The sequence below is a fragment of the Pyrinomonadaceae bacterium genome, from assembly GCA_036277115.1.
In the GTDB taxonomy this organism is placed as follows: Bacteria; Acidobacteriota; Blastocatellia; order Pyrinomonadales; family Pyrinomonadaceae; genus UBA11740.
Genome location: DASUNM010000023.1, coordinates 576,713 through 633,596 on the forward strand (window position 1 = coordinate 576,713; position 56,884 = coordinate 633,596).

58 protein-coding genes (2 of these 58 cut by a window edge) are annotated in these 56,884 nt (G+C 55.5%); 24 read left to right on the top strand and 34 right to left on the bottom strand.

The genetic code is table 11. The features are described 5' to 3' along the window. A protein-coding gene (locus tag VFX97_09420) for a heavy metal translocating P-type ATPase (GenBank protein ID HEX5703403.1) crosses the window boundary here: on the top strand, positions 1-666 show its end. Its footprint begins 1,818 nt before the window's first position; 666 of the gene's 2,484 nt are visible here — the last part of the coding sequence; its start codon lies beyond the left edge, outside the window; the stop codon is at positions 664-666. Positions 667-1,042: 376 nt separating this feature from the next. Here the strand turns inward: VFX97_09420 and VFX97_09425 are convergent, their stop codons facing one another. From VFX97_09425 to VFX97_09490, 14 genes are all read right to left on the bottom strand, one after another. Further along, the gene (locus VFX97_09425) at positions 1,043-1,567 is read right to left on the bottom strand and encodes an SRPBCC family protein (GenBank protein ID HEX5703404.1); all 525 of its coding nucleotides are present in this window, start codon (positions 1,565-1,567) and stop codon (positions 1,043-1,045) included. Continuing rightward, positions 1,564-2,016, bottom strand: a complete 453-nt coding sequence (locus VFX97_09430; GenBank protein ID HEX5703405.1) for a MarR family transcriptional regulator — start codon at positions 2,014-2,016, stop codon at positions 1,564-1,566. The genes VFX97_09425 and VFX97_09430 overlap by 4 nt, the downstream gene beginning before the upstream one ends. A gap of 72 nt (positions 2,017-2,088) precedes the next feature. Further along, the gene (locus VFX97_09435; protein HEX5703406.1) at positions 2,089-3,003 is read right to left on the bottom strand and encodes a S1/P1 nuclease; all 915 of its coding nucleotides are present in this window, start codon (positions 3,001-3,003) and stop codon (positions 2,089-2,091) included. A gap of 166 nt (positions 3,004-3,169) precedes the next feature. After that, positions 3,170-3,514, bottom strand: coding sequence for a cupin domain-containing protein (locus tag VFX97_09440; protein HEX5703407.1), 345 nt, complete (start codon positions 3,512-3,514; stop codon positions 3,170-3,172). A 138-nt stretch (positions 3,515-3,652) separates the two neighbouring features. Then, a complete protein-coding gene (locus tag VFX97_09445) occupies positions 3,653-4,474 on the bottom strand; it encodes a class I SAM-dependent methyltransferase (GenBank protein ID HEX5703408.1) in 822 nt (273 codons plus the stop codon). 123 nt (positions 4,475-4,597) lie between these two features. Next, positions 4,598-5,074 carry a hypothetical protein gene (locus tag VFX97_09450; protein ID HEX5703409.1) on the bottom strand — a complete coding sequence of 159 codons (477 nt, stop codon included), beginning with the start codon at positions 5,072-5,074 and terminating at the stop codon, positions 4,598-4,600. Between the two features lie 78 nt (positions 5,075-5,152). Further along, positions 5,153-6,073 carry a TlpA disulfide reductase family protein gene (locus VFX97_09455; GenBank protein HEX5703410.1) on the bottom strand — a complete coding sequence of 307 codons (921 nt, stop codon included), beginning with the start codon at positions 6,071-6,073 and terminating at the stop codon, positions 5,153-5,155. 549 nt (positions 6,074-6,622) lie between these two features. Then, complete coding sequence (locus VFX97_09460) at positions 6,623-7,435, bottom strand: DUF4198 domain-containing protein (protein HEX5703411.1); 813 nt, start codon at positions 7,433-7,435, stop codon at positions 6,623-6,625. Between the two features lie 172 nt (positions 7,436-7,607). Beyond that, positions 7,608-8,084 (bottom strand): CYCXC family (seleno)protein, encoded by a 477-nt coding sequence (locus VFX97_09465; protein HEX5703412.1) that lies wholly within the window; start codon positions 8,082-8,084, stop codon positions 7,608-7,610. A 100-nt stretch (positions 8,085-8,184) separates the two neighbouring features. Continuing rightward, on the bottom strand, positions 8,185-9,822 hold the full coding sequence (locus tag VFX97_09470; GenBank protein ID HEX5703413.1) for a hypothetical protein: 1,638 nt from the start codon (positions 9,820-9,822) through the stop codon (positions 8,185-8,187). Between the two features lie 79 nt (positions 9,823-9,901). After that, positions 9,902-10,186, bottom strand: coding sequence for a hypothetical protein (locus tag VFX97_09475; protein HEX5703414.1), 285 nt, complete (start codon positions 10,184-10,186; stop codon positions 9,902-9,904). 107 nt (positions 10,187-10,293) lie between these two features. Beyond that, complete coding sequence (locus VFX97_09480; GenBank protein ID HEX5703415.1) at positions 10,294-10,773, bottom strand: hypothetical protein; 480 nt, start codon at positions 10,771-10,773, stop codon at positions 10,294-10,296. A 49-nt stretch (positions 10,774-10,822) separates the two neighbouring features. Next, the gene (locus VFX97_09485) at positions 10,823-11,902 is read right to left on the bottom strand and encodes a hypothetical protein (GenBank protein HEX5703416.1); all 1,080 of its coding nucleotides are present in this window, start codon (positions 11,900-11,902) and stop codon (positions 10,823-10,825) included. Positions 11,903-11,987: 85 nt separating this feature from the next. Beyond that, positions 11,988-14,618 (bottom strand): cytochrome P460 family protein, encoded by a 2,631-nt coding sequence (locus VFX97_09490; GenBank protein ID HEX5703417.1) that lies wholly within the window; start codon positions 14,616-14,618, stop codon positions 11,988-11,990. A 257-nt stretch (positions 14,619-14,875) separates the two neighbouring features. On the opposite strand from VFX97_09490, the gene VFX97_09495 reads away from it, so the two are divergent. After that, a complete protein-coding gene (locus VFX97_09495) occupies positions 14,876-15,610 on the top strand; it encodes a cyclic nucleotide-binding domain-containing protein (protein ID HEX5703418.1) in 735 nt (244 codons plus the stop codon). Positions 15,611-15,647: 37 nt separating this feature from the next. Here the strand turns inward: VFX97_09495 and VFX97_09500 are convergent, their stop codons facing one another. From VFX97_09500 to VFX97_09510, 3 genes are all read right to left on the bottom strand, one after another. Continuing rightward, positions 15,648-15,911 (bottom strand): hypothetical protein, encoded by a 264-nt coding sequence (locus tag VFX97_09500; GenBank protein HEX5703419.1) that lies wholly within the window; start codon positions 15,909-15,911, stop codon positions 15,648-15,650. Positions 15,912-15,959: 48 nt separating this feature from the next. Next, a complete protein-coding gene (locus tag VFX97_09505; GenBank protein ID HEX5703420.1) occupies positions 15,960-16,385 on the bottom strand; it encodes a glycine/sarcosine/betaine reductase selenoprotein B family protein in 426 nt (141 codons plus the stop codon). Positions 16,386-16,598: 213 nt separating this feature from the next. Continuing rightward, a complete protein-coding gene (locus VFX97_09510; protein HEX5703421.1) occupies positions 16,599-17,063 on the bottom strand; it encodes a redoxin domain-containing protein in 465 nt (154 codons plus the stop codon). Positions 17,064-17,314: 251 nt separating this feature from the next. On the opposite strand from VFX97_09510, the gene VFX97_09515 reads away from it, so the two are divergent. From VFX97_09515 to VFX97_09525, 3 genes are all read left to right on the top strand, one after another. Next, positions 17,315-17,740: a Fur family transcriptional regulator gene (locus VFX97_09515; GenBank protein ID HEX5703422.1), complete on the top strand. Its 426-nt coding sequence runs from the start codon at positions 17,315-17,317 to the stop codon at positions 17,738-17,740. Between the two features lie 72 nt (positions 17,741-17,812). Beyond that, complete coding sequence (locus tag VFX97_09520) at positions 17,813-18,391, top strand: peroxiredoxin (protein ID HEX5703423.1); 579 nt, start codon at positions 17,813-17,815, stop codon at positions 18,389-18,391. A 77-nt stretch (positions 18,392-18,468) separates the two neighbouring features. After that, positions 18,469-18,954, top strand: a complete 486-nt coding sequence (locus tag VFX97_09525; protein ID HEX5703424.1) for a redoxin domain-containing protein — start codon at positions 18,469-18,471, stop codon at positions 18,952-18,954. Between the two features lie 225 nt (positions 18,955-19,179). Here the strand turns inward: VFX97_09525 and VFX97_09530 are convergent, their stop codons facing one another. Beyond that, a complete protein-coding gene (locus tag VFX97_09530; GenBank protein ID HEX5703425.1) occupies positions 19,180-21,024 on the bottom strand; it encodes a phosphoenolpyruvate carboxykinase (GTP) in 1,845 nt (614 codons plus the stop codon). 200 nt (positions 21,025-21,224) lie between these two features. Between VFX97_09530 and VFX97_09535 the strand changes: the two genes are divergently transcribed. From VFX97_09535 to VFX97_09550, 4 genes are all read left to right on the top strand, one after another. Further along, entirely contained in the window at positions 21,225-22,073 is an 849-nt protein-coding gene (locus tag VFX97_09535; protein ID HEX5703426.1) for a hypothetical protein, read from the top strand. 9 nt (positions 22,074-22,082) lie between these two features. Beyond that, positions 22,083-23,777 carry a metallophosphoesterase gene (locus tag VFX97_09540; GenBank protein HEX5703427.1) on the top strand — a complete coding sequence of 565 codons (1,695 nt, stop codon included), beginning with the start codon at positions 22,083-22,085 and terminating at the stop codon, positions 23,775-23,777. Positions 23,778-23,830: 53 nt separating this feature from the next. Continuing rightward, entirely contained in the window at positions 23,831-24,478 is a 648-nt protein-coding gene (locus VFX97_09545) for a hypothetical protein (protein ID HEX5703428.1), read from the top strand. Positions 24,479-24,546: 68 nt separating this feature from the next. After that, positions 24,547-25,470: a hypothetical protein gene (locus VFX97_09550; protein HEX5703429.1), complete on the top strand. Its 924-nt coding sequence runs from the start codon at positions 24,547-24,549 to the stop codon at positions 25,468-25,470. Between the two features lie 22 nt (positions 25,471-25,492). Here VFX97_09550 and VFX97_09555 read toward each other — a convergent pair whose 3' ends face one another. The 5 genes from VFX97_09555 to VFX97_09575 form a co-directional block, all read right to left on the bottom strand. After that, positions 25,493-26,320: a hypothetical protein gene (locus tag VFX97_09555; protein ID HEX5703430.1), complete on the bottom strand. Its 828-nt coding sequence runs from the start codon at positions 26,318-26,320 to the stop codon at positions 25,493-25,495. 261 nt (positions 26,321-26,581) lie between these two features. Next, positions 26,582-27,430: a DMT family transporter gene (locus tag VFX97_09560; protein ID HEX5703431.1), complete on the bottom strand. Its 849-nt coding sequence runs from the start codon at positions 27,428-27,430 to the stop codon at positions 26,582-26,584. An 82-nt stretch (positions 27,431-27,512) separates the two neighbouring features. After that, on the bottom strand, positions 27,513-27,974 hold the full coding sequence (locus VFX97_09565) for a hypothetical protein (protein ID HEX5703432.1): 462 nt from the start codon (positions 27,972-27,974) through the stop codon (positions 27,513-27,515). A gap of 47 nt (positions 27,975-28,021) precedes the next feature. Further along, positions 28,022-29,053 (bottom strand): 2Fe-2S iron-sulfur cluster-binding protein, encoded by a 1,032-nt coding sequence (locus VFX97_09570; protein HEX5703433.1) that lies wholly within the window; start codon positions 29,051-29,053, stop codon positions 28,022-28,024. Between the two features lie 269 nt (positions 29,054-29,322). Further along, positions 29,323-29,715 carry a carboxypeptidase-like regulatory domain-containing protein gene (locus tag VFX97_09575; protein HEX5703434.1) on the bottom strand — a complete coding sequence of 131 codons (393 nt, stop codon included), beginning with the start codon at positions 29,713-29,715 and terminating at the stop codon, positions 29,323-29,325. A 415-nt stretch (positions 29,716-30,130) separates the two neighbouring features. Here VFX97_09575 and VFX97_09580 point away from each other — a divergent pair, with 415 nt between their 5' ends. Further along, positions 30,131-30,406 carry a GlsB/YeaQ/YmgE family stress response membrane protein gene (locus tag VFX97_09580; protein HEX5703435.1) on the top strand — a complete coding sequence of 92 codons (276 nt, stop codon included), beginning with the start codon at positions 30,131-30,133 and terminating at the stop codon, positions 30,404-30,406. A 48-nt stretch (positions 30,407-30,454) separates the two neighbouring features. On the opposite strand, the gene VFX97_09585 is transcribed toward VFX97_09580, so the two are convergent. Further along, positions 30,455-31,129, bottom strand: a complete 675-nt coding sequence (locus tag VFX97_09585) for a hypothetical protein (GenBank protein ID HEX5703436.1) — start codon at positions 31,127-31,129, stop codon at positions 30,455-30,457. Between the two features lie 190 nt (positions 31,130-31,319). Here VFX97_09585 and VFX97_09590 point away from each other — a divergent pair, with 190 nt between their 5' ends. From VFX97_09590 to VFX97_09645, 12 genes are all read left to right on the top strand, one after another. Further along, positions 31,320-31,994, top strand: coding sequence for a cytochrome c3 family protein (locus VFX97_09590; GenBank protein ID HEX5703437.1), 675 nt, complete (start codon positions 31,320-31,322; stop codon positions 31,992-31,994). A 64-nt stretch (positions 31,995-32,058) separates the two neighbouring features. Continuing rightward, a complete protein-coding gene (locus VFX97_09595; protein HEX5703438.1) occupies positions 32,059-35,316 on the top strand; it encodes a TAT-variant-translocated molybdopterin oxidoreductase in 3,258 nt (1,085 codons plus the stop codon). Positions 35,317-35,392: 76 nt separating this feature from the next. Then, complete coding sequence (gene nrfD / locus VFX97_09600) at positions 35,393-36,778, top strand: NrfD/PsrC family molybdoenzyme membrane anchor subunit (protein HEX5703439.1); 1,386 nt, start codon at positions 35,393-35,395, stop codon at positions 36,776-36,778. 32 nt (positions 36,779-36,810) lie between these two features. Further along, positions 36,811-37,356, top strand: coding sequence for a DUF3341 domain-containing protein (locus VFX97_09605; protein HEX5703440.1), 546 nt, complete (start codon positions 36,811-36,813; stop codon positions 37,354-37,356). 160 nt (positions 37,357-37,516) lie between these two features. Then, positions 37,517-38,092, top strand: coding sequence for a cytochrome c (locus VFX97_09610; protein HEX5703441.1), 576 nt, complete (start codon positions 37,517-37,519; stop codon positions 38,090-38,092). Next, positions 38,089-39,273 (top strand): hypothetical protein, encoded by a 1,185-nt coding sequence (locus tag VFX97_09615; protein HEX5703442.1) that lies wholly within the window; start codon positions 38,089-38,091, stop codon positions 39,271-39,273. The genes VFX97_09610 and VFX97_09615 overlap by 4 nt, the downstream gene beginning before the upstream one ends. Positions 39,274-39,292: 19 nt before the next feature. Next, entirely contained in the window at positions 39,293-39,817 is a 525-nt protein-coding gene (locus tag VFX97_09620; protein HEX5703443.1) for a hypothetical protein, read from the top strand. A gap of 21 nt (positions 39,818-39,838) precedes the next feature. Further along, on the top strand, positions 39,839-40,798 hold the full coding sequence (locus tag VFX97_09625) for an SCO family protein (GenBank protein HEX5703444.1): 960 nt from the start codon (positions 39,839-39,841) through the stop codon (positions 40,796-40,798). 66 nt (positions 40,799-40,864) lie between these two features. Then, positions 40,865-41,905 (top strand): cytochrome c oxidase subunit II, encoded by a 1,041-nt coding sequence (coxB, locus tag VFX97_09630; GenBank protein ID HEX5703445.1) that lies wholly within the window; start codon positions 40,865-40,867, stop codon positions 41,903-41,905. Between the two features lie 238 nt (positions 41,906-42,143). Next, entirely contained in the window at positions 42,144-43,814 is a 1,671-nt protein-coding gene (locus tag VFX97_09635; GenBank protein HEX5703446.1) for a cbb3-type cytochrome c oxidase subunit I, read from the top strand. Beyond that, on the top strand, positions 43,807-44,556 hold the full coding sequence (locus VFX97_09640) for a cytochrome c oxidase subunit 3 family protein (protein HEX5703447.1): 750 nt from the start codon (positions 43,807-43,809) through the stop codon (positions 44,554-44,556). Before VFX97_09635 ends, VFX97_09640 begins: the two co-directional genes overlap by 8 nt. A gap of 61 nt (positions 44,557-44,617) precedes the next feature. Further along, positions 44,618-44,920: a cytochrome C oxidase subunit IV family protein gene (locus tag VFX97_09645; GenBank protein ID HEX5703448.1), complete on the top strand. Its 303-nt coding sequence runs from the start codon at positions 44,618-44,620 to the stop codon at positions 44,918-44,920. A gap of 11 nt (positions 44,921-44,931) precedes the next feature. Here VFX97_09645 and VFX97_09650 read toward each other — a convergent pair whose 3' ends face one another. The 9 genes from VFX97_09650 to VFX97_09690 all read right to left on the bottom strand — a co-directional run bounded on the left by VFX97_09650 (position 44,932) and on the right by VFX97_09690 (position 55,017). Beyond that, positions 44,932-45,285 (bottom strand): hypothetical protein, encoded by a 354-nt coding sequence (locus VFX97_09650; GenBank protein ID HEX5703449.1) that lies wholly within the window; start codon positions 45,283-45,285, stop codon positions 44,932-44,934. 138 nt (positions 45,286-45,423) lie between these two features. Beyond that, entirely contained in the window at positions 45,424-46,161 is a 738-nt protein-coding gene (locus VFX97_09655) for a C4-type zinc ribbon domain-containing protein (protein HEX5703450.1), read from the bottom strand. Positions 46,162-46,349: 188 nt separating this feature from the next. Next, complete coding sequence (locus tag VFX97_09660) at positions 46,350-49,475, bottom strand: NACHT domain-containing protein (protein HEX5703451.1); 3,126 nt, start codon at positions 49,473-49,475, stop codon at positions 46,350-46,352. A gap of 209 nt (positions 49,476-49,684) precedes the next feature. Continuing rightward, the gene (locus tag VFX97_09665) at positions 49,685-51,085 is read right to left on the bottom strand and encodes a S8 family peptidase (protein ID HEX5703452.1); all 1,401 of its coding nucleotides are present in this window, start codon (positions 51,083-51,085) and stop codon (positions 49,685-49,687) included. Positions 51,086-51,103: 18 nt separating this feature from the next. Then, on the bottom strand, positions 51,104-51,379 hold the full coding sequence (locus VFX97_09670; protein ID HEX5703453.1) for a hypothetical protein: 276 nt from the start codon (positions 51,377-51,379) through the stop codon (positions 51,104-51,106). Positions 51,380-51,522: 143 nt separating this feature from the next. Next, on the bottom strand, positions 51,523-52,278 hold the full coding sequence (locus VFX97_09675; protein ID HEX5703454.1) for a 16S rRNA (uracil(1498)-N(3))-methyltransferase: 756 nt from the start codon (positions 52,276-52,278) through the stop codon (positions 51,523-51,525). A 35-nt stretch (positions 52,279-52,313) separates the two neighbouring features. Then, positions 52,314-53,219 carry a 50S ribosomal protein L11 methyltransferase gene (locus VFX97_09680; protein ID HEX5703455.1) on the bottom strand — a complete coding sequence of 302 codons (906 nt, stop codon included), beginning with the start codon at positions 53,217-53,219 and terminating at the stop codon, positions 52,314-52,316. After that, positions 53,216-54,103 carry a GTPase Era gene (gene era / locus VFX97_09685; GenBank protein HEX5703456.1) on the bottom strand — a complete coding sequence of 296 codons (888 nt, stop codon included), beginning with the start codon at positions 54,101-54,103 and terminating at the stop codon, positions 53,216-53,218. Before era ends, VFX97_09680 begins: the two co-directional genes overlap by 4 nt. Continuing rightward, a complete protein-coding gene (locus tag VFX97_09690; protein ID HEX5703457.1) occupies positions 54,100-55,017 on the bottom strand; it encodes a fumarylacetoacetate hydrolase family protein in 918 nt (305 codons plus the stop codon). The genes era and VFX97_09690 overlap by 4 nt, the downstream gene beginning before the upstream one ends. A 173-nt stretch (positions 55,018-55,190) precedes the next feature. Between VFX97_09690 and VFX97_09695 the strand changes: the two genes are divergently transcribed. Then, complete coding sequence (locus VFX97_09695) at positions 55,191-55,679, top strand: hypothetical protein (protein HEX5703458.1); 489 nt, start codon at positions 55,191-55,193, stop codon at positions 55,677-55,679. Between the two features lie 266 nt (positions 55,680-55,945). Then, a complete protein-coding gene (locus VFX97_09700; GenBank protein ID HEX5703459.1) occupies positions 55,946-56,710 on the top strand; it encodes a PAS domain S-box protein in 765 nt (254 codons plus the stop codon). On the opposite strand, the gene VFX97_09705 is transcribed toward VFX97_09700, so the two are convergent. After that, a protein-coding gene (locus tag VFX97_09705; protein HEX5703460.1) for a YitT family protein crosses the window boundary here: on the bottom strand, positions 56,666-56,884 show its 3' portion. 645 nt of this gene lie beyond the right edge of the window; only the last 219 of its 864 coding nucleotides appear in the window; its start codon lies off the right edge, out of view; it ends in the stop codon at positions 56,666-56,668. The two genes, VFX97_09700 and VFX97_09705, sit on opposite strands and share 45 nt — an antisense overlap.

Here is a 56,884-nt window from a genome sequence, read left to right on the forward strand (position 1 = left end):
AAGATTGAACCGGATGCACTGGCAGAGAAAGCCGAACAACTGCGCGCCGACGGTCAGACCGTGATGTTCGTCGGGGTTGATAATCGCATCGCAGGGCTGATCGGCGTCGCGGACCCAATCAAGGAATCGACACCCGAAGCCATTGAGCGGCTTCACGCCGAAGGCGTGCGCGTCATCATGGTCACGGGGGATAACCGGACGACGGCTGAGGCTGTGGCCCGAAACGTGAACGTGGACGAAGTCATCGCGGAAGTGCTGCCCGAACAGAAAGTCGAGATTGTGAAGCGACTTCAGAGCGAAAGCCGCGCGGTCGCGATGGCGGGCGACGGCGTCAATGACGCTCCCGCCCTCGCGCAGAGCCACGCAGGAATTGCGATGGGAACCGGTACCGATGTCGCGATTGCCAGCGCCGATGTGACTTTGGTGAAGGGCGACCTGCGCGGCATCGTTCGTGCGCGTCGGCTAAGCCGCGCGACGATGCGCAATATCAAGCAGAACCTCTTCTGGGCATTCATCTACAACCTGCTCGGCGTGCCCATCGCCGCCGGGGTCCTCTATCCGTTCTTCGGACTGCTCTTGAGTCCGATGCTCGCCGCGGCGGCGATGAGTTTCAGCTCCGTGTCGGTTATCGGAAATGCGCTGCGTTTGCGGCGAATGAGATTGTGAGCGCTTATCACATCAGATCTGACCGACACTATTCAACATGAGTCAGCCCGAAGGGCTGAAAGATAGTAGCCGGGGGTTGAGCGCGTCAGCGCGATACCCCCGGATCAAAGTGTATGTAATCTCTGACCCTGAAAGGGTCACAGAACTCGTCTTGCACCCCTTCAGGGTGTGAATTTCAGGTCTACGTGTCCGGGGTCTACGCTTCGCTGCGACCCCCGGCTACCTTCTTGCAACCCTGCGGGTTGCGAAACTAATTGATGTGTCAAGTATATTGATACCCTCGCCAAGCCTCGCCCTGGGCTTAGCTAAGACCGCTGCTACGCAGCTCGACGAGTTTGTTCTCGCACCCGGCTTAGGGCAAAGCTACTGACTCCAATTACTGCGGGCTCGCTGTTTCTCCGAACTTCTTTCCCAACGCCGTGAGATACGTATCCATGGTGCTGGTGTGGCCAAAGATATAGCGCGACATGAAGCGGAACAAAACATTCGAGACGTCCCCGTCTTCGGTGATCTTCACCCGCGTGCCGCCGTTCTCGTCCGACAGTTCATAAGTCCACTGACCTGAATAACCAAGATCCGTGTTCAGAATTCGCGTGACTATCCGTTGATTCGGCACGTCCTCGGTCACTTCGTACGTCACGTCGTCGTTTCCGTGTTCAAGGAACCGCAACTTCTGTCCCGGGGTTTCGATGATGTCGATGCTCTTCACCCCACTTCGCCACGCCGGCGCAGATTTGAAGTCGCGGATGACGGCGTACACGTCCGCACGCTGTTGGCGCAGCACGATCGAACGCGATGCGGTATGGGCCCTCGGCAATTGCGAACCGATCAAAGCCATGACGGCGAAAACTAAGACGACTACCCCGATGATGCTTGCGACAATGACAATCGCGGTCTTCATGCGTCCTCCTCTGCCCCGAGTTCTCGGGCCGCGCGGGCCAGCAATGCCAGACCGTCCAGCGCTGCTTTGCGATCGGCAGGTTTCAACTTCTTCAAAAGCTGGCGCACGCGCTCGCGATCCAGCACCGAGGTTTCCGACATCGCCTCAGCGCCCCGATCAGTCAAACGAATCTCACGCCGCCGCTTGTCATTAGCCGGCGCGTCGCACGTGAGATAGCCCAGATTGGTCAAGCGCTTGATGCTTGCAGAAAGCGTGGAAGGCGTGACGCTAAGGTGCCTGGCGAGCGCACGCGGACTTAACCCTATCGTTCGATCGAGATGTGACAGAATCGCCGAGTCATGCGCCGACAGCTTCCACCGGGTCGAAGCCGCGCGCACATGATTAGTGTGGCAGGCAAGATAGATCTGGGGATACAACCGCTGCACTTCGTAAATGTCATCGGCGCTCATGCGCGCGATTATAGAAAGCAGCGATAGTTCGTCAAATCAAACAATTGCGTTTCTGAGTGCGTCCAAAAACAGTTACGGCCAGATTGAGTTAAGCAGCGCCGCCAGACGATAGCCGCCCCACGCGACTCGTTTGCGCGCGACGCGCGTAGCCGTCCGGTTGTAAGCCGTGCTCGGTATCCCGTTGTTCGTAATGCCCCGGTAGGCCACGTCCTTCGCAAGTTCGTGGCTTTCCTCCGACCAACCGGCGAAATCAGTCGGATTGTTAAGATTCAGCGCTGGATCCGTAGCGCGATATGTTCGAATTATCGTGGCGACAGGCCCGGGAATCTGGTTCAACGGCGGCGGGGCGAAGTTTGGCCCTGTCTTGGGAAACGTGCCGATCCCTCCGTCCCAATAGCTATGCAGATTCGTGTTCTTCATCGTGCCGTTCGGTTGGCGAATTTTCAAATTCACCGAATTGCCGCCCCGATCGCCGGTCGGCAACGCCGCGCTGACACGGCTGGCGCAATGCAAAGGTTGATGTATGTCACCGACAAAATGAATGATGAAGCGCAACGCCTGCGCGCGCGCATGGTCGTCAGTGCTGGTTTTCAGGATGTTTACGTTCTCCTCAAGGGCCGTGACGATGTTGTTTGGTGGCAGGTCAGTCGGCAGAGGCGTGCCATCTTCAGAAAAAAACTTGTCAATAAAGTGAAGCTCCTTGAACGAATCGAATTCAGGGAACGGCCTCAGATCGTCGGCCCAGTGCGAAGCATTAATGAAGTTTCTGCTGCGCTGTGTGACGGCGGAGGGGTTAATCCGAATCGCCAGCAGCCTCCGCGCCTGCGCTTTGGCGCGCGGGTTCAGACGGTCGAAGGCAATTTGAGCGGTCATCATGTGTCCGCCCGCTCCCCAACTTAATGAAAGCGTCGGGGTGATGAGAATGAAACAGACCACCCCAATCGCGATGCGACTTTGAAACGTGTAGTGCCATTTTTTTATCTTCATTGAACTCTCCTTCTGCTTGAGGGGCGAATGAGCCGGCGGCAGTCGTCCGCCGTAGAGACAAAGGCTGCAATCACGCCGTTCTATATCATAGACAGCGGTTACAGACCACAGTTTGTTCGCGATCGCGGGGTCGGAGAGCTTCGTGGAGGGTTGCCTTCGCGGGAGCTTAATCCGGATCGGCGAGCGGCACGTAGTCGTATGCACCGATTCCCTGCAACACCAGGAAGGTCGCCGAGCTGTCTCCGGCGTTTCTGATCAAATGCGGGCGGCCCGGCTCGACCTTATACGTTTCGCCCGGCCTGAGCTCGATCGTTTCCTTCGGATCCTTCAGATGAATTCGAATTCGGCCGGCGATAACGTAAAAGGTGTCGTGGATTGTCGTGTGATAGTGCCAGGGAACGATCTGCGTTGGAGAGATTTGTAGTTCGTTGATGCGAAAGCCGTCGCGCTCGGCGTGTCGCACACGACGCTCGACCGGATAAAGCTCAGTAGCATCCGAATAAGATTCCATCACGGGACGAGGTAAAGCTTATTACTTGTGCGCGAGGCTGTACTCACCGCTCAAATCATCTTAGTGGCCCCCCGCAGGACACACGATCGGATTGTTCCCTGCGGAGGATGAGCGGCTTTATTCGAGTCGGCCAGTAGCTCAGCGCGCTACCGTCACGCGCAGAAACGTTGCCGGAATTGTCGTGCCTTCCGCACTCGTGTTCTGGCTGGTGAAAAGCTCTTCGAGTTCACGTTGCAGGTCGGCAGCACGGCCGCTGGTTTCCGCGGCGTCGAATGCATTCATGGTTGGACCATAATAATTCCGGAACTCATTTACGTATGCTGCCGGCGGGCCGTCGAAGCGGAAGACAAAAGTATCCCTGTCAAACGAGATTTTTTCCGCCGGAACTCCCGCGCCGGCGAAACGCTCGGTGACGTTGCTCTCTATGCCCCAGGTCATTGGGCTGATAAAGCCTTCCGGCGGCGGCGGGGTGTAAGCGGAACTGATCTTCAGAATCTGCGCGACCAGCGTCGGGTCATTGGGAATCCAATTTCCCATGACGATGCGTCCTCCCGGTCGCGTCACGCGCACCATCTCTTTGGCCACGTCAAAAGGTTTAGGGGCGAACATCGCGCCGAAAATACTGACGACCAGGTCAAACTCCTCGTCAGCAATCGGGTGCAGATTCGTCGCGTCGCCTTCGCGAAAAGTAATGTTCGTGAGACCGTGCGAGGCTGCGCGCCGGTTGCCAGCGTCCACCAGATTCCGCGCGATATCGACACCTAGAACTTCAGCGCCTGACTGTGCCGCCGGCAACGCCGTAGTACCATCCCCGCAGCCAAGATCGAGCACCTTGAGCCCCTTGCTGATGCCGATGCGCTTAACGAGATCCTCGCCGCTTTCGCGCATGGTGGCGGCGATGCGAGTGAAATCGCCTTTCTCCCAAAGCGCTTTATTTGGATTGATGGCGGTAGCTGACATGTGATTACCCTTTCTGCTTCAGGCAACTCTTAAGAGCATCGATTTGCGCGGCGGCATTCAATCAGGCGTGGTCGTCAAAATCAAGTGCGAACGTACTTCTGCGAGTTCCTCTACATCTCTCATTCAGAACGTCACACTGTAGCTCATGCCGGGATCGCGTCCTTTTACCATGATCAGCGAGAGCGCGTGGCGACCGCGAGTGAAATTCAGCAGCGGGTGGACGTTTACACCGTTGTAGGTCGCGAGGATCGAGAAGCCTTTCGGCAGAAAGATGTTGAGTCCGCCCACCGGTCGCAGGCGATCGTCGAAGGTTCCGAATGCCGCGCCCACGTACGGCGCAATTGGCAGCCCCGTTTCGCTCTTGAGACTCTTGCTCAAGGTCACATAGAAGGATTGCCCGGAAGGAGTGCCGATGCGATCGGTGCTGGTGCCGAACATCAGCGCCGGCCGGTTCTTCGTTTCAGTCACCGCCAGGAAGTTTGCGATCACGCCCACTTCGCCAACACGCGGGTTGTATTCAACGCCGGCGGTAAGACGCGGATGAAAGCGGTAAGTGAGGGTCGTGCGCACAGCGGCGCGCGGAATTTGATTCGTGAGCAATCGGATGCCCAGCGTCCACTTTTGTTTATTTTCGTTTCCTGCCCCGCTCACGGCGCGGCCCTCGCCCGGTCAAAGCGGTCAACTGGGAACTGAAGAGACTTCGCCCGGACGCTTCGTCGTGACGGCGATGTCTTGGCGTGGGTCGGTAGGTTCGCCCGTCGTCGCCACGTTCGCAGAGAGCATGGCATCAATTTGTTTCTTCAGATCGGCTTGATTAACGACACCCGAAATCACGCGCGCGATGCGTCCGTCTTTTCCGATAATGACTGAACCCGGCAACGCGGTTCCCAGTCCAAACCTCAGCATGTCCGAGCTGGTAGCTCCCATCCAGATGGGAAAATTGATTTTGGTCTCTTTGATGAATTGCAGAACTTTGGCGCGATCGGCGGCCTCATCAGTTGAAGCGCCAATCACCTGCACCCCGAACGCTGCATATTCGTTTTGAATGGCGGCGAGGTCCGGCATCTCCTCTCGGCACGGGATGCAATACGTCGCCCAGAAATTGAGAACAACGATGCGGCCTTTGAAAGAACTTAAACTCTGTTCGGCGCCGGAGAGATCTTTGAGCTTGAGCTCGACTTCACTGCCTACCACTTTCGCGGCATCGCGCTCAGCCGGGCTCGGCTCCCGGACCTTTAGCTCATCGACGCGAAAAATCTTTGTATCTTTCTTCGTCTGGACTGAGCCGGTCACGCCCACACGCTTACCAACAAACTCCAGCCAGTTCTTCCCCGGCAAACGAAATTTGCCCTGCTCAAGTTGGTAAAGCGTGAACTGATCGCCCTCGCGCACCGCCAGCAGAGTTGGATCGCCACCCTCGACGCACGACTTCGCTTTAAGCAGATCTTCAGCAGTTCCGAACTCGACTTTGGTGCGATCGGCTTCGGCCCAGCATTCCGCGCAACACACGACCTGGCCCTCGAGAGTCACCGCCGGTTTTTGCGCCACAACTGTCAGCGCGAACATGAGGCAAATAATTAGACTTAAAAACAAACGCATGGTTGAAATTCCCTAAGCAAGATAGAACACACCCGTACTCTTGAAAACACAGGACGCATTAAAACTATGCTTGGAAGCTAGATCCGATAGACGCAGAGACGTTCGGGAGGAGGATGTTTTGTTGAGCAGGGAATGATCGAACCACCCGGGGCGCGCGATCCAAGGTCGATAGTCGAGTCAGCTCGCGGGAGCTGCGCTGAGTTGGCTTTTGGTTGCAGGTCGTTCCGTTCTTTCGTTGCCAAAGCACTCGGCGCGAACTCAAACGCGCAAATTTCAATACATGGCGCTTCTACTGCGGTACCGCTATGGTCAGGGGATTCCTCGGGAGCTTCGGAACATGTCCACACGCACCCCAGAAAACCTCCGAAGATAGCAATCGGAAGTACTAAAGCTAAGGTTCGTTGAAGTGCGGCTCGTCGAAGCATTAAGGGAAAGGATTATACATGATAAGCAAGCGTTGAAGATGTCCGGGAACAAGTGCGAAATGTTTTCTACCTGATGGGATTCCCTCTTGCAGGGCTTCGACTCTTTTCCGCTATCGCGTCAAAGTTACTTAATCTCGAACGTCAAACTCGCCCACTTCGATTCGTAATTCAGATTCGGTTCAGAGAGTGGCGTCATGTGGATGAACTTGATGAACCACTTTCCCGCGCCGCGAAGCGTGATGCGCGCCATGCCGTTTTTATCGGCGCGCGCAGCGAACGTGTGCAGTTTGCCATTCCGCGATTCCCAACCCGCCATCACAAACTGGTTGGCGATTGGCTTTCCTTCCAGCAGACACAGCACCGAAATCGTTTGGCCGGCTCTCAGCGAATAAGGATTCTGTTGTGGAATTAACTCAACCGGATAATGGAAAGCCTTTTTGTAATCCTCCGTAAGCGTGTCGCCGACCTGAAAGACTGCGCGCACATGTTTCGAATAGCGCTCGCGCACGTCCTTGCCCAATTGACCATCGCGTTTGCGCGCGGCCAGCGTATCGGGAATGCCGTCGTGCTTCAAATAGTCATTAAAGTCCGCCGCCTTAAGTTCGATTTCGCGCGGCCGGGTGGAAGCACCCATCAAGTAAGTTCCGGGCTGCCCGGTTTCAAAGTCCATGAGCGTCGTCTTTCCTTCAGCGCGCCATGCGAAGTGACTTTCGGAGAGACTCCGGGTGTTGGGTGTGATGACGGTCAAATCCTGCAGCCGCTCGCGGGCAACCGCGCCATCGCTCTGCTGAAACGTTCCGTTCATCAGCCGCACGGTCACTTTTGAGTTCGGCTTCAGAAAGTATGTGTCGAGTCTCAGGAAAAGATCGTGGGCGGTCGCCGAGGCAAGCAGAACCAGGACGGCGATTAAGGTTAAGAGAAGTCTGCGAAGAAACATGATCCGAAGAAAACCACCGCTAATGGGGATGACAAATGAGACGGCATCAATCGAACGCTCGCAAACGAGTTGCCGAAATTAACACGAGTCTCCCCATAACGGAAGATTGCCCCGGCCTTCGTCACTGACAAGATTTCGCCGACTTCTCAATGTGTTGTCAGTATTTGGGGGACTAGTTCAACGAGCCGAACTGCTTAACGATCTCTTCGCGTATCTGCTGCGGCGACAACCCGCGTTTTTGCAGGTTGTAAGCGATCAAAACCTCGTCCACGCAGACGGCGCAATGGGCTGCGTGATCGTCGACGTAACAGCTGTGCAGACTCTTGTGGCCAAGGCCGCGATCGCAGTGACAGTAGCAAGGCAATTGCGCGAGCAACTGCGGCGCCTCGCGCGCGATGCGGTAAGCATCACGCGTCTTACCTATAAATTTTTCCGGTTCAAGCGTGGCTGCCAGGCTGATTCGTGGTGGCTCTGTTTCGTAGTGAGCGGGGATTGATTTCGCGTCTGATGAAGCTGGCGCGGATTGATGCTCGTCAGGGCGTGCCGCTTGTTCTGTTTGTGCCGGCTGACCTTGTCCGCAACTCAAAGCAACCGCCGCGAGCGCGACAGCCGCAACTCCAATAATCACGAAAGTAAGTGATCTTTTCATACTCATGTCTCTTCGATGCTCGATTCCCACACGCGGGTGGTACTGATTAATGCATGTGATCGTGCGGTCCGCTAAACCGTCGTACCTAATGGCGATATGCTCAGTGACCGACGTGGCTACTCATGTTCATCTTCGCCGGTCTCAAACGCATAAAGATTTTCCACGAAACCGGATTGTCGCCGTAAATGCCGTCGAGGATCGCAGGTTTTGAATAGAACGTCACGTCACCGCCAACCGCCAACGAGACTTTATCTGTGTTCCAGAGGTCGCGCGCGCCACCAAAGGTAAATGCGCCGATACGAAATACCGGGTGGTGCTGCGCGATTCCCAGCAGTGCACGATCGGACGGTCGGAGCAGATCGTCTTTGTCGACTAACTCCAGTCGTGTGTACAGATAATTCTTGTCGATAAACTGGACCGTTGATTCGGCGACGTAACTGTTCAGATTAATGATGCCGTCGTGATGGCCGCTCACGTGATTGCGGCCCCAAACGAACGCCGACGCCCAGTTGCCGCGCTTGAACTTACGATTGTACTGAAGCGATGCCGTGGTCCGCCGCACATCAACTTCAGGTTCGTTCCCTTCCGGGCTTCGCAAGAATCCGTGACTGACCTGCAGCGCCCAGTTTCGGTTCGGCATAAACCACAAACGCGCTGCGCGCGAGTTCCACTTGTGCGCGTCAAAGTCATACCGATTTTCGTCCGGCTCGCGCCCGTTGAAGATCGAACCTTCAAGTTTGAACCAGCGATAGGTAAATCCCGTGGTCAACACCCCGAAGGTGATGTGTGTCGAATCCTGAAGGTGATGCGCGAGTGACGCCGCCGAATTTTCCGAAGCGGACGCGCGGTGCATGAACGGGACCGGCCCCAGCGCCGGTTCGCCCGGATAACCAAAGTACGTGAACCAGGTGCCGCGTTCACCGAGCGGGTGCGTGTACTGCGCCGATAATTCCATGAACAAGTCGTGAGGATGCTGGCGATCGATTATCGGCTGGCCTTTGTATGTCTCGCCGGTTTGAAACAGTAGCGGCGAACCGCCGGGCGGAAACGTGAACGGTTCAGCGCTGAACATTCCGCGCAGCTGCAAAGTGCCACGGCCCAGTTTGCGAAAAGCCATCGGCATAAACCAATTCGCTGATTCGAATTTTGTCACGCCCCGCGGTCCGCCCTGCGCATTCACGTTCACAAATACGTTGTAGTGAAGCATCAACAGCCAGTCGTTCCTGGTCCAATGATGCATATACATCGGCGCCGAGGAAGGCTGCGACGCCGTCCCTGACGCCATCGCCCCCATCGACATAACGTTCTTGTCGCTTGAGCCAACCCGAATTCCCATATCGTCGCCGCTCATCACCAGCATCGCCGGCAAAGGTGACAAGAGCTTGGTCGGGTCGACCTTCTGGATCGGAAGATGTTGATGCGGCGTCTGTGTCGGTATCAGCACTTCAGGCGAAGGCGTCGCTGCGGGCATGTGTTGATGCGGAGTCGCTGAAGGCGAAGCCGCGGGCATCGGCATTCCCGGCGTGTGCTGGTGCGGAGTCGCCGCCGGAGAAGCAGCCGGCGCCGGCTTCGGACTGACCGGCGTATGTACGTGAGGCGGAATCGGCGACGGCGAAGCAGCAGGCTTTGGCTTTGGGGCGGGCTTGCCATGGCCCTCGTGCTGCGCCAATCCACTGCCGACAAAAATCAACGACAACAATGCCACCAACAAAACAACGGAAACTTTTGGACGGCTCATTTCACTTACTCCAACTACGCGGGGAGAGAATTTGGGTGCGGCCCGAACTTGGCGCCGCACCCAACGAATAACCGCATCGCTACGGTTTAGTTTTGCCGTCCTTGTGCTTCGAATGGTTCATCTCACATGAATCACCGGAACAGCAGCAGCATTCGTGACCTTCAGATTTAACGGCGCCTGCTTTCTTCTCGCCGTCTTTCATCATCGGACACGAATCGCCTTTGCAGCAGTCCATGGCCACGCAACAACATTCTGCCTTCTTGTTCGGGTCGCTTTGCGTGTTGGTTTGCGCATACGCGATACCCGCCACTGCGATTGAGAGCCCCAGCACGAGGCCCAGAGTAAAGCCTTTTATGTTTTTCATTTTCGTCTCCTGCAAAAAAGATCATTGCCTGATAGCAGCGAAGACACTGCTACCCGTCAGAACCACCTGCGTGAGCGGGTGGCTAAACATTACCTGCAGGCAGACTTCTAGATTAGAAAGGCACAACCGCGGAGGTATAGGTGATGTTTATCCGGCAACCGCAGAGGAACATCAGGCGGCGTCGGGGATAAATTCGCGAGGGCGAACGAAGTCGAATCATTGGGCGCGAGGACGCTCGCGTCATCGTGCGTTTGATTGCGAGAGCTGGTCACAAATAACCCGTTCACGAGCGGGCAACAGCTCATCGCGTCTGGTCGACCGGGTCTCGGAGTATTTCGTTGCTCGAAGGCTTTGGTGATTTGTGGACGTGAATTCGCTTCTTTCTGCGCGCGGCGGCCCTGCTTTGCGTGACAAGCGGCATGCTGTGATGCGCCCATCTCGCCGTGGTTCGTTGAATCAGCGGCCGCAGAATCGCCGGCAGCGGCGTGCGTAGCCTGCGCGGAGCGCACCAGCACGCAACCCGCACCGGCGCACCAAAGCATCAGGGTGATGGCCAGAGCCTTGAAAAGTTTCGCGCCCGAATTCACGTCAGCAGTCTACTCCTCGCGTAGATTTATTGTCGAGCAACCCAATAAATCATGGGAATCGCGGAATATCCTTTGACTGAGGGCCCTTGACCGGCTCTTCAGAACCGCTCTGCCATTCGCCGAATTCATTGACGTAAAAGTTAATGATGCGAATCCAATTTTCGCCGACCACGGTCCGGGTGCGGTAAAAGGTCTTCTCTGTGTAAGTTGCTCTCACCGGAAAGATAATCGTGCCGGGTCTACCGCCGCTATCGCGTGAAGCCACCCATGGGCGCGGAGCAGCGATTTCCAGCGCGGTCACATCAATCGTCATCGCCCCGTCCATGCCCTTTTCGGCGGGCTTTTCGCCTTTGTCGCAGCGGATAATTTTCTTGAGCAGTTCGGCTGAGGGACGCGCTCCGTTTTTAACCCGAGTTTGCTGAACTGGACAATCGAGAATGGGCCGGTCAGCCGAAAGTGTGTTGTTTTCGTCAACCGTTACTTTGCCGACCGAATTATCAACCGGCGGAGGCGCAGCCGCCGCTCCTGTTAACGGTCGTGTCCGATCTGTAAAGCACAGTCCGCCTTCCGGTTTGGTCGATGCGTATTTGTCCAGCCGCACGCGGTGGATGTAAAAGTACTTACCGGTCTTATCTTTCTCCAAACCGGGATTATCGTTTTCTTTAAAAGGCAGGACCGTCCCTTTGAGCCAATCGTTGATTCCGCTCCCGTCGCATTCAACGCGGTCGCCGGGTTTGAATTTCGCACCCAATTCATTTTTTGCCGTTTCGTTTCCGGCCCGCTGAGTTTTGTCCGCTTCAAGTTGGTTTTGCGGAGGTTTAGCGGCCCCATCTTTGGACGTGCGAATATGTTTAGTCTGAACCAAAACGCCTTCAGGGTAACTCGCTTTCCATTTATCAATCAGCACGCGGGCGAGGTAGTACTCCCCTTGAAAGAGTGGCTGGTCTTTCTCTAAAAAAGGGAGCACCGTTCCCGTCATCCAATCGTTGATTCCGCTCGGATCAACTTCGACTCGGTCGCCGGGTTTGAACTTTTGCGCGACCGCCGACGAACTCGCGAATATCAAAACTACGAATGCGAGTGCGGCAAACACCACTTGTTTTCGCCAGTTTGATTCTTGTTTTTTCAATTTGATTCTCCTCTGAATGGTCTCCTCTGCAGGGAACGCTCCAAACTATTAACTTTATTCGCTCTTCACAACTCGATCGCAGGGTTCATGGGCACGCCGCGCTGCTCGCATCCCTTATTCCACGCGTCGCGCACACCAGCGGCAGCTTCCAACCTTCGACCGGCGTGCCTTCAACGGTGAGATGACTCGCGAGATAGGCAAGTCGCTGCGTCTCGGGACCACGGCCAGTCTCGAACCGCTGCTTCAAGTAGTAAGGCGGAATGGCTTGATAGTTGAGCGTGACGCGCACCACGACGATTGCGCGCGTCCGTTCGTTTAGCGGAATCCGATAAGTGAGATTGTCAGCGCCCGTTGCGCCGGACTTTCCGTTGTAGTCAGGATCGTGCTCGGCGTCGCCATGCGGTGCGGTGAATTCGGCAAGCGGTCCGTCCGTCCGCCAACCCTTCGGTAAAAAGCGATTGTTCTTCAGCGCATGATCCAGTCCGACGAAACTCGTGGTGATCTTTCCTTCCGGGTCGGCAACGATTTCTTCGTAAATCTGCGCCTGCGACTCGTTGCTGATCGTCTGATGATGCGGTTGCCACACCTGCTTGCGCGTGGCGGGATCGAAAAAGAATTCCGTCGGCAGAACTTCTTCACTCGTACCTTTCACGATCCCGCCGACACTGTTCGTGCGGCCTGACGCCCAGACGACATTGCCCTTTTCGTCCAGTGCTTCGAAAGTAAGAAACGCGCGACGAAATGCCACCCCGGACGGAAGACTGTGACCGGCGAGATTCTCAACACGAACCTGCGCTTCAATGAATTGATCAGCTTGTTTTAGGGACGTAACGGAAATCTTCGCCGTCTGTTCGCGCGCCATCTCAGTGCTTGAACGTTGCGCGGTGATCAGCCCGAGCGCGCCTTGAGCGAACATATAATCGGAAGTGCGGATGCCCAGGATGTCAGGAAACTGCTGGAACATCATCTGGCCGAACTGATTCAACGCGACCAGGGTGTGACGCGCGTATTTGGGGCGGACCTGCAAAGTGATGTCTTTGTTTGGCGCGCGGCCGTCCGTAAACGGATATGTCTCGTCTTCGATGTTCGCGATGCGAAACGAAAGATCGAGATCGCGCAGCTTCGTGGGCATGTGACAATCCTGACAGGTCTTCGCCTGCGCGCGATCGATTGGCTCGCGCTCGTTCTGGTAGACACTGTTCTGCCATTCGGGATAAGTCATCTGCTCGTGAAATTCTTTTGGCTTGCCGTTCTTGTCTTTAACCTGGCGGCCGTTCTTATCAAAAACGGGAAGGATGACCGTGTGGCAACTGCCGCATAGCGCGGAAGTTTTAATGTGCGGCGTTTCGCGCGGAGTAATTCCGAGCGCGTTTTTCATCGGCAGTTCCGTCGGTTTCTCGTACGGCCCGTTCGTCACGTCGGGAGGGTCAAGTTTGAACTTGCCGGTGAAAGTTTCCGGCTTGCCGAGGTCATCTTTCGAAATGCGATGGCAGGCGCTGCAAGAGACGCCGTCGCGCGCCAGCGCGCCATACTTTCCATCCGGCTCGTCCGGCAGCGCATAAACCATATCGTGCGCGAACGGCTTGCCTTTGTCAGATTCGACCTGACGCTGGCCCATCACGCCGTGACATCGGTAACAAGTGTTGTCGAAGAATGACGCCTGCGACGGATAAAGAGTCTTTTCCGACTCGAGCTGGGCGTGAAAAATCGGATCGCGACCCGACAGGCCCATCAGCGAAGCGCGCCACTCTGTGTACTGCGAAAGATTGACTGGCTTGTTTCCGTAAGCGCCGTACTGCAGAGCCATGTTCTCGGGAGACGCGCCATGACAACCCAGGCATTGGCTCGACGTGAGGAACCCTTTCGGTCCGCCGGCTTCGGGAATAACGTGATCCAAAGCTTCGCCGGGAAAACTTTTAACCGACTTCGAAGAAACGATTGGCAGTCCGGCAAACAGTTTCAGGAAATTCGGATCCGGACTTTCCCGCGGCTTCGCAAATTGACCCACCGCAAACGGACTGGTTTCCGCCATCTGCTGATGTTCGTTCTTGGGGTCCTGGAAGACGGCGCCCGGAAGCGGCGGCGGCGACGCAATTCTGAAAGTGATCGGATCGTGTTCGACGTTTCGCAGATCGATGAATGTCGATTCCTTCGCCGCTGACGCGTGACAGCGCAAACAGTAAAGACCAAAACCTGAGTCTGGATAATCGATGGCGGGATTGTCAGGCGTGTAGCCCGGCGCATGATAAGACCAGTACCAACCGTCGAATGACGCTTTGCGGTCTTTGACCATCACCGTCCAGCCGCGCAGCTTTGCATCCTGTTTGGCGGGATCGCGAAACATCTCTTTGACGATTACCGCGCCGTCGGCAATCTCGCCTTCACGATTTCTTTTCTTGAGCCAGTCCCAGGCCTCCGGCGAATAGAAAATCTTGACGGCGTTGTGCGTGCCGAACGATTTGCCCGCGATGAAAGGGCCTGTGTTGCGGATTTCGCGATCGTTGACCCATTTTTGATAACAACGCTTTTCAAGAAATGCGTAGAGTGTCTTCTGGAAAGCCTTCGCGCCGACTTCGCTCGGACGCGGCAATGGAAAAGCGATGTCGCACGGGGCAGTCTGATCGTACTGTTGAGCATCGCTCGTCAGGGTCAACGCGAGCGTGCCGATCAGTAGAAACGTCAGGATCGCAACTTTAAGAATGGTGCGGGGGGTCATAGATGTCGTCGCAGCGGGCGGCGTACATACTAATTTAGTTTGTTCGGGCCGGAAAGAAGAATTTTCCGTTTGCTTTTCTTTATGTGTCTCTGTGTATCTCTGTCTCTCTGTGGTTACTGATCGTTACTCACCACGGAGACACGGAGATATCACTGAGGCGCACCGAGAAAAGCGATCAGGATTAGGGGCTTGCGCGTCAAAATTCTGAATGGCAAGATGCCGGTTCAGTTCGCGGACGTGACCGCGGGCTCTTCCCGATGGATTACACACTCTTAATCGGTCAGCTCTCCGGGCACCTTGCTTCCATCCTGACGATGATCGCGTATCTGTTACGCGACATTCTCTGGCTGCGCTTTCTCACAATCCTCTCGTGTTTTGCCGGCATCATTTTCAACTATGTCGTGCCCGCGACGCCTTTGTGGACGGTGATTTGGTGGAACGTGCTGTTCGCGGTCATTAACATTGTCCAAATCGCCATCATCATCCGCGAACGTACCGGAATCGACTTCACTGAAGAAGAAAAGGAACTGCACGACACGCTCTTCAAGAATTTCGCGCCGTTTGAGTTCATGAAGTTGATGCGCATCGGTCACTGGCGACAGGTTGCGCCCGGCGACATCCTGGCGGTTGAAGGACAGACGCTCGATGAAGTGATGATGATTTACAACGGGCGGCTTTCGGTCGAACGCGGCGGCCAGGTGTTCGCGGAGTTGCTGGACGGCAACTTCATCGGCGAAGTGAGTTTCATCAGCGGCGGCGCCGCGACCGCGACCGTGCGCGCCGTTGAACCAACGCGTTACCTGGCCTGGTCAAAGAAAGAGATCGACGGGCTTCTGAATCGGAATCCCACCATGCGGCTGGCCATGCAGGCGCTGTTAAGCAGCGATTTGAGCAGAAAGCTAGCGCGACGTGCGCCGTCGTTTGAAGCCAAGATTCCGGTGATTGTCAGCACCGAGAGCGGTAGCGATCGCATCGACAAGCGGTCTGGTTAGTCGGAAGGGGTCAGGTCGGTACCTCCCGGTACTGAAACTAGGATCCGACCTTCTTCACGCGCGGCGGCTCGAACTGCTCACCATAATTGGGGTATTCGATCGTCACCGTTTCACCTGGGCGCGTGTTCTGAGTCAGCAATTCCAGCGCGTCGCGCAAAACTTTCTTTTGCAAGTCGCGCATGCCGGGACGGCCGAGGCTGTTGCCGATCTTAAATCCCTTCGGATAAAGCGCGCGTGGCGGACGCATCTGCGCTGACACTTCCGGGCTGACGGTAATCAGAACCGTCGGAATCCCTTTCATTTCAATTTCACGTTGGACCGCGACGACCGTGCGGTGACAGACGCTGGGTCAGCCACCGGTAAGAATGACCGCGTCGGCCCGCGAGCCCTTATCGATGTCATTGGCGATTTCACGCGCGGTGCCCTCATACATCGCCTTGAGCTGCATGGTGTAACCCATGTACCCGATGTGCTTTTTGGCGATGCCGCCGATGAAGCCTTCCGCGTGGAGATCGCGCAGCACGTCGATCGGAAAGACGACGTTGATGTCTTCGTCAGCGTCGCGATGATCGTAGTGATGATGAGTGACCATCAGGTCTCGGGAATCAACATCCGGTAGGATCTCGCGATACGTCAGGTCGCCAAGTTCGTCGGCGATGTTGAACCCTTCCTGATCCTTAAGGTGCACCCCACCGGCAGTGACGATTGCCACGGTGGTCTTCGAAAGCTCGCGTTCGAAGGGAGTGAACGGAACGCATTTGCGAGAGATAGTCATTGTGGAAGTAGGTTAGCAAACCAGCACGTCTGTGCAAAAGCGGCTCTGTGTCTCTGTGTCTCAGTGCCTCGGTGGTGAGTGAACTTGCGAAAAATTCACCACAGAGTCACGGAGGCTTCACCGAGGCACAGAGCGAAAATGAAAATGCCAGATGCCGGATTGCGTCCGACATCTGACATCTGATTTCTGACTTCTGACTTCTGACTTCTGCGCTTACAGCTTCCGCAACACCTCAAACAACTCTTCGTTGTCCGGCTGATCGGAAATGTCGTGAATGTCTACGTGGGCGAACTTGCCTTCCTTGTCGACGATAAATATCGCGCGCTCGGAAATGCCGTCGCTCGCCCGGTACGCGCCGAAGGCCTGCGCTACTTCGCCTTTGGGATGAAAGTCGCTGAGAAGATCGTAGGAAAGTCCGCCGAGACTTTTTGCCCAGGCGGTGTTGCACGGAACGCTGTCGACTGAAATGCCCAGGACCTGGGCATCGTACTCGCGGAAGCGGTCGAGATCCGCTTCGTACGCGGGCATTTGTGCCGTTCAGACTGGTGTCCAGGCCAGCGGGTAAAACGCGATCACTACATTTTTCTTGCCCCGGAAGTCTGAGAGCTTCACCTTCTTGTCTTTCTCAAGGTTGCTCTTCAGCTCGAAATCCGGAGCCATGTCTCCAACTTCAGGCATGAATCTAGTCCTCCTTCGAGTTAATAACCGTTTTGTAATTCACCCAAGCGTAAACCTTCGTCGCAGATCGTTCAAGAGAACGCGAGAATTATTGTTCCTCTGTGACTCTGTGGAACTTTGTGTCTCTGTGGTGGAGTTCCTCGCGCGCAAGATTAACCACAGAGGCACCGAGATATTCACCGAGACGCAAAGACGAAACCATCCTCGTCGCCGCTTGACTATAAATTTAGAATTAGTATAATTCGCAATTCATGGGAACGCGCAAAACAGCAAAACGAGGGAACGAACCAACGCTGCGGGGACTGACCCGGCAGCGTCGTCTGGTGTTGGATCTCGTGCGCGCTAAAGACGTGCATCCCACGGCGGCCGAAGTCTTCGAACAGGCGAGCAAGGCGATGCCCGGCATCAGCTTCGCAACGGTTTACAACTCGCTGCGGTTTCTGAAAGACGCAGGCATGATTCGCGAAATTGCCTCATTCGGTAAGAGTCCCAGCCGCTACGACAGCGAAACTTATCGGCACGATCATGCCGTTTGTTCATCGTGCGGCAACCTGGTCGATTTTGACCTGCCCGGGACGGTGGAACTGATGCGATCAGCCGCGCGCGCGGCGCGCTTCAAGGCTGAGTCGGTGCATTTGACCCTGGTCGGGATTTGTCCGAAATGTCGGGCGGAATAAGCAGTTCGTTTTAATTTGAAACGTCGCGAGAATGAATCCGCGCGACCAATAGCCAATCACTTAGGAGGAAGAATGTCAGCAACAGGTACAGCAATAGCAACAACTTACGATGCGGCGCAGGTCGGAAAGCCGGCGCCGGATTTTGAAATTCCATCAACCAAGAACATCGAAAAATTGAACGAGCCGGTGAAGCTTTCCGATTATCGCGGCAAGTGGGTCGTACTACTTTTTTACCCGTTGGATTTTACTTTCGTTTGTCCCACCGAACTTACGGCGTTCAGCGATCGCTACGATGACTTCGAAGGCATTGACGCCGAAATAATCGGCGTTTCGACCGACTCAGCCTTTTCGCACCGCGCCTGGCTGCAAACCCCGCGCGACAAAGGCGGCGTTGAAGGCCTTCGCTTCCCGCTTGGCGCGGACATCACGAAGAGCATGTCCCGCGATTACGGCGTGCTGATCGAAGATCGCGGCATCGCCCTGCGCGGTCTGTTCGTGATCGATCCGGAAGGCGTCCTGCGTTACAAGGTCGTGCACGATCTGAACATCGGACGTTCGGCCGAAGAGACGCTGCGCGTTATCCAGGCGCTCCAGACCGGCGGCCTTTGCCAGGCTGAGTGGCGGCCAGGTCAGGAAACGATCAAGGCGTAAGGCTTCGTAACGTTGTTCTATCGGTCCCATTCGTCCCATAGGTTTATGGGACTTATGGGGCTGAGGAGATTTTTACCATGCCCATGAGAATTGGAACACCACTGCCTTCACTGGAAGGCGCAACCGAATGGCTGAGTAGTTCTGCCGCAGATGCTTTGAAAGATGCCGATGGACAACCGGTCTTGATTCACTTCTGGTCAGTGAGCTGCGGGATGTGTAAAGACAATCTGCCGCGCGTGGCCGAATGGCGTGAAGCGTATCGGGACGCCGGTTTGCGCGTCATCGCGATTCACATGCCGCGTTATCCCGCAGACATGAATGTTGATTCAGTGCGTGAGGCAGTCGCGAAATACGAAATCAAGGATGCGCTCGCTATCGACAACGAGCACAAGCTGCGCGACGCATTTCAGAACGACCACGGGTATGTGCCTGCGTATTACCTGTTCGACGCCCAACACAAATTGAAGAGCTTTGCGGCCGGCGAATACGGCGTGAAAGTCATTGACCCGGCGATTGTGAGGATGCTGGGAGCTCCCCAACTTGCGGAGCAAGTGACAGCATAAAGCCTGGGGCGTAAGCCCCAGGGATACATCAATCAAAATTCGTAAGCCCGCGGAGCGGCGACAGTACCGTTTTCAACCCTGTCGCCCGCTTTGCGGGCTTACTTATTAATTAGTAACCGATCCGTGGGGTTCCGCTTCGCTTCACCCCAGGGCGGGGTCCCCAGCCGAGCAGTTCGGCTGGGGTGCCAGGCTTTATGCTTACGCCCACTTCGCGGGCTTAACTTCTCACAACCTGCAGATCAACAACTCGCGTTCGTAAACCATCTCAGGCGGCAGTCGATCGTGAAGATCGAGGAACAACTCTTCGTGGCCCAGCACTTCCTGACGCCACGCGCCGCGCTCGAATGACTGAAGTTCGTCGAACTTCTCTTTCGGAAAATCCAGGCCTTCCCATTCCAGGTCTTCGTAACGCGGCACCCAGCCGATGGGCGTCTCCTGACCAAGCGCGCGTCCGCGCGAGCGATCCACAATCCATTTCAGCACGCGCATGTTCTCGCTGAAGCCCGGCCAAAGGAAATTGCCGTCTTTGTCTTTACGGAACCAGTTCACGTGAAAGATGCGCGGCGTCTCGCTGAGCGAGCGCTGCATTTGAATCCAGTGGCGGAAGTAATCGCCCATGTGATAGCCGCAAAACGGCAGCATCGCCATCGGATCGCGGCGCACCTTGCCGATCGCGCCGAACGCCGCCGCCGTCATTTCTGAGCCCATCGTGGCGCCGGTGTAAACGCCGGAGGTCCAGTTGAACGATTGATAGACCAGCGGCATCGTCGTCGCGCGTCGTCCGCCGAAAATGATCGCGCTGATCGGAACGCCGTTCGGGTTCTCCCAGTCAGGATCGATCGTCGGACATTGTGAAGCGGGCGCAGTGAAGCGAGCGTTCGGATGCGCGGCCTTGGCGCCAGACTCTTTCGCGATCGCGGGTGTCCACTTGTTGCCCTGCCAGTCCGTGCACTCTGCCGGCGGCTCGTCCGTCATGCCTTCCCACCAAACGCCGCCTTCAGGTGTCAACGCAACGTTGGTGAAGATCGAGTTCGTCGCAAGCGTCTTCATTGCGTTTGGATTCGTCTTTGCCGAAGTGCCCGGTGCCACGCCGAAGAAACCTGCTTCCGGATTGATAGCGCGCAGGCACCCTTCGGAGTCCGGTTTGATCCACGCGATATCGTCGCCGACGGTAAAGACCTTCCAGTCTTCGAATCCCGCCGGCGGAATCAGCATCGCAAAGTTCGTCTTGCCACAGGCGCTTGGGAATGCCGCCGTGACATAAGTCTTTTCGCCTTCGGGACTTTCGACGCCGACGATCAGCATATGCTCAGCCATCCAGCCTTCGTCGCGCGCGATGTTTGAAGCGATGCGCAGCGCGAAACACTTCTTACCGAGCAGAGCGTTCCCGCCATAACCCGACCCGAACGACCAAATCTCGCGGGTCTCGGGGAAATGAACGATGTACTTTTCAGTGTTGCACGGCCAGGGTACGTCTTTATCTCCCTGCGCGAGCGGCGCGCCGACTGAATGCATGCACGGCACGACCCGTTTGTAATCTTTGTCGATCTCGGCGTACACCGGCATGCCGATGCGCGCCATGATGCGCATGTTCACCACCACGTACGGCGAGTCAGTGAGCTGGACGCCGATCTGCGCCATTGGCGAGCCGATCGGGCCCATGCTGAACGGCAGCACGTACATCGTCCGGCCCTGCATCGAGCCATCAAACAGTTCCTTCAACTTTCGACGCATCGCGAACGGCTCTTCCCAATTATTGGTCGGACCGGCCGCATCTTTCGACAGCGAGCAAATGTAGGTGCGGTCTTCTACGCGCGCCACGTCGCTTGGGTGCGAACGCGCGTAGTAACAACCTGGCCAAAGCTTTTCATTAAGCTTGATAAAGGTTCCGCTCTCAACCATTTGGGCCTTCAAAAGCTCGTCTTCTTCGACTGAGCCATCGACCCAATGAATCGCCGCGGGCTTGGTCAAGTTCGCCATCTTTTCGACCCAATTGAGCAGGTGAACGTTGGTGCTGAGCGGTATCGAAGGATCGCGTTCGATCAACTTTTTGGTAACAGGAGAACTCATTGGTGACTCCGATCTGGTATCTGGAAATCGCGGTGATTAATTGAACATAAGTGTGACATCACACGCTTGCCGGAAGCAAGCTCATATAAGACCGTGGCCTGGTCTTTGCGATTGCTTTATACTACCCGCGTTTTGACGGACTGAGCTTCACTGTTCCCTTCCTGGGATGGGGAACAACTTTTACTCCGAACAGCATAAGCATGCTCCCTTTTGTTTCCACCAGCCCGCCGCTCCGGTTTACCGATCACCCCATCAATCAAGTTGGTGGGTGGTACCGCTGGTCGCCGGAATTCAGAGACAGTCTCTTAAAGCTACAGGACGTAATTTCGTTACTTCCGCCGCCCGAACTGATCCATCTTTACGAGGGAAAGCGTTATGACCAGACCTACACGGTTAAGACTGAGCTAGTGGATCGCGAGCTGCACGAAATTCTATTTCAATCGGCCCTGGCACTCCGCGAGATGACACCCGCGGATGAAATAAGGCTGTTTTCCGGGTTGATCGATCAGGACATTTCCAGCGAGACGTTACATTTCCTCTTCTCTTATTATCAGCATTGTCTCGGCGTGATCTCGGGCAGACATGATGCAGCGCTATACGCGCCGCTGGGAGATTTGTCGGAAACCGGCTTTCCCTTTCCTCCGCACGCCGACCTGTATTTGCAAAAATCGCTCTGGGTAGTCTTCGACAAGGTACCTCTTGATGAGTCCGGCCAAACAGTGCTTATTTCAACCCATGACTTCATGCGGGCCCTGCACCGGCTCGAGACGATGCCCGAGGATGCCAAAGTTCACGTGACCAGTCTTTTGACGCAAGATTTCGACGAGGATAAGTTTGACGACTTCTTCTACTTCTTGTATGCGAAAGAGGCCCAGTGGACGGAAGAACTGGCGGCCGTTTTAGCCGCCCGTCAGCTAATGATCAAGTTTCAAAGGGGCGAAGGTTTCCTGTTGAATGACCGCCGCTGGCTGCACGGCCGTACGACCACCAGTGGCGCAGTTCGCGAAGACAGATTGCATCGTTTGACTTTCACCACGACGGAGGTTTGAAGAGTTCCCATGTTCACTCTACTTCACCTATCAGATCTTCACTTTGGAACCGACCACGCTTTTGCCCAGAAGAAAAATCCGCAAGGCCTTTCCGGGCTGGGAGCAGCTATTCAACGCGTTCTTTCGGACAATCTTGTGAAAATAGATCACGTCGTTTTTACGGGGGACTTCTTTACTCGTGATCAATTCAAGGATCGTACTCAGGCAGAAAAGGGCATCAAGAGTCTGCAAAGCGCCCTCGGTCTAACTAATGACCAGCTTTCTTTTCTGCCCGGAAATCATGACCTGACCTGGGATGAAGACATTGAAGATCGATTTATCAGCTACGATGAACTTGTGCGCGCGTTTGGCCGGGACGACTGCGGCCAGGCGAATTTACCGGTAGTTAAGCAACTTAACGCGCCCGACTCGGCGCGGCCCATTCTGCTTGCGCTGCTGAACTCGTGCACCGTCGAAGGGAAAGCATTGGCGGGCATCGGCAACATCGGCGAAGAGCAACTGGATCGGTTGAAAGCCGGCATGCAAAGCAAAGTGCAACCGGCCCAGGAATACGTATTAATTGCCGCTTTGCATCATCACCTCCTGCCAATCTATCCCATCGAGAAAATTGAAGACGCTGACTGGCCCACAGATGCACCCAAAGGTCGATCAAGTCACACCCTTGACGCCGTGGACGTGCTGAACGAGTTGTCGGCTCTTAACACCGCGTTGATTATTCACGGACATCAGCATCGCCCGGCGGTCATCTCTTACCACGATAGACTCCATGAAAGTCGACCGTTGACGATTGCGGCGTCAGGAAGTTGCGCAAGCAAACATGATGAGCGCCAGTTCTTCGTTTACGAAATAGGCCATGATGAAATAACGGTGCGCTCTTTCACTCAGCCGAAAAGTGACACACGCTTTTCACCGTTCAAGGCGCCGCTAACGATCCCACTTCCTCATATCTCGCAGTTCTCAAATCAATACTGTTTGGAGGAAGCCAAAGTACGTCACCATGTGGTCACGACGTCGGATGTTTCAGGCGAGGACGTATCGGATTTGCATCTTTTCTTTATGAGCGTGAAATCGTGCGCAGAATCGCGGGAAATCGTACGGGAATTCGTCAAGACACTACCACCTAACATTTGCACGCTAAACGGAATGTACGATCTGCTTGGCAAGTGGGACCTGCTCGTGCGCCTCCGGTTCAGTCAGAAAGCCCCGGCAGTGTTATTTAGAGAATTCAAAGATAACCTTCATCAGAAATTGATAACCGGACTTCAAATGGAAAAGTCGGGTCCGTTTTTTACGGACTATAAGCACATTGATGTGCTTAGAGAGGCTCGGTCTTTGTCAGAATTGCTGGAAAAACCTGTCGCGCCTGTCGCCGCAATACGACGCAGGGTTCTCGACGATCCACAAGCGTATGATCGCCAGCGGTGCCAGCGCGGCTTGCTGTACATAAAGCTTCCCGACGAGCGCAACTCAAAAACCAGGATGATAGGCGACCTCGACACGGAGCTAAAGAAAGATCCGATCATCGAAGCGATTTACCGGGGAGAAAATGAGTTGGTTATTGAAACATTCATGACCTGTGCGCAGTCGACGGCATTGAACCACCTGAATCGCAAGATAGAAAAAACGCTGTCCGAATTTGGCTCGCAGAAGTACACCATGTTTTGTTACGGATACGACGAATTAGAGATCACTGCCAAGCAATGATCCTGGAGAGTCGCAGCTTATCGCGTTTCCGGCTCACGGTTGACTCGCTAAAAATGATCACTCCGCCGACGCGTGACAAATTCACCGCGCGCGAGTGGAAACTGATCCAACGTCTCCGCACGCCACAGCAGGTCCAACGATTTCTCACCGCGATGCCCTACAACATGGAGCGGAGCGGAGAAACGGCGCGTTCTTTTCGCGATGTGGTAAACCGTAACCAGGCACATTGTCTCGAAGCGGCCGTGGCCGCCGCGGTTATTCTGGAACAACATGGGTATCCGCCTCTGCTTCTCGACCTCGAATCGGTCGACCTGCTGGATCATGTGATCTTTGTTTTTAAAGAAGGCGGTCGCTGGGGTTCGATTGCCCGTTCTCGCGACTTTCCACTGCACGGACGCAAACCTGTGTTCAGGAGCCTGCGAGATCTCACGTGGAGCTATTATGTTCCGTACATCGACATGACCGGCCGCCTCAAAGGTTATGGTCTGACGAGCCTCTATGATCTTGGCAACTACGACTGGCGCTTCAATGCGCGGAATATGCACAAGATAGAAGATCACTTGCGCGCAATTCCGCATAAGAAGCTTCGCTCATCCGATCGTAGTTACAAGGACTGGCGCGAACGGTACAAGAAGTACAAAAAGCGATTCCCTGATCGCCCGCCGGCCTATTATCCAAATCGCCATCAGTGGATGAGGTAAAGCGGCTTGCGAGATCGTTTCGCTTCGCCTAAATTGCATCGTCTCGGTTTAATGACAAGGAGGAGTTGATGAACAAATTACTTCGGATCGGCCTCATAACAATCGCTGCTGCCACAGCGGTCTCGGCGCAAACATACAAACCCGGCATTGAACACCAATCGCTGATGAACATGCGTTACTACGAAAACACCGGCGGGTTTCTCGTCGAAGACCTGGAAGTCGTGTTTCCGCCGGCGAACGTCGGCGAAGCAAAGCTGGTCGTAACCGATCAAGCGGGCACGGTTGTTGACAGCGTGCCCTTGCGTTACGAGCGGATGGAGTTTCCCGCCTTTGGTCGGTTTCGCGCCGCGAGCGGTCACCCCGGAAATCTTCGCGTTGGCAAATCCGGCAGCTTCGTCATGTCAGTGATCGCCGACGGACAGCCGCTTACTTCCCTGCCGTTCACGCTTCGCGAAGAGAACAGCGCTGATCCATTCAATCCGGTGAAGCGCTTTGTGCGCGATGGATCGTGGCGAGACCTCGCATACTTCACCGTCGTGCCGGACGATCCGAACGGCGAAGTGACTTTCAACTGGTGGATGAGTACGAGCGAACTGCCCGCCGGAATGAAACAGGGCCAGGTTACGCTTCACTTGCTGGTCAACGGAAAGGAACTCGCCGCCAGTCGCGGGCCCGTGGTTGCTTCAACTAATGACTGGTACTTCTTTGCCCACAAACAGCTGAACGTGCCGACCATGCCGCGCAATCATTGGCTGACGCTCGCTGACCTGACTAAGCAGAATGGTGATGTCGCACTCGTGCTGAAAACCAATGGCCAGGCGTTCAAGACTTACAAAATGACCGTCAGCGGCGGACAAATCCAACGCTTGCCGCGCAGTGCTCTGAACTTTGAGCCCCACGCGCAATGGATCTCGCCGAGGTTCGTCGACGTGTCTTCCGGATCGAACTCCAGCTACAAGATGTTTGAGATGTTCTGGGTGAAGAAGCAGTGAGAAGCTTGCTGGTTTAGCAGAGTCATTTTGCCGGGAGGTCTTTCGCTGCCAGCGCCACCCACTGCGGGAAGTCTTTGCAAATAGCTACTCTATACTCCTCAGTCTTCTGATTGAAAATATCGGCGTACGATTTGCGGCTGGCCTCCATTTGAGCGGAAATTTCCTCGCGAGGCTTACCTTCCTTTAACCAGAAGCCGGCGAGATCGACGGAAGCGAACGGGGAAGCCTTAAACGCCGCCTCGTTCGCGGCTTTATGCTCTGGAAATCGTTCGGCGCAGACGCTCTGGTAATCGCTCAGCTTCGAGGTCCACACCGTCAACGCATCCATTGTCTGCGCGCTTTGAACTATCTTAAGGATTTTGCCGACGTCATTTGGATCGTTGGATTGAAGCAGGAAATTGATGACGGCCGTGCCATTCACTGAGAACCCCTGAGTCAAAAGCACGAACTCGCCGGGTGCGGGACGCGAATCTGTAATCGTCACGTAATGAACTTCAGGCGCCGTGCCGTAAGTGCGAAACTGCAGTGCCTTTTCTTTCGACCGGCTCACGTACTGTGACAACTCGGCGGTGATGCCGGCGCGTCTCTTGCTCAAGTCGATAGTGATGTCGCGCGCGCCGACGGATATCTCACAGTGACGAAGTTCACCTTTACAAAGGATTCTCGGGCCCATCGTGTAATGAGGTGGGCCAAAACTATGCTCAAAGCTTGCCGGCACACTCCATTTGATTCGACCGACGGCGAAATAGCCTTTGATATTTTCGGCGGCCGGTGTCTGGGCAAACAAAACCGGGCCAAGGATCGTTACCAGCATCACTGCGGCTAAAGCGAACTTGAAAACGATCTTCATCAGGATTTCCCTCCGACAGGGCGGGGCGGATTGTATTTCTATTGACGAGCGAGATTCAAGGTTTTGTCATCGCCAATGCTTTGCACAAAAGTCGGCCTCTTGCTCGTTCGCCCCCATCTCTGCAAGCTGAGAGGGGGTTTGGGAGAGAGGTGACGCGCGACGAACCCCCCGGCCCCTCCCCGCTTGCGGGAGGGGAGAAAGCTAACGCCAATGAGTCTTGTGCAAAAACGTTTGAGATGTACTGGGCAGCGGTGAACGTGATCACTCGTGCGCGACGAGATCCGGCGTCACGGTTTTTTGCTTGCGCCGCGCTTCGCTGAACATGTGAGCGATTACCGAAGTGATGATGATGGCGCCACCCACAATCGCCCACCCGGACGGGCGCTCGCCAATGAACATGAACACCCAAATCGGATTCAGCACCGGCTCGATGTAACCGATGATACCGGCGTCGAGCGAGCGCACTCCGCGCGCCATCGCCGAGGTGAACAGAAGGTAGGCGAAACCAATCTGGATAATCCCGAGATACGCGACCGCCGCAAAATCCGCCGCGGTTATTCCTTTCTGAACTGCGCCGAAAAATGCCGGCGCACAAATCAGCACAACCAGCAGGTTCCCGTAGATGGTTGAGACTGCCCGGTTCACCTGCCGCGCTTGCGAATGGCGCAGCAGTAAAAAGAAGAACGCAAAACAAACGCCGGAGGCCAACGCGAAAAGATTGCCGGTGACGTCCTGCGGCCTCAGCTGGCCGACGAAAAACAGCGACATACCGGCAAGACAGGCGGCGACGGTGACAAAATCACGCGCGCGAAACTTCTCTTTGTAGAAGAGCGGCTCGAGTAAAAGCACGTAAACCGGCGCCGTGTATTGCAGAAAGATCGCGTTCGCCGCCGTCGTTAGTTTTGTGGCGAGCACAAACAACAGCAGGAGCGCCGCATAAAAAACTGCCGTGATCGCACTGATGCGATTGAGGCCGAGCCCTTCACGCCGCGTGAAGATGGCGATGGTGATGGCCGCCAGCAGTGAACGTCCGAACGAAAGTTCAAACGCAGAGAGTTCAGTCGCTTTGATGAAGAGGCCGCCGGTGCTCCACAGAACAGCGGCGCCCATGACGAGAAATAACGGAGACTTGGTCTTCAGTTGGCTCAGTGAAGTGTTATCAGAAGCTGGTTTTCGATGCCCATTCTTTGCACTAACCCCGGGTGCGTCTAATCAGAACCTTATTCAATAAGTTCGAATGCTCCCAGAGCTTCTTCTTGTTCCTGGTGAACGAGTAGCTCAGCGCATCTCCGGTCATCAGGTTGCACTTGTCCTGAGGGCAAAAAGTGAATTCCCAAATCAACTCGTCTTTCGAGTTTGAGACCACGATGCGATAGGTTTCGGCGCCGGGCGTCTCCTCCACCTTATACTTTTTGAATTTGCCGCTAAACTTAACGCCTGCTTCGGCCATGCCCTGAACCAGTTCGATTTCGTGCTCGCTGAACGCAATGCGCTCGATTTTGTTAGGCTCTGGCCCGCTCAGGTTCGCCCACTCGCCCAGGATCCAGCTCGGTGGATTGAATAAGTTTTCAGGTTTTGTTTGCGCGGATCCGGCAACCCCGGCGATTGAGATAACGGATAGCAGGAAGATGGTTTTACGAATTAGCGAGTTCATGCCCTGATAATAAGTCCGCTCTTGTCCATCGCCAATAGTTTTTAAGCTCAATTTTCTTTGCTGTTGCCCAGGTCAAAGTTTTTCAAACTCTTCAGATACTTTCCAAATTGGCCATTCCAGGGCGGAATCACGATTGAGACCGCGCCGCTGGCCTGCGCCTGACACGCCAAACGAATCAGAGGTTTTGGTTCAGCCGTGTCGATGTAGCCGAATTCTTTGATCTTCGTGCCCTCGCGCGCCGCGACGTCGGAAAGCTTTTCCGCGCCGCCCAGCACGCCCACCCAACACGTGCCGCAGGAAGCGGAGCGACATTCGACCGGGATCGGACCTTCAATTCGTCTCGGATCGATGGCGGTCCAGTCGCGCGATTGATCTTCGGCGGCGCCCCACGCAAGATCCTGGGCCTCGCGCAATTTGTATTTCGCTTCGTTATCGTTTTCGTCCCAGGTGATTGTCCACTGCTTATCAACCGTCTTGAGAAAACCTAACAATCCCTGACTGTCATCCTTCGCCCGCGCGTTCAAGATCTCTTCAGGATTTTGCTTGAGGTGTTTTTTGTCGATGGCCAGCGTGCCCGGCGCGGCTTTGAATGCTTCGAGTCCGACTTGGCGGACCGTCATGAAGGCCACTGCCGTAATGCCGACCAGCAGCGATTCGTCTTTTTTCAGTTCTGCGGCCACGGTAGAAGCGACCGAGAAAACCTGCTCCGCGAGCACAGCTTGGACAGTAGCCTCCGCTTTCTCACCGGCCAACGACTGCTGAAGGCGATGCCACTCATTCGCATATTGCTCAACCGCGGCTTTAACCTGAGGCCAAAACCGATGGCCATAAAGAAAGTGATGCGACGAATCGATCCGGGCTTTCAGCTCGTAATCGCCCTGAAGGAGCAGCTCGCGGGCGAGCTTCTCGCGATCGTCAGTTTCCTGAAGCGCGCGATGCAAAGACAGCGGGTAAAACGCGAACCAGATTTGCGTCGCGTTGCGGTCGACTTCGTGGACAGTTCGCAGGAGGGTCGCGAGCGCGGCCGCCCAGGACTCTTCGGTCTGTTGTTCCAGGTACGTTTCGAAAGCAGTTTTCATGATCACCAGCGTTCAGACAGGAATTTCTCGCCCTAAGAAAACGTGTAGTTTAACAGCAACGCACAGGCCTTCCAACCCAACGTCGGAGCGGTGGGGACATCGAGTCACTGGTCTTTGCGGCCCACAGGGCCGCGATGTTTATAGAACGCAAGTGCAAAAAAACTCCGCGCGCAGCGAGATGTGGTCTCGCTACGCGTGGAGCCTTGGTTACGACGATGCGGGCTATAAACATCCTGCTCCTGGCGGAGCAAAACCCGCGATTCGGTTGGTTACTTCTTTCGAACCAGAGTCACTCGGACGGGCTCATTAAGGGAGCTGGCCGGAACTTCAATTTCCATTGTCTTGAAACCCTTGGCTTTTATTTTCAGCTTCAGCGTGCCCATGTGAATCGGCGGCAAAACCGCCACGCCGCGCGCGTTCGTGTCATTCCAGCTTTCACAGAAATATCCGTCCGAGCGGGTGGATTCCAGTTTAGCGTGAGCGTTTTCGACAGGATTTCCGTCCTCGTCGACAACTCGCAGATCAAGCCGGCCGACTCCGTTCGCTTCCTTCGGAGCGGCGCCCATGTTCGGCGGATCGTTAGGATTTTGGGATTGAGCTTGCGCCAGACCGACTGAGAAAGTCGCGGCGACTAAGAATAGAGAGATTAGAAACTTCGACATAAACTTTGAAACTCCTTGTTTAATCTGAAGCCGACGCTATTGAATTTGTGAGGTTCGCGATGCGGCGGTTAAGCCAATTTGTAAACCGCTAGGCTTAGTGTCTTGGGGGCGCTTCAGGGTTGCCATTACCGGCGTCCTGCCTTGGGATTATAACGAGTCGAATGGGCGGTTGGGAAGGCTTTTGTTTACGCCTGTAGTCTCATAAGTTGTTCTACTTCCAGAATCTATGTGTGACTCTGTGTCTCTGTGGTGAATTATCAGCAAATATCACCACAGAGACACCGAGAACCACAGAGCACCCAAAGAAACAGGACACCCGCGTTGCGACCGGTGTTTGACTTGCGCGCGCGTACCCTGATAATGCAGCAACTACCTAAAGTCCCCTCTTGAAAGTTGACGGTTTGGAGGAACAGTTATGCTGATTCAATTCCTGGTTCTGCTCTTGGTGGCGGGCGTGTGTGGCGCTTTAGGGCAAGCGATTGTCGGCTATTCGCATGGCGGATGCCTGGTGTCGATTGCGCTGGGATTTATCGGCGCGTTGCTGGGGACCTGGTTGGCGGGAGCGCTTCACCTGCCTGAACTGATCGTAATACCCGTCGGCGGCATGACGTTCCCAATCGTCTGGTCGATTATCGGAGCGGCTTTGTTCGTTGCGCTTATTAATTTGATAAGCCGGCGCGGAAGGTATTAGTGGCGCGGATGAGGGTGCGGGTTTGTTACTTCACAGACGGTGGGTGAACTAGCCACTATCGTTCGCGCCGCCGTGACGAACTTCTCGATGGCCGTCGAACCACCACGCAAGCGGCACGAACAGGAAACTGGAGAGCGCGCCGATGGCTAACTTGTTCACGCTCGACGGCGCAGGTCCGAACACGACGACTCCATAGAGGGCAACGATCGCGGCTACGAAAGCCCAGAAACCATAACTTCCAAACTTATCTTTCGCTCTTGTCTGAAATATATAGATTGCCACTCCCACCGCCAGCAGCGTCAGCTCAACCGCCACCGCAATCCAACGACGGTTCCATAATCCCAGACCTAACAGACGGCTGCTGCCCGCTTGCAAAGGCAAACCCGGCCAGTGCATCACGTAATCCAGCAGCCAGTGGCTGATAACTCCGACCCAAACCGCGATCGCGCCGGCGAGATAGCGCGCGACTCCGAAATAGATGGACGCGAACAAAGTCGCCCATCCGAGCGCGGCCACCAGTCCATGTGAGATCGGATATGAATCGAATTGCAGCCGAAGAAATGGATTGGGACTATCGACGATCGAGACGTGCTCCCAACCGATCAGCACTAATACCGGCCAAATGAGATCGAGAAGAATTGGCGCGGCAATCAGGATTCCGAGTGAAGTTCTCGGCGCAAACCGCTTCGCTGCAAGCCCAACCGCATAGTGTCCGACAAACATTTGTGAGATCGCATGCTACCACTTATTAAACAATCGTTTGAAAAATATTCGGCTTCTCGTTAAAGTAAGCGCACTACAAGCAATTCGAGTACTACTTTGGAGAAACGTTGAGATGCGGGAATTGCCCCGCTCGCCCGGAACGAGGACGTGGTAGTTTGTCTTCGTAAGGGTTTTAGATTCATCTGCGGCAATGCCTCAGATATTTCGACACAGCACAAACTATCTGGCGCGAGCCACGATTTTTGGCGCCATTTTCTTTCTGGTCGCCGCGATGTTCGTTGGCGTCGGCATCAATCGTTCTGGCTGGAACACCGGCGCGTACATCGAGCGCCAACAACCAATTCAATTTAGTCATAAGCATCACGTGGGCGATGACGGCGTCGATTGCCGCTACTGCCACACGAGTGTGGAGACATCTGCGTCGGCCGGCATTCCGTCCACTGATGTTTGCATGAGCTGCCACAAACAGATCTGGGCGGACAGTCCTTACCTCGAGCCGGTGCGCGCCAGTTTTAAGACGGGCAAGCCTTTGGAGTGGATTCGCGTGCACGACTTGCCGGACTACGCATACTTCAATCACTCGATTCACGTGAATAAAGGCGTCGGCTGTTCGACGTGTCACGGGCGCATCGACGAGATGCCGGTCGTTTATCAGACGGCATCGCTGCAGATGGAGTGGTGCCTCGAGTGTCATCGCAAGCCCGAGCAATACGTGCGACCGCAGGAAAAAGTGTTCGACATGGAATGGCAGCCGCCTGCTAACCAGAAAGACGAAGGGGCAAGGTTGGTGCAGAAGTACAACATTCAGATCAAGACGAACAAGGGTCAGAGTGTTTTGACAAGCTGTTCAACCTGTCACCGGTAGGAGTGGCACAGACTTCAGTCTGTGAAAGCGGAAACCACAGACTAAAGTCTGTGCCACAAAGCTAATGAGTAACGATCGTCACATCAATTTCAAGCTTCTTCGAGATCGCATCATGCGTGATCAACCACCCGCTACAGGTGGTTCTGACTCCACTTCGTCGCCCAAAGAATACTGGCGTTCGCTGGAAGATCTCGCGGGTTCGCCAATCGTCGAAGAGTTCGTGCGACGCGAGTTCCCGCATGCCGCCGACGAATGGAATGACCCCGTCGAGCGCAGAACGTTCCTTAAGATCATGGGTGCGTCGCTGGCACTCGCCGGCTTGAGTGGTTGCGTGATCCAACCACCCGAGAAGGTTGTTCCATACGTTCGCCAACCTGAAGAACTCATCCCGGGTAAAGGATTGTTCTTTGCCACCGCAATGACGTTGGGCGGTGTCGCGGTGCCTTTGCTCGTGCGCAGCAATGAAGGACGGCCGACGAAGATCGAAGGTAATCCCGAACATCCCAGCAGCGGCGGATCCACGGCGAGCGATATTTTTTCCCAAGCCTCGATCCTTTCGCTCTACGACCCAGATCGTTCGCAAACGCCGCTCTATCGCGGCGAAACGCGCCCCTGGACAACATTCGTCGCTGAGATTCGCGGGCTGCTCGAAAGAGAAAACGATGGCATCCGCGCGAAACGCGGCGCCGGCCTGCGCTTTCTGACTGAGGCGATTACTTCGCCAAGTCTCGCGGCGCAGATGCGGCAAATTCTCACGGACTTTCCCGAAGCGAAGTGGCATCAGTACGAACCGCTCAATCGCGACAACGCGCGCGCCGGCGCGATCCTCGCGTTCGGCCAGGACGTGCACACGACCTACGACTTCAGTAAAGCTGATCGGATTCTTTCGCTCGGTTCTGATTTCTTAAATGGTCATCCGGAGAATCTGCGCTACGCGCGCGATTACGCGCGTCGCCGCGGCGTCGATCGCAACCAGACAGAGATGAATCGGCTGTACGTGATTGAAAGCACGCCGACATTGACGGGCGCGAATGCCGATCATCGGTTCGCCGTGAAGCCCAGCGAAATGATGAAGTCGATCGGCCCCGCCATCATTCAATCGTTCGGCAAAACCCAAGCCAGCGCGGGTATCATCGTCCCGGTCGGCTCGCTCAACGCAGTTCAGCAAGACCTCATGAGTCACAGAGGCTCGTCGCTTGTTATTGTCGGCGCGGATCAACCTGATTACGTCCACGCGATGGGCCACGCGATGAACGATTCGTTAGGCAACGTCGGCAAGACAGTCTTCTACAGCGATCCGCTCGAAGCGAACTCAGTCGATCAAACACAGTCGCTGCGTGAACTCGTTACCGACATCGATGGTGGCAGAGTCGAGACGCTGGTAATCATCGGAGGCAACCCGGCTTATAACACGCCGATTGATCTGCGGCTCGATTTCAATCGGCTGAGCAAGGTAAAGCTGCGCGCGCACCTGAGTCTCGACAACAACGAAACGTCGGACATTTGTCATTGGCACATTCCGGCGGCGCACTATCTGGAATCGTGGGGCGACACCCGCGCGTACGACGGGACCGTGACGCTGGTGCAGCCGCTGATCGCGCCGCTGTACGACGGCAAGACCGCGCACGAGATGCTCGCGCTGTTCTCGGATAACTACGACAAAAGGCCTTACGAAATTGTGAAAGAGTACTGGCGAACTGCGGGAGCCCGGAGTCAGGAGTTAGGAGCCGGAACAACAGCAGGGCTCAGGAGTCAGCAGTCGGGAGCCGCGCGCACCGCTTCAGCTCAGCCAAGCGCTTCACCTTCGCCAACACCGGCGTCTTCACCAACGCCGGCGACCTCCACCGATTTCGAGAGCCAGTGGCGCAAGTGGCTGCACGATGGGTTCATTCCCAATACCGCACTGCCGGCGAAAACAGTTGCGGCAAAGTCAGATTGGGCAAGCGCCCTGCAAAATGCAGGCGGGACGCCTGCTCCGGCAAACACTTTCGAACTGGTCTTTCGTTCGGATCCATCAATATACGACGGACGCTTCGCGAACAACGGCTGGCTCCAGGAATTGCCGAAGCCGCTCACCAAAGTCACCTGGGACAACGTCGCATACGTCAGTCCGGCCACCGCGCAAAAGCTCGGCGTGACGCCACCGAATTACGAAGAAGACAAAAAGGGCAAGCAGGCTTTCGTTGACATGGTCCAGCTTGGGCTGGGCGACAAGACGGTCAGCAAATCAGTCCCCGTGTGGGTGATGCCGGGGCAGCCGGATGACGTTATTACGATTCATCTCGGCTATGGACGATTGTTCGGCGGACGCATCGCGCCGAACGTCGGTTTCAGCGCATACGACATTCGGCGTTCGGACATGGCCTGGACGGCGGCCGGCGCGTGGGTCAACAAAACCGGTCAGCGGTACGAACTGGCGACCACGCAAGTGCACTTCAGTATGCAGGCGCCGTCCGAGACGAAGCCGCGCGACATCCTGCGCGAGTACTCAATCAAAGAATACGAGCACGACAAAGATCATCTACGCGAAGAGCAAGCGCATTTAAAAGAAGAGCTGCACGAACTCTCTTTGTATCCCGAATTCGATTACAAGAATCAGGGGCTGGGCTACGCGTGGGGCATGTCGATTGACTTGAACAGTTGTATCGGCTGCAACGGCTGCATGGTCGCCTGCCAGGCGGAAAACAATATTCCGATTGTCGGCAAGGAACAGGTCGCGCGCGGCCGCTCAATGCACTGGATTCGGGTCGATTCTTATTTCAAAGGTGAAGAGGCGAAACCTGAAGGGCCATTCTTCCAACCCGTGCCTTGCATGCATTGCGAGAACGCGCCGTGCGAACCGGTCTGCCCGGTGCACGCGACGGTGCACAGCGCGGAAGGCCTGAATGACATGGTTTACAACCGGTGCGTCGGGACGAAGTACTGCTCGAACAACTGCCCTTACAAAGTGCGCCGCTTCAACTTTTTCCTTTACAACGACTGGGACACGCCGACTTATCAGTTGATGCGCAATCCGGACGTGTCGGTGCGCAGCCGCGGCGTGATGGAGAAATGCACTTACTGCGTCCAGCGAATTCAGGCCACAAAGATTCAGTCAGAGATTGAAGGCCGTCCGGTGCGCGACGGCGAGATCGTGACCGCATGCCAGCAGGTCTGCCCGACGGAAGCGATCGTATTCGGCAATATTAACGATCCGAACAGCAAGGTTTCGAAATTGAAAGCGCTCGAGCGCGATTATGGATTGCTCGCGGAGCTGAACACGCGGCCCAGGACAACGTACTTGGCGGCGTTGAGGAATCCGAATCCGGAAATTAAGGGATAGGTCCCATCCGTCCCGTACGTCGCCTATGTCCCATGAGACGAATGGGACGCATGGGACAAATGGGACGTATCAGTAAATGGACGAACCACGCGACCAACACACATCGATTCACGGAACGCATCCGGTGGTTGGGACTGAGCTGACCTTCGGTTCAGTCACCGACAAGATCAGCTCGATCGTCTTGAAGCGCAAGACGCCGATCGGCTGGTTCGTCGGTTTTGCGATCTCGTTCGTGTTGTTCCAGTTGTTGCTCCTCACGATCACGAGCCTGCTGTTTGAAGGTATTGGCTTGTGGGGCGTCAACGTACCGGTCGCGTGGGGTCTCGACATTCTGAACTTCGTCTGGTGGATCGGAATCGGTCACGCGGGGACTTTGATTTCGGCGATTCTGCTGTTGCTGCGTCAGAAGTGGCGCACCTCGATCAATCGCTTCGCCGAAGCGATGACCTTATTCGCGGTCGCGCAGGCCGGAATGTTCCCCGTCATGCACCTGGGGCGGCCGTGGCTTATGTACTGGCTGTTTCCGTATCCGAACACGATGGGCATCTGGCCGCAGTTCCGCAGCCCTTTGATGTGGGACGTGTTTGCGGTTTCGACGTACGCCACTGTCTCGGCGCTGTTCTGGTTCATTGGCTTGATTCCCGATTTCGCTACGCTGCGCGATCGCGCGAAGAGCAAAGGGTTCCGGATGATCTACGGAATGTTGGCGATGGGCTGGCGCGGTTCTGCGCGTCACTGGCATCGCTACGAGATGGCCTATCTGCTGCTGGCCGGGTTGGCGACGCCGCTCGTGCTTTCCGTGCACACGATCGTCAGCTTCGACTTTGCCGTCGGCGTGATTCCGGGATGGCACGCGACGATCTTTCCACCTTACTTCGTGGCCGGCGCGATCTACGCGGGCTTCGCCATGGTTTTGCTGCTGACGATTCCGTTGCGACTGGTTTATGGCCTCGAGAGCTTTATCACCATGCGCCACATGCACAACATGGCGAAGGTGATGCTCGCGACCGGCCTGATCGTCGTGTACGGCTACATGATGGAAGCGTTCTTCGGCTGGTACAGCGGCAATCCGTACGAGAGTTTCATGATTTGGAACCGCATGCACGGGCCGTACGCCCTCTACTACTGGGCGCTGATTCTGTGCAACGGACTGGTGCCGCAACTGCTGTGGATTAAGAAAGTACGATCGAATCTGCTGGCGCTGTGGCTGATTTCGTTCGTAGTAAGCATCGGCATGTGGCTGGAAAGATTCGTGATCGTCGTCACAAGTTTGCATCGCGAATACCTGCCGTCGTCGTGGGGATTCTACGAGCCGACGCGTTGGGATTGGGCGATGTTCATCGGCACGATCGGATTTTTCCTCAGCCTGGTGTTTCTGTTCATTCGCTTCCTGCCGATGATTTCGATTTTTGAGATGCGCACGATTTTACCGGAAGCCGAGGTTGAGGCGGAGGAACCATAGGTCGTATAGGTCATATAGGACCCATAGGTCTTATGAAAGCGAGCACACAACCAAAACTCTACGGCGTCATGGCCCAGTTCGATAATCCGAGTCAGCTGGTCGCGGCCGCGCGCGAAGCGTACTCAGCGGGCTATCGGCAGATTAATGGCTACTCGCCGTTTCCGATCGAAGAGTTGGATGAAGCGATTGGTTTCAAGCGCACGACGCTGCCGTACATTGTGTTTGCGGGTGGTTTGCTCGGGGCCCTGGGCGGCTACTTCATGCAGTACTGGATGGAAGTGGTTGACTATCCTCTCATCGTCGGCGGCAAACCATTCAACAGCTGGCCCGCATTCATTCCGATTACGTTTGAATGCACGATCCTGGGAGCCGCGTTTGCGGCCGTGTTCGGGATGCTGGCGCTGAATAAGCTGCCGCAGCCCTATCACCCGGTTTTTAACGCGCCGAGCTTTGCCCTGGCGACGCGCGACAGTTTCTTCCTGGTGATCGAAGCAAAGGATGTGATGTTCAATCACGATGAAGCCGTGCGGTTCCTGAAGAATTTGGATCCGAGAGAAGTGGTCGATGTTGAGCTTTAGAAAACAGAAGTCAGAAGTCAGAAGTCAGATATCAGGAGAACTGATCAAGACGGCTCCGCGTCTCCGCGTCTCCGTGTCTCCGTGTCTTCTTCTGCTACTGCTCACTGCCTTCTGCTCACTGCTCACTGGTTGCCGTCGCGACATGCAGGATCAGCCGCGCATGAAACCTTATCGCGCGAACGCGCTTCACAACGGGCAGCAGCCGCTCATTGGCACAGTGCCGCGCGGTCACTTGAAAGAGAATCGCGAATTCTATTTCGGAAAGAAGCTGACGGCAGAAAGTCTGAGCGGAGAGCAGCAAAGTCAGCGGCCTGGCCAAGCAACGCCCGGAACCGCCGCCAACGCGTTTCCGGATGATGTCGAGACGATCCCGATGACCATCACGAAGGCGGATCTGGATCGCGGACAGGAGCGCTACAACATTTACTGCTCCGTTTGTCATGGGATGACGGGTTACGGCGACGGAATTGTGGCGCGTCGCGGATTCAACCGGCCTTCGCCGGCGAGTTATCACCAGGATCGCCTGCGACAGGCGCCGGTCGGACATTTCTTTGACGTGATGACGAATGGCTGGGGCGCGATGCCGAGTTACGCATCGCAAGTTCCAGTCGAAGATCGATGGCGCATCGCTGCCTACGTTCGCGCTCTACAGTTGAGTCAGATGAAGGCAGACACTTCGACCACAGCTCAACCGGCTGCGTCACCAAGTCCAGCGGGGAATTCACAGCACAGATGATCCAGGGCTACACACCTCCGACAGACCTTACTCGCGTGCGCAACATCGCGCTCGGCGTCGGCGTGGTGTTTACGCTGCTGATGATCGTGGGCGCGCTTTTCGATCGCCCTCATTTCTTCCACGGCTATCTGGTTGGCTACATTTTCTGGGTCGGGATCTCCGTCGGCAGCCTTGCGCTGCTCATGCTGCAGCACTTAACCGGCGGCGCGTGGGGACTGGTAATCCGTCGAGTGCTCGAAGCTTCGACGCGCACGCTGCCGCTGATGGTCCTGCTGTTTGTGCCAATCATCATCGGTCTCAATCACATTTATGCGTGGACGGATCCGGCTGTCATGAACAAGACGGAGGCGTTGCAGAAAAAGGCCGCCGCGTATTTGAATCCGTCGTTCTTCGTCATCCGCGCGGTGATCTATTTCGTCATCTGGTCGGCCCTGGCCATGCTTCTGAACTGGCTTTCGCTCCAGCAGGACCGGGGCGCGGGCCGAAAAGTAAAAAAGAAGATGCAAATGGTCAGCGGCCCCGGACTCGGACTTCTGATCCTGAGCGTCACGTTTGCGGCGGTCGATTGGGCGATGTCGCTTGATCCGGCCTGGTACTCAACCATCTACGGATTGATTTTTGTCGCGTCGTGGAGCTTGAGTGCGCTCGCGTTCACCACTTTGGTGATGACGTGGCTGTCAGCGCGGGCGCCGATGGACACAGTCGTGCAGCGGTCGCACTATCACGATTGGGGAAACCTGACGCTGGCGCTGGTGATGCTTTGGACGTACTTCGCGTTCTCGCAGTACCTGATCATCTGGTCGGCGAACTTGCCGGAGGAAACGACGTGGTACGTCGCGCGCGCGCGTGGGGGTTGGGGCAAGATCGCGATAATTATCGTAATCCTGCAATTCGCATTTCCGTTTATGACGCTTTTGTCGCGGGCGACGAAAAAGAGCGCGCCGAAGTTGGCGATGCTCGCCGGTCTCATTCTGTTGATGCGAATCCTCGACGCGATTTGGCTGGTTGAACCAACGTACAGCCACGGACATTTTGTTTTGAACTGGATGGATTTTGTCGCGCCGATCGCGATTGGCGGACTTTGGATCGGAACGTTCGCCTGGCAGCTGGAGAAGCGGCCGCTGCTGCCGATCAACGATCCGCAATTGGAGCAGGCGCTTGAGCCGGCCCACGGGCATTAGAGATTAGACGATTAACTTCATGAGTAAGCGCGATCTACACATAACCGAGACGCCGGACACGTCGCACATCAAGAATATCGATGTGACGCACGAGAAGAGTGACGTTGACGTCGGCAGTATCGCGAAGTTTGTCATCGGGCTGCTGGTGCTCACGATTGTTACATTTATCGGCTTGTGGGGCATGTTTCGCATGTTGCAAAGGTCTGAGACGCATCAAGAACAGACCCAACATCGATCTCCTTTAGCGCCGACCGCGGAAGAACGCCAACCGCCTGAGCCGCGTTTGCAAGGCGCGCCGGGTTTTGCCGAGAGCCTTGAAAAAGCGGCGCCGGGCCAGCACGAAGAGCGCAAGTTTCAAACGGCGAATAAAGGATTCGACACGCCAAAGGATCCGCTGTGGGAGATCAGAGTCTTGCGCAAACAGTGGAATCACGTGCTCGAACACGGTCCGACCGACGAGCACGGTCAACGCTTCGGCATGCCTATCGAACAAGCGAAGGAAGAAGCTTTGAAGCAACTGACGGTGAAGAAGAGTGAGCAGTGAGCAGTAGGCGGTGAGCAGAAAATGACGGCTGACTTCAAGCTATTGACTCGCAAGTTTTTCACCCAAGACGGCGCTCGATCGCGTTCGGGCTTCTTACTGCGCACTGCGCGCCGCTCACTGCTCACTGTTTTACTTCTGCTCACTGCTCACTGTTCACTGCTCACAGTTTTCGCGCAGCCCGGCGTTCCGCCGTTGACTTCGCCTTTGTATGGCGCGCGCACGAAGTCAGGGAGTGTCTCGACCGGATTGCCGCCGATTTTGAAAGAGGTCGGTATCGATCAGCGTCTGAACGAGTCTCTGCCGCTCGATGCGGTCTTCAAAGATGACCAGGGCCGCGAAGTGCGTCTGGGTGAATACTTCAAAGGTAAGCCCGTCGTGCTGGCGCTGGTTTATTACTCGTGTCCGAGGCTCTGCAACCAGATTTTGATCGGCACGCTGACTTCGGTGCGGCAGGTTTCGTTCAATGCCGGCGAAGATTATCAAATCGTCGCGATCAGTTTCGATTCGCGCGAGACGCCGCAACTGGCCGCGGCCGCGAAACAGACCTACGTGAAGGCCTACAACCGTGCGAACGCCAATGCCGGCTGGCATTTTTTGACCGGCGACGATGCGAACATCAAGCGCGTGACTGACGCGGTGGGCTTTCGCTACCAGTGGGACGACAAGACGAACCAGTTTGCGCACGCGAGCGGAATCTTCGTGACCACGCCGGAAGGAAAACTTGCGCGCTATTTCTATGGCATCGAGTACCCGCATCACTGGATGCGGCTCGCTTTGGTCGAAGCTTCGGAGAATCACATCGGCACGCCCGTCGATACGCTGATGTTGTACTGCTATCACTATGACCCGGCGACCGGAAAGTATGGCGCGTCCGTGATGAATGGCATGAAGGTCGCCGGAGTGATTACGGTTGGATTGATTGTCGGAATGTTGTTGAAGTTGCGAAGGCGCGGGACGAATGTTGTCCGCGCGGTTAGCTAAAGAATTTGTTTAGGCGCGGGCGTTGCCCGCGCAATAGAGGCGGGCGTCCGCCTCTAAGCAATCGCGATGTTGATGTTGTTACTACAGTCTTGGATTCCATTCATTCCTGAAAGTGCTTCGACACTTTCGGACGACGTGGACGCCGTGTATTTCTATATCTCGGGCGTCACGGTCTTCTTTGTGACGCTGATTTCGCTCGTCATCATCTTCTTTGTCATCCGCTATCGCCGCCGCAACCCGTTCGAAATTCCGCGGCCCGTGGAAGGCTCGACCAAACTCGAGACGCTTTGGTCGGTAATCCCCCTGGTCATTTCGATGACGATCTTTGTCTGGGGCGCGAAAGTTTATTTTGCGCAGTACCGTCCACCGCAGCATGCGATGGAAGTTTACGTTGTCGGCAAACAGTGGATGTGGAAGTTTCAACACACGACCGGCCAGCGCGAAATCAATGAACTGCACGTGCCCGTCGGTCGCAAGGTTAAGTTGATCATGACGACCGAAGACGTGATCCACGACCTTTTCTTTCCAGCGTTTCGGAACAAGATGGACGTGGTCCCCGGCAAGTACACCGTGCAATGGTTCGAGGCGACCAAGCCCGGCCGGTATCACTTTTTCTGCGCCGAATACTGCGGCATGAATCATTCGGGCATGCGCGGCTACATTGAAGTCATGGAGCCTGCCGCTTTCGACAATTGGCTGAGCGGTAATGCGAACGCGGCATCCCCGGCCGCGGTCGGACATTCGCTTTACGAATCGCTCGGCTGTGCGTCATGTCACGGCGCCAATGCGGAAGGCGGACGCGGCCCGACGCTGCTCGGCGTTTTCGGCAGCAATCGCGTGCTTAACAATGGGACGGCGAAAGCTGATGAGGGATATGTCCGCGAATCGATTATCAATCCGCAGGCGAAGGTCGTCACTGGCTTTGGGCCGATAATGCCGTCGTTCCAGGGACAAGTGACCGAAGAGCAGCTTTTGAGTCTGGTCGCGTACATCAAGTCGCTTTCGACCACGCAGCCAGAAACGACGACGGCAAAGCCGCCGGCGACCGGAACGCCGCAAAGCGCGAACCCGGTGCGAAGCAGTAGCCCAACTTCGCCCAATAGATGATGTCTGGATCTGAACAGAAGAGTTCTTGCGGCTTCGCCGCAGCAGTGCGGTAAGCCTATGGCTTACCGAGAAGCGAACTAAATTTCTTTCCGAGGCTACGCCTCGGAGGTCGTCGAGGCGTAGCCTCAATTCTAAACGGAGGAGCAACGGTAAGGCAGAGCCTTACCGCACTGTGCGGTGGCAAGCGACGAGTCGAGCGACGGCACAGTCGAAGAATTGGGTTTAATTTGAGTTTCCAATGGAAGAATTCACTATCCAACCGCCACGCACGAATTACCTGAATGCCGAATACGGCATCAAGTCGTGGCTGCTGACCAAAGACCATAAGCGGATCGGCATCCTCTACATGGGGGCCATCAGCTTTTTCTTTCTGATCGGCAGTCTGTACGCGATGGCGATTCGCCTGGAGTTGCTGACGCCGCAGGGCGACCTCACGCAATCAAGCACCTACAACAAGATGTTCACGCAGCACGGAATCATCATGGTGTTCTTCTTCCTGATTCCGTCGATCCCGGCCACGCTCGGCAACTTCCTCGTGCCCATGATGATTGGTGCGAAGGATCTCGCTTTCCCGCGGATCAATTTGTTGAGCTGGTACATCTACATGCTCGGCGGCATCATCACGATTTACGCGCTGCTCGCCGGTGGTGTCGATACGGGCTGGACCTTCTATACGCCTTACAGCACTACGTTTTCGAATTCGTACGTGCTGGCGACGGGCCTGGGAATTTTCATCAACGGATTCTCATCGATTCTGACCGGCCTGAATTTCATCGTCACGATTCACACGATGCGCGCGCCGGGGATGACCTGGTACCGGCTGCCGCTCTTTATCTGGTCACACTACGCGACCAGCTTGATCATGATCCTCGGCACTCCGGTCATTGCCATCACCGTGCTGTTGTTGGCATTCGAACGACTTGCGAAGATCGGGATCTTCGACCCGGCGCTGGGAGGCGATCCGGTCCTCTTTCAACACCTGTTCTGGTTCTACTCGCATCCGGCCGTTTACATCATGGTCCTGCCCGGGATGGGCGTGGTCAGTGAGCTGATCGCGAACTTCTCGCGCAAGAACATTTTTGGTTATAAGTTCGTCGCCTTCTCGAGTCTGGCTATCGCCGTTTTCGGTTTTCTGGTCTGGGGCCATCACTTGTTCGTCGCCAGCCAGTCGGTTTATGCCGGAATGATCTTTTCATTCCTGAGCTTCGCCGTCGCGATTCCTTCGGCAATTAAAGTATTCAACTGGACGGCCACGCTTTATAAAGCCTCGATTTCGTACGACACCCCGATGCTCTACGCGCTCGGCTTCATTGGCCTGTTCACCATCGGCGGCATGACGGGATTATTCCTGGCGGCGTTGGCGACCGACGTACACTTGAGCGACACCTACTTCGTCATCGCGCACTTTCACTACATCATGGTGGGCGGGACGCTGCTCGCTTATCTGGGCGGCCTGCATTACTGGTGGCCGAAGGTTTCCGGCCGCATGTATCCCGAAGGCTGGGGCCGTTTCTCAGCGCTGGTTGTTTTCATCGGCTTCAATCTGACGTTTTCGCCGCAGTTCGTGCTCGGCTATATGGGCATGCCGCGGCGCTATCACACCTACCCGGTCGAAGAGGTGTCGTGGCAAGTACTGCATGTGCTTTCGACGGCGGGCGCGTCAATTCTCGGCATCGGGCTGCTGATTCCACTGATCTATCTGGCGTGGTCGCTGCGATACGGACGCCTTGCGGAAGCGAATCCGTGGCAGTTACCGGGACTTGAGTGGCAGACGGCTTCGCCGCCCCCGACGGAAAACTTTATTGAGACGCCGATCGTGCGCGAGGAAGCTTATGAATTCGCGCCGCCGGAAACGAAAGAAGTAGTCGGAAAGTTCGAGAGGGAGAAGCCGTTTCCTTTTTATGGCTGAGGGTTTAGCGACAACTGAACACGAACCACACGCGCATCCCGCGTTGCAGCACCATTTCGAGAACATGGAGCAGCAGCGCGAGGCGGGCACGCTCGGCATGTGGGTGTTTCTGGTCACCGAGATAATGTTCTTCGGCGGCATGTTCCTGGCCTACACGCTTTATCGCTACAAGTATCCGGATGCGTTCGCGGTGGCGAGTAATCACCTCGACTGGAAACTTGGCGGCGTGAACACCCTCGTCCTGATCGTCAGCAGCTTTACGATGGCGATGGCCGTCTTCAGCACGCAGATCGGCAAGCGGCGAAATACGATCATCTTTCTGGTGTTAACGCTCGTGCTCGGCCTCGCGTTTCTCGGTATCAAAGCCGTCGAATGGAACACCAAGTACCATGATCATCTGATTCCTGGCCAGTTGATCCCCGGCAATCCATTTAATCCAGCGGTGGCGCAACACGGCGACACGGATCCGCACAAGTTTCACCTGCCCGAAGGTGTCTCAGTCCGGCATGTCGAAATGTTCTACTGGATTTATTTCATCATGACCGGCATGCACGCGCTGCACATGATTATCGGCGCCGGAATCCTGATCGTCATCTTAATCATGGCCTGGCGCGGTAAGTTTAGTCCCGAGTATCACGCGCCGGTAGAGATCTTCGGGTTGTACTGGCACTTCGTCGATATCATCTGGATCTTTTTGTTTCCCTTGCTGTACCTGTTGGGACGGCACCTGGAAGGACACTAATTAGGTACGCACGCCTCTGGCGTGCTTTCCATTAGAGCGCGCGAGACGCGCACGTACCGTTATGAGCGAACACATAGTTTATCCGCGGGTCTACATCGGTATCTTTCTGGTTCTGTTGGTCGGCACCGTGATTACGGTACTCGCCGCATTCCAGGATTTTCCGGGGCCGTTGAACGCTATTGTGGCGCTGACGATCGCGACCGTAAAAGCGACGTTCGTCGTGCTCTATTTCATGCACGTGCGCTACAGTGGTCGGCTGATTTGGCTGGTGATTGCCGCGGCGCTGTTTTGGATGGGAATTATGTTCGCGCTGACGCTGAGCGACTATTCGTCGCGAGATTGGCTCCCGATTACGACTAGTTAAGCTGCTTCAGGCTACTGCGCCGCCAGGATCAATTCTTTCTCTCGCACATCAATCACACTGTGACAATGTGGGCATTTCAGACGGAGCGTTGCGTCTGAAGTTCGGATGGGCGCGCTACAGTTCGGACAGGGAGCGTTAATCTCATTTGTCTTGAACAAGTCGCGCATCATGAAGACGGGTAGCACGAGGCCCGCGATCAGCAGAGGTATTCCGAAGATCAAGCCGATCTTCGTGCCATCACTCAATGTCAGGCTAATTACCAGGCCGGCGATGAACAGGACCAATCCGACTGCGATGCTGAATGAAAAACCGTAGGCGCTGTCGAATGTTTTTGCCGGCTTACGCTCGCTAGTTTCTTCCGCCATGTTCGCTCTCTCCGTAGGCCACGACTTTTACCCGACCGGATTCCAGTATGTCAATCGTTTAGAGGCGAGCTACTGCCCGCCTTCGTCCCGCGAGAGTAGGGCGGGCGGTAGCCCGCCTCTAAACAAAGACAACCAGTTCTACGAAACGTGTGCCGGCTGCGCCGCGTTCTCAGGTTCGTAGTAAAGAATGCGATTGCAGTTGTCGCACGTGATCACTTCATTGCCGCGCCTCACGTCGGCCATGATCTGCGGACGCAGAGCCATGAAGCACGCGGTGCAAGCGCCATTGTGCGCTCGCGCCACGGCCACGCCGTCTCTGATGCGCTTGCTGATGCGGTTGAAGAGGGCGGCCATCGGCTTGGGGAGTTCCTTCATCAGCCGTTCGCGTTCCGCGCGCGCTTCTTCCAACTCTTTCTCTTGCCGCTTCACCTGCTCGTCAAACTCAGCAAAGCGCGCCTGCATATCTTCGCGCAGCTTTTCGACTTCCGGCGCCCGCTCTTTCAATTCTTTCTCGGCCGACTCGAAGCCTTCCATTTGTTCGAGCACCTGCGTCTCGTATGCGGAAATCTGTTTGCGCGCGGCATCGGCTTCGCGAATCGCGGCCGTGTACTCGTCAGGCTTCTTGACGGCCTTTAGGTTTCTTTCAGCGCGCTCAAGCCGCTGCTTCTGTTCGAAGATTTCCTTTTCCACTCGCGCCCGCTCGTGAAAGGCTGCTTCTTTCTTTTGTTCGAGGGCACGAATTTCAAAAGCGCGCTGATCGAACTCTCTTTCGATCTCGGCGCGCCTTTCAGGAATGCTTTCGATTTCAGTCTGTAGTGTTCTTATATTTGTATCAGTCTTCTGTAGTGCGATTAATTGCGCTAATTCCGCCTTCACTCTTTATCGGCTCCTCAGGAATTCGGGGATGTGAATCGTGACATTCATTGAGCCAATAATCACACAGGGTGTGGCGCGCGCGCAAGGAGGGCTGTCTGGCGCGGAAGTGTTTTCCGAAATAACTCCCATCCTGCACTCCTGATTTCGGATTCGCCCAAGTCCGCAATCGGTATATCGAAGTGAGCAGCTCAGGCCGTCCGGTGTTGTCTCGCCCGAATCTGTTCAAGTAACAAGGATAGCTCGTCGAGGATATCAAACTCGTGGGGAAATAATGTGCCTTTCTTTATAAGTCGAGTTTCATACCAAGTGTCAAACTCATCTCGGTCAACTGAGACGGGTTCGGATTTGTTACCGGTAAAGAAGTCCGGGATGTTCTCTTCTGAGCCGCCCGACCTGCTCGATTGCCGTTGCATTCGATCCCTTTCAATGCGGAGGCACAACTTTGCAATCATGTTTTCTGTTTCTTCCGTCGCCACCAAAGACGCGTTTTTCCTAATCCGCCCGATCAACCGTAATCGCATTGTCGCAGTCGAGTACTGTTCTACCAATCTCAAAAATTCACTCGAAGTAATGGAATGTGCATAATTCTTGGACCCTCTAATCCAATGGATTCTGTCCTTTACCCAGTGACGCCTCCCCACCAGAAAAACAAGAAGTGAGAACGAATAGATTGCATACATTACCCACATTACAATCGGGCTCGTAATATCCACGAACCGGATTATGGCAAAGACCAATACTCCGGAAATCACAACGAGCGTGATCGTAAGGAATATGACACCTAACGCTTTGCGTTTGTTTTCAAAGACTCTTGAAAGAATAGACCCCAGATTCTTCCCAAGAATTAATATCGTTACCAGCGGCATAACCGGCCACCAGCCGATCGATGTAAACTGGCCCACCCTGGAAGCTAATAATGCTGACGGCGCCCATGCCAGTATGTAAAAAAGCAATGGCAGGAGCGTCAAGGCTGGGCCATGCAAGCCTCGAGCAAGCAAAATCACAACACCCGGCACGAAAATAAGAGCATAGATCCGGAGCATGATATTCCCTTTTGCCAAACTGATGCTGCCCGCTCCCAAGTATTGGGGTCTACATAAACTGAGATGGGAAAAGGCACAAGCAAGTAGTAAGACAAGAAGCATACCCATCTTTACAATCATTTCTGTTTTCGGCAGGGTGGCTGCCGCCACAACAAAAATCACCGCGTGTGTGACACCGTCAACGAATGGAATCCACAACAGCAAGCGAAAAGCCCTCATGAAATCGCCCGCTTTGTCTAGACGCGCCAGATGAGCATAAGTTGAGTACTTCTCTGCTTGTAGTCGACCTTCCAGGGCGAGTCTGGTTAATCCCTTATAAATTGAACGGACTATGTCACCAGGGATCTCTGTTAGACGGGCAACTTGTCTATAAGCGACATCGTTTAGCATCTGGCTGCCTGTCGCAAAAGCACGTCGAATTAGTTCAGTTAACTCTGAAGCGGGGAGCGCGCCGGCCACTTCCAATGCCCATTTTCTATCGAAATGCCCGCCACTACTGCTCGCTGCATTTACAAGCGTCGCAGCTTGTACTCTGATGTCACTTGGTAGTTCCGTTAACCTACGTCCAAATCCGTCTTGCACGAGACTGAGCACATGAAGCGCGCGCAATGGCCAAGGAAATCGTTCGATAACCGTTCTTTTTTGTTTCTCGCCCGCACCGCCGACATCACTGGCTAATAGGAATTCCTCCGGAACCGAGTTAATAGCCAACGCAAGGGTTCGCCTGAGTTCGTCAAGAAGCGGTGATAGAGATTGGACGGGCTGAGTCTGACACATTACGACGGCCGTTTCGCGCCATCGAGCATCACTAACCAGATCCTTTGCGGTGACGCGCTCGGGTTCCCGAAGGGCCACACACGTTGCGAAATATTCCTGGAAACGACGATGTGCAAACGTGAAGGGTTTCGAGTCACCAACGGCGCTTGCCACTTCAGACCGCGCAAGCTTGATGAATTCGAGAGCATCCAAAGTCACTTCGAAATTTCCGAGAGCCGCGATTTCCGTTCCTCTATTAATCAAAGCTCGTGTAAGTGCTTTGCGCGATGGACTTAAGCCTAAGCCAAGATCCGCAGCCATAACGAATGCCACCTGCTCAGACACGACCCGAAGTTCCCCAGGTTCGATCTTAAATCGTCGCCAGAGCCGATCACGATCCCGGGTTAGTCTATTGTCGATGTAGGTAGCAAATAGGGTGTGAGTGTTACTCGGAAACGAATTGCCGGACTTCATGTGTGCACAAAGTAAACCAAGGAGCATCGGATTCCTGATCATGTCGCGAATCTCCGGGTTGGCGAATCCCAATTGCGATATCACCTCGCCCTCCGCTACCGGTTCCAATTCAGCTTTCCGGATAAGGTTGAGACGACGCTTCTCTGATAGCGGCAGAATTCTAAACTGTGCCCACTGAGATCCACCCGGACCACGGAAGTGTCGTGAAGCGAGTACGCCGCGGCACTGATTCATGCCACTCAAGAAATCGGAGATAGCGTCGGCATGGGAGCGTATGACCGCGTCAGCTTCTGTAGAGCTAAGGATTTCCGGTATCTCGTCAAACGAGTCAAACAGAAACAGCCATGTTCCGTCTTTGATTCCGGTGCTGAATTCCTGTTCAAGGTACTCTTCGATGTCCCGGTCATTTACGCGGTTAAGCGATTTGAACACGAATGACTCAATGAGCGTGCGATCTACGGGCTCGCCATCGAGCCTCGATAATTCTTTTAGGTTAATGTAGATAGGTATGAGACTTTTCGTACTGCCTGATCTTGACGCACGGTCGGCAAGCGATTGAGCGACGAACCGAAGCGCGACACTCTTACCCGATCCGGGATCTCCCTCCAGTTGAATTAATCGATCTTTGCTTTTCTCAAGAGCTTTAGATAAAGACCTTTCGCGTCGAAGTCCGCTGCGCGTAGCTTTCCCAAAACCAAATAGCCGGAATACGCGGCGCTCAGCATCTGCTTCAACTTCTGCTTCGAGCTCCGCAAAGCGGTATTCATTCCATTCTTCAAGGCTATTAAGCCGCTTTATTTCACGTTCGATGTGTTCGGCAAACCGGCGCCGTTGACGCGCGCGTTTCTTTTCATCAGCGCTATACAAGAGAGGTCCGATGTTCTCGGTCAACATCTTGATAAACCAAATCGCGCCTCTTACGAGCAACGCCAACAGGACAGCGCCGATAACTATTTTGATTATTAGTGGGTGAAGATTCTCACCAAAGAGCTGCTTCAGCGCGTATACAAGGCCGTCAATGATTTCTTTGAGGTCGGGCACAGCTTCGCATGCGCAAACTCGAATTTAGATTGGCTCAAAGCTAAGGCTGGATCGAAATCGTTATCGAGGCTCTGAGGACCAGCCTGTGGGTTGCGCAGAACGGGCGAAGAATATTTGAAGTCCTAATCAGAGTCAACGAAAACTTGATTAGCCGGGATTATTCGTAGTTCAAGTTGCCGCTGAAAGTCGAGACCCAACGCCGAGACATCTCAGGGCGTCAGCGCCTTCGCGGCGTTAATCCGGCCACCGGTGGTGACTTTGCCCCGCAAGGACGGCAACGGATCGACCGAGTTGAGCAGCCGAGCACGCAATTCATCTATGGAAATGCCGGGATTGGCGGCGAGGATGAGCGCGGCCACACCCGACACGAACGGGGTTGCCATCGAAGTGCCCTGCTTCTCCTGGTACCCGTGCTCGAGCCAGGTGCTGACGATTTGCTGACCGGGAGCGGCGATATCGACGCTCGTCGCGCCGAAGTTTGAAAAGGTCGTCAGCTCATCATTCCGATTTAAAGCGGCGACGCTGATCACGTTGGGCAGATCGAAACTACCCGGATAGTGCGGTTTGGCGTCGTTGTCAGAACTCGAGTTGCCGGCGGCGGCGACAACCAGGATTCCTTCATCGCCGGCCTTGCGAATCACATCTTCCAGCGCACGGGACTTCGCAAATGTGCCCCAGCTCGAAGAGATGATGCGCACGTTCACGCCGGCGCGCTTTCGATTGATCACGTAGTTGATCGCTTCGATCGCGTCGCGCACTGTGGCTACGCCTTCGGCGTCCATGAATTTCAGCGGCATGATCTTCACCGTCCAGTTCACGCCCGCGACACCGATCTCGTTATCGCCTTCAGCGCCGATAATGCCGGCGCAATGCGTGCCATGCCCGTTGTCGTCCATCGGATCGCCCGTGTCTTCCAACAGGTTCAGCCCATTGATGTCATCAATTGGCCCGTCAGGCGTCAGGTCTTCGTCCTGGTAGGCGATGATGATTCCCGGCCGGCGCCAGATGTTTCTGGCCAGATCGGGATGCGTGTAGTCAACGCCGCTGTCGAGCAGGGCCACGACCACCTCGCCGCTGCCCTGCGTCGTGGCCCAGGCTTGCATCGCGCTGATGTCCGCGCCTGACTTTCCCCCGTCCTGGCCGTGATTGAACAGTCCCCATTGCTTGTAGAAGAGTTCGTCGTTGGCGTGGACGTGTTTGCCGGCGCCTTCGTGATCGAGCTTGATCTGAATGTTCGGTTCGGCGTATTCGACTTCCGAGAGCATGCGGTACTGCGCCACCACTTCGTCAGCGCTCCGATTGTCTTCGTCTTCAATGACTGAGAGACCTTCGACTGCCTCGATGCGATCTTCCACGTCGTCGTTCATACGCGTGGTAATAGTTTCAATCGCCTGTCGCGTAATGCCGGGCTTAAAGCGGACAAGGATCTCAGTCCTCAGCGAACCTGCTTCATCCTCGTCACCCTCGCTCGCAGCGTCCAGCGGTCGTGACGTGTCGGACGCCTCGCGCGCCGGACGGTTCTTCCGCCATTTGTGCAATTGACCAGCGAACGCTGCGATCAGAATTAGCGCCGCCGCGATTGAGATGTTGAGCCAGAAATTACGTGACATAGATCATTGCGCGCATATTCAGACGCGACAGTTCTGACCTTTGAAGTTTACCAAACGCAACTGCCGCTCAGTCGCGCGATATTCATAAATCTCGCCGCCGGCCTGGAAATGAATGCGCCAGCCGGGCGTAATGACCTGCGCGCTCATCTCGTCTTCGACCGGTGCGCCGAGTGAACCATCCGGAAAATCGGCAGGTTCGACGTCCACTTCGGTAATTTCCGTTTCATTGAGCCGAAGCCGTTGCGCCAAATCGCAGCGTGCTCTATTGATGGTTTGCGGTTCGATTGCTGCCATTTTCACTAACCTGCCACTGTAAACGAAATGAGATCGGTTTCAGTTCCGAGAGGCTTTTTCGTTGATCGTTTAGAGGCGGGCTACCGCCCGCCAACGCAATGTAGAGAACGGCGGGCAGTAGCCCGCCTCTAACCAATCAGAATTCAGCCCAGGTCTCCGAGCCGATGCTGGAGCAGAGTCGCAGCCACAATCGCCGCCGTTTCCGCGCGCAACGTGCGGCCGCCGAGAGTTACGAGCTGCCATTCGTGCTTGCATGCCTGACTTAGCTCATCGTCGGTCCACCCACCTTCCGAACCCACCAGCGCGATGACGCTTTTAAAGTCCGGCTTCGTTTCAAACGCGACCTCCATCGATGCGCCGTCACGCGCGGTAAACATCACCCCCAGGTGAACATCGGTAATGGATCGGAAAAATTCGTCGAGGTTAGCCGGTTTATCCACCAGCATAAGCCGCGCCCGTCCGCACTGTTTGGCTGATTCAAGCGCGATGCGCTGCCAACGCTCGGCCTTTCGCGCTGCATCCTGAGGTTCGCGAATCCGAACATCCGCGCGCGCCGTGATCAGCGGCACCAACCTCGTCACGCCAAGCTCCGTGGCCTTCTGTACGACGAGATCAAACTTCTCGCCTTTAAGCAAAGCCACCGCCAGGGTGAGATCGAGCGGTGACTCAGGCCTGGCTGCTTCGGTTTCCTCGGCGACAGTCAGCGTCATTGAGCGCGAGCCGATGTCCGCGATGAGGCAGCGATACTCGCGTCCCTCGCCGTCGAATACGAAGACTTCATCATCGCGGCCGAGGCGCAGTACGTCGCGCGCATGTCGCGCCTGATCGTCACTAAGCGTAATTGTGTCGCTGTCGGCAGCGAATGCGATTCGCGGTGCGTAGAACCTTCGTCGAGTCATTTTTCGCTTGCTCCCTCGCTCTTGGGAAAGGGAAATCAAATCACCAGAGCGAGCCACTCATTGTCCTGCATGATTTCGTTTACCGTCGCGGCCTGCTCCAAAAGCCGCGCGTGCACCATCTCGAACTGGGTCTCAAGAATTCCAGACAGAACTAAGCGGCCGCAAGTGACTCCGAGCAATGCGGGCAGCAGATCGACGATCACCGGCGCCGTAAGATTCGCGCAAACCAAATCCGCTGAAGGTGTCTTTTCATCAATCGTTCCCACGCGGAAATCGATGTGCTCGCCCACCTGATTTAAATCGGCATTTTCTTTCGCGATCGCGATTGCATCGGCATCGGTGTCGCATGCCGTGATGGAAGGTAAGCCTTCCTGACGACCACCCCACGCGGGTTGCCCGCGTGGGGGCCCCGGTTGGTCGGGCTTCTGACATATCTTCGCGGCCGCGATGGCCAGGATTCCCGTACCCGTTCCGACGTCGAGGAAGCTTCCACTCGCGTAGTATTTTTCAATCGCTTTCAAGCAGAGCCGCGTTGTTTCGTGCGTGCCGGTGCCGAAAGCCATGCCGGGATTGATACGGATAAGGAGGTGATCATCAGCAGCAGGCGGTTCCGACCACGGTGGCGCAATGATGAATCGACCTACCTCGACTGGCCGCCAATGCTTCTTCCATTCAGACAGCCAGTCTTGATCGGCGATCACGCGCGTTTGAAATTCAATTAATGCAGTTTTGTCGAAGCCGTAGATTTGTAAAGCTGCAAGCACGCTCTCCTGCGCGGTATTTCCTGACTCAGGACTATCAAAGTACGCGGACACCCGCAGGCGGCCCTCTGCCTCGTCGGTCGTCTCAGTTCCAATCGCGCCGGCTTCCATCAGCCCGTACTCGGCTGCTTCGCGAGCATCGCTGATGACGATCGCATCCATGACCTGCCAGGTCTTCATGCGATTCCCATTTCGTTCAGCAGGCGCTGTTTGTCGCGCCAATCCTCTTCGACCTTGACGAAGAGTTGGAGATGACAGCGATGGCCCAGCATCTTCTCGATCTCTCCACGCGCGCGCGTTCCGATTTGTTTTAGCCGCTGAGCACCCCGGCCAATGATGATCTTCTTCTGTGAGTCGCGCTCGACGAAAATCGTGCAGTAAATCCTGGTGAAGTCTTCCCGCTCCTCCTCCCACCGTTCGGTCACAACTGCAGTGACATAAGGAATCTCTTCGCCAGTCGTTTCCAGGATCTTTTCACGGACGATCTCGGCCGCGAGTGCGCGCATTGATTGATCGGTGAACTCATCGTCCGAGAAGATGGGCCCGGCTTCCGGCAGGTTCTCGCTCATCTCGTGCAACAGTTGTTCGATCTGATCGCCTTTTAAGGCAGAGATTGGGACGATGGCTTTCCATTCGTGCTCTTTCTGGTATGACTCGATCAGTGGTAACAGCTGGGACTTGTCCGCCAGCTTGTCGGTCTTGTTCAGCAGGAGAATCGCAGCCTTCCCTGATTGCTTCACCAGATCAAGCACAAACCGATCGCCGTTTCCGGTCGCCGCCGACGCATCGCGAATCAGACAAACGACATCCACGCCGAGCAGCGCATCATGCACCGCAGACATCATCCGCCGGTTCAATTCGTATCCGGGTTTGTGCACGCCCGGCGTATCGACCAGGACAATCTGACCTGCGGGACGATTAACGATGCCGAGGATTTTGAAGCGAGTGGTTTGCGGCTTGTTCGAGACCGCCGCGATCTTTTCGCCGACCAGCCGATTGAGCAGCGTCGATTTGCCCGCGTTTGGCCGGCCGACGAGCGCGACGTAACCGGAATGGAAGTTCATCGTGGAGCCACGACCGGATTGCGCAGTGCGCCAAGCTTTTCCACGCGCACTTCGCATACGTCACCCGCCTTTAGCAGCACCGGCGGATCGCGGAAGAAACCAACGCCTTCGGGAGTGCCACTGGCGATGACGTCGCCCGGTTCGAGCGTGATGCCCTGCGAAATGTAAGAAATCAGGTAAGCAATGCTGAAGATCATCTTGCTTGTGTTGGAAGCCTGCGTGACTTCACCGTTATACAAGCCTTCAATCTTCAGGTTTTGAATATCCTCAATCTTGTCGCGCGTGGTGATGAAAGGACCCAGCGGCGCGAACGTGTCGAGGCCTTTGCCGCGCGTCCATTGTCCGTCCTTGCGTTGCAGATCGCGCGCCGTCACATCGTTCATCAACGTATAGCCGAAAACGTAGTCGAGCGCGTCGGCTTCGCTGACGCTTTTTGCGCTACGGCCGATTACAACGGCCAGCTCAGCTTCCCAATCGATAGTTTCGCTAACCGCCGGCAGCACAATCGGCGCGTTGTGCGCGCTCAAGGCATTCGAGAGTTTCGCAAAAATAAGCGGCGCTTTCGGAGGCTCGCCGCCACCCTCGATCGCGTGGTCGGCGTAATTGCGGCCAATTGCGAGAATCTTGCCGGGACGAACCGCGGGAAGAAACTCGATGTCTGCTTCGCTAAAACCAGCTACAGATATTCGCGAGCCGGTTTGAAGAGTAACGAGTGCCTCTAATTGTTCGACACCTTCCGCTCCCCGACTGATGACGTCCAGCGTGCTATTTGTTTCGAGCAACCAATCGGCGACTCTGGCGCCGCCGGATCGCTGGGCCCGCGCCAGCTCGGCAACATCGCAAACGACATCGCCAAGCAGCACCCCCACGCAAGGCTGGTCCCCGTTTTTGGGTTTGAATTGAGCCAGTTTCATTTCCGCGATCTCAGCATGATTGCCGCTCAGTTCACAAGTGTCAATTGGGTCTTTCGAGTGGATTGGCCCATTTGTCACTTTCAAATAACAGTGATAGCTTTCCGCTCCCCCTTGGAGAATCCGAAGACCGCGAACGGCATTAACCCAAATTCAATTTGAACGGGAGCATAACCATGAGAAGAATGCGAGCACTGCTGTTTCTGATACTGGTCGGAGGTATTTCGTCAGTGGCGTGGGGACTGTCGCCACAACGCGCCGAGACGCCCAAACTCAAGATTGACGGGCCTGGTGCGGTGACGGTTAACGGCACGTCCGCAATCAGCGGCGCGACAGTTTTCTCCGATAGCACGGTCACCACCGCAAAAGGATCCAGCGCCGTGGTCAGCCTGGGAAAACTCGGCAGGGTTGAGCTGAAGCCTGAGACCACCGCCAAACTGACTTTCACGGATTCCAATTTCAGTCTCACCACTGGTGATGGCCAGATAACAACCATCGGTGACAAGAAAGCCGAACTATCCATCGACACGAGCTGCGGTAATACTGTGGTGGCGGTGAAAAAGGGGCGCGTTGAATTACGCGCGGGTGATACGGTGAAGCAGATCGCCGCCGGCAGCCAGGACACCGCCGGCACGGCGAGACCCGGCTGCACTCCTGGCAGATAGCGCACGTTGCTTGCTGAAAATTGAAACTGGGCGCCCGGCACGATCGGTGTGGTCTTCTTATTCGAAGTCAGACGCTCGATCCAATTGAAGGACGTGTGCCCACCGCTTGATGGGTTTGCGCTCGCCTAACAATCCGACGCAGGCGCGCACGTTCAGTTCCGGACTACCGGCGCGGGATTGCTAACAACTTTACTAAACAGGCTTGCCAGTATTTTGCTATTATCTCGCCGCCCATGTCCGGCGCCGCGGCGGGCCCTTTGTAAGCAATGACCCCTTCTCACGATCACACTGCTCAGAAACCTCAGCGCGAAGCTGAACGGACTGAGTCACAACGACTGGCAGAGGTTGAAGCTGCCTTGCGCGAAAGCGAAGAACGCTATCGGGAGTTGTTCGAGCATTCGCGTGACGCGATTTACATTCACGACATGAACGGCCGCTATACTTCGGTCAATCACGCCGCAGAGGAACTGACCGGATACAGCCGTGAAGAGATTCTCGGCAAGCATTACTCGAACTTTGTGCGGCCGACGTACTTGAAAACCGTGCGCGAAAATTTCTGCCGCAAGCTCGATGTGCCGCTCGAGACGACGTACGAAACAGAGATTGCGTGCAAAGACGGGACCCGCAAGCCGGTCGAAGTCAGCAGCCGAATGATCTACCGGAACGGCGAGCCGGCGGGCGTGCAAGGCACGGTGCGCGATATCAGCGAGAAAAAACATGCCCAGCGCGCTTTACAGACGTATTCGCGCCGCCTGGTTAACGCGCAGGAGGCCGAACGCGAAAACATTATGCGCGAGCTGCACGACAACATCGGCCAGTCGCTGAAGGCCGTCAGCCTTAACCTCAAAGCGATACAAACATCCGGTGAAGTACACGAATCAGCCCTCTCGCGTCTGCGCGAAACCATCGACGTGCTTGATGGTGTTCTGCGCCGGGTGCGTGAATTGTCTTCTGAATTGCGCCCCGCAAACCAGGACGATTCGGAGTCAGTGAAAAATGGGCTTCTTTACCAGCCCGCCGTGAACATCTGATAAAGCCTGCATGGCAATGAATGCATCCGGATCGATTTCGGTTACGGCATTCTTGATTCTTGAGATCTCCAGTCGCGTGACAACGCAGTAGAGAATCTCCCGTTCTTCCTCAGTCCAACCGTGGGTCCCTAACCCGCCGGTGCTTTTGTAAACTGTAACGCCGCGATGCAGTTG

What these genes read in the sequence shown, in the direction of transcription:
- era (HEX5703456.1), bottom strand. Translation starts at nt 54,103, where the DNA reads ATGAACTTCCATTCCGGTTACGTCGCGCTCGTCGGCCGGCCAAACGCG.
- VFX97_09490 (HEX5703417.1), bottom strand. Translation starts at nt 14,618, where the DNA reads ATGACCCCCCGCACCATTCTTAAAGTTGCGATCCTGACGTTTCTACTG.
- coxB (HEX5703445.1), top strand. Translation starts at nt 40,865, where the DNA reads ATGTTGATGTTGTTACTACAGTCTTGGATTCCATTCATTCCTGAAAGT.
- VFX97_09635 (HEX5703446.1), top strand. Translation starts at nt 42,144, where the DNA reads ATGGAAGAATTCACTATCCAACCGCCACGCACGAATTACCTGAATGCC.
- VFX97_09695 (HEX5703458.1), top strand. Translation starts at nt 55,191, where the DNA reads ATGAGAAGAATGCGAGCACTGCTGTTTCTGATACTGGTCGGAGGTATT.
- VFX97_09430 (HEX5703405.1), bottom strand. Translation starts at nt 2,016, where the DNA reads ATGAGCGCCGATGACATTTACGAAGTGCAGCGGTTGTATCCCCAGATC.
- VFX97_09505 (HEX5703420.1), bottom strand. Translation starts at nt 16,385, where the DNA reads ATGACTATCTCTCGCAAATGCGTTCCGTTCACTCCCTTCGAACGCGAG.
- VFX97_09495 (HEX5703418.1), top strand. Translation starts at nt 14,876, where the DNA reads ATGGATTACACACTCTTAATCGGTCAGCTCTCCGGGCACCTTGCTTCC.
- VFX97_09620 (HEX5703443.1), top strand. Translation starts at nt 39,293, where the DNA reads ATGAGTAAGCGCGATCTACACATAACCGAGACGCCGGACACGTCGCAC.
- VFX97_09680 (HEX5703455.1), bottom strand. Translation starts at nt 53,219, where the DNA reads ATGAAGACCTGGCAGGTCATGGATGCGATCGTCATCAGCGATGCTCGC.
- VFX97_09605 (HEX5703440.1), top strand. Translation starts at nt 36,811, where the DNA reads ATGAAAGCGAGCACACAACCAAAACTCTACGGCGTCATGGCCCAGTTC.
- VFX97_09460 (HEX5703411.1), bottom strand. Translation starts at nt 7,435, where the DNA reads ATGTTTCTTCGCAGACTTCTCTTAACCTTAATCGCCGTCCTGGTTCTG.
- VFX97_09540 (HEX5703427.1), top strand. Translation starts at nt 22,083, where the DNA reads ATGTTCACTCTACTTCACCTATCAGATCTTCACTTTGGAACCGACCAC.
- VFX97_09645 (HEX5703448.1), top strand. Translation starts at nt 44,618, where the DNA reads ATGAGCGAACACATAGTTTATCCGCGGGTCTACATCGGTATCTTTCTG.
- VFX97_09555 (HEX5703430.1), bottom strand. Translation starts at nt 26,320, where the DNA reads ATGAAGATCGTTTTCAAGTTCGCTTTAGCCGCAGTGATGCTGGTAACG.
- VFX97_09435 (HEX5703406.1), bottom strand. Translation starts at nt 3,003, where the DNA reads ATGAAGATAAAAAAATGGCACTACACGTTTCAAAGTCGCATCGCGATT.
- VFX97_09570 (HEX5703433.1), bottom strand. Translation starts at nt 29,053, where the DNA reads ATGAAAACTGCTTTCGAAACGTACCTGGAACAACAGACCGAAGAGTCC.
- VFX97_09425 (HEX5703404.1), bottom strand. Translation starts at nt 1,567, where the DNA reads ATGAAGACCGCGATTGTCATTGTCGCAAGCATCATCGGGGTAGTCGTC.
- VFX97_09455 (HEX5703410.1), bottom strand. Translation starts at nt 6,073, where the DNA reads ATGCGTTTGTTTTTAAGTCTAATTATTTGCCTCATGTTCGCGCTGACA.
- VFX97_09530 (HEX5703425.1), bottom strand. Translation starts at nt 21,024, where the DNA reads ATGAGTTCTCCTGTTACCAAAAAGTTGATCGAACGCGATCCTTCGATA.
- VFX97_09675 (HEX5703454.1), bottom strand. Translation starts at nt 52,278, where the DNA reads ATGACTCGACGAAGGTTCTACGCACCGCGAATCGCATTCGCTGCCGAC.
- VFX97_09500 (HEX5703419.1), bottom strand. Translation starts at nt 15,911, where the DNA reads ATGAAAGGGATTCCGACGGTTCTGATTACCGTCAGCCCGGAAGTGTCA.
- VFX97_09550 (HEX5703429.1), top strand. Translation starts at nt 24,547, where the DNA reads ATGAACAAATTACTTCGGATCGGCCTCATAACAATCGCTGCTGCCACA.
- VFX97_09565 (HEX5703432.1), bottom strand. Translation starts at nt 27,974, where the DNA reads ATGAACTCGCTAATTCGTAAAACCATCTTCCTGCTATCCGTTATCTCA.
- VFX97_09575 (HEX5703434.1), bottom strand. Translation starts at nt 29,715, where the DNA reads ATGTCGAAGTTTCTAATCTCTCTATTCTTAGTCGCCGCGACTTTCTCA.
- VFX97_09560 (HEX5703431.1), bottom strand. Translation starts at nt 27,430, where the DNA reads ATGGGCGCCGCTGTTCTGTGGAGCACCGGCGGCCTCTTCATCAAAGCG.
- VFX97_09595 (HEX5703438.1), top strand. Translation starts at nt 32,059, where the DNA reads ATGAGTAACGATCGTCACATCAATTTCAAGCTTCTTCGAGATCGCATC.
- VFX97_09580 (HEX5703435.1), top strand. Translation starts at nt 30,131, where the DNA reads ATGCTGATTCAATTCCTGGTTCTGCTCTTGGTGGCGGGCGTGTGTGGC.
- VFX97_09545 (HEX5703428.1), top strand. Translation starts at nt 23,831, where the DNA reads ATGATCACTCCGCCGACGCGTGACAAATTCACCGCGCGCGAGTGGAAA.
- VFX97_09535 (HEX5703426.1), top strand. Translation starts at nt 21,225, where the DNA reads ATGCTCCCTTTTGTTTCCACCAGCCCGCCGCTCCGGTTTACCGATCAC.
- VFX97_09700 (HEX5703459.1), top strand. Translation starts at nt 55,946, where the DNA reads ATGACCCCTTCTCACGATCACACTGCTCAGAAACCTCAGCGCGAAGCT.
- VFX97_09625 (HEX5703444.1), top strand. Translation starts at nt 39,839, where the DNA reads ATGACGGCTGACTTCAAGCTATTGACTCGCAAGTTTTTCACCCAAGAC.
- VFX97_09640 (HEX5703447.1), top strand. Translation starts at nt 43,807, where the DNA reads ATGGCTGAGGGTTTAGCGACAACTGAACACGAACCACACGCGCATCCC.
- VFX97_09520 (HEX5703423.1), top strand. Translation starts at nt 17,813, where the DNA reads ATGTCAGCAACAGGTACAGCAATAGCAACAACTTACGATGCGGCGCAG.
- VFX97_09585 (HEX5703436.1), bottom strand. Translation starts at nt 31,129, where the DNA reads ATGTTTGTCGGACACTATGCGGTTGGGCTTGCAGCGAAGCGGTTTGCG.
- nrfD (HEX5703439.1), top strand. Translation starts at nt 35,393, where the DNA reads ATGGACGAACCACGCGACCAACACACATCGATTCACGGAACGCATCCG.
- VFX97_09515 (HEX5703422.1), top strand. Translation starts at nt 17,315, where the DNA reads ATGGGAACGCGCAAAACAGCAAAACGAGGGAACGAACCAACGCTGCGG.
- VFX97_09650 (HEX5703449.1), bottom strand. Translation starts at nt 45,285, where the DNA reads ATGGCGGAAGAAACTAGCGAGCGTAAGCCGGCAAAAACATTCGACAGC.
- VFX97_09475 (HEX5703414.1), bottom strand. Translation starts at nt 10,186, where the DNA reads ATGAAAAACATAAAAGGCTTTACTCTGGGCCTCGTGCTGGGGCTCTCA.
- VFX97_09610 (HEX5703441.1), top strand. Translation starts at nt 37,517, where the DNA reads ATGAAACCTTATCGCGCGAACGCGCTTCACAACGGGCAGCAGCCGCTC.
- VFX97_09440 (HEX5703407.1), bottom strand. Translation starts at nt 3,514, where the DNA reads ATGGAATCTTATTCGGATGCTACTGAGCTTTATCCGGTCGAGCGTCGT.
- VFX97_09445 (HEX5703408.1), bottom strand. Translation starts at nt 4,474, where the DNA reads ATGTCAGCTACCGCCATCAATCCAAATAAAGCGCTTTGGGAGAAAGGC.
- VFX97_09470 (HEX5703413.1), bottom strand. Translation starts at nt 9,822, where the DNA reads ATGAGCCGTCCAAAAGTTTCCGTTGTTTTGTTGGTGGCATTGTTGTCG.
- VFX97_09690 (HEX5703457.1), bottom strand. Translation starts at nt 55,017, where the DNA reads ATGAAACTGGCTCAATTCAAACCCAAAAACGGGGACCAGCCTTGCGTG.
- VFX97_09525 (HEX5703424.1), top strand. Translation starts at nt 18,469, where the DNA reads ATGCCCATGAGAATTGGAACACCACTGCCTTCACTGGAAGGCGCAACC.
- VFX97_09665 (HEX5703452.1), bottom strand. Translation starts at nt 51,085, where the DNA reads ATGTCACGTAATTTCTGGCTCAACATCTCAATCGCGGCGGCGCTAATT.
- VFX97_09670 (HEX5703453.1), bottom strand. Translation starts at nt 51,379, where the DNA reads ATGGCAGCAATCGAACCGCAAACCATCAATAGAGCACGCTGCGATTTG.
- VFX97_09465 (HEX5703412.1), bottom strand. Translation starts at nt 8,084, where the DNA reads ATGAAAAGATCACTTACTTTCGTGATTATTGGAGTTGCGGCTGTCGCG.
- VFX97_09615 (HEX5703442.1), top strand. Translation starts at nt 38,089, where the DNA reads ATGATCCAGGGCTACACACCTCCGACAGACCTTACTCGCGTGCGCAAC.
- VFX97_09590 (HEX5703437.1), top strand. Translation starts at nt 31,320, where the DNA reads ATGCCTCAGATATTTCGACACAGCACAAACTATCTGGCGCGAGCCACG.